This is a genomic window from Rhodopseudomonas sp. B29, from assembly GCF_000333455.1.
GTDB lineage: Bacteria > Pseudomonadota > Alphaproteobacteria > Rhizobiales > Xanthobacteraceae > Rhodopseudomonas.
In genome coordinates this window covers 1-44,928 of the sequence record NZ_BADD01000614.1, presented here as the reverse complement: position 1 = coordinate 44,928, position 44,928 = coordinate 1, and the positions used below count along the sequence as shown (strand labels likewise).

Below are 44,928 nucleotides of genomic sequence, written 5' to 3'. Positions count from 1 at the left end.
CGCCCATCAGCTTGGCGAACGGCAAAGCGAACGAGTTGATCCTCTCGAGCGGCGTCATCATCCCTCCCCTGGCCGGGTTCGCTGCCGCGGCAGATGCGGCGCGATCCTCGCGTGCGTTCGATGCTGGCACAGATCAAACCACATCTCGCCGGATTTTTCAGTCAGCATGCGGAGACGATTCGATGCCATCAGGAGAGTTCATGTCCCACCGCTTTTGCCGTTCGGCCGCGATGGCCGGCGCGCTCGCACTTGCCGCGATGAGCTATCCGGCGACCGCGCAAACGGTCACCAACGAGCGCGACATCCCGCCGTTGCGGCTCGGCCAAAAAGTGCAGGTCGATGACGGGTCGTGCCCGGCCGGTCAGATCAAGGAAGTGGTCGGATCGTCGCTGACCGACGCCGGCATAACGCGGACCAGCAAATGCGTCCCGCGGCTGCAGCGGCGCTGAGCGCTACTCGGCCGGATCGAACATACATTGCAGCGCCGGCTTGGCGATCAATGTGAAGGTCGAGCTGATCTGCGCCTGCTTGGATGGCGGCACCCAGTCGCTCTGGATGTTCGGCACGCCGCTTTCGCTGATCCCCCGCAGTAACGCCTCGCGCAGGTCGGCATCCGGCACGGCAGCAGCGGCGTGATCGTGCAGGCAGCCGCAAACCGCATCGGGATGCGCCCAGCGCCCCGCCATATGCGCCATGCATTGCCGGATGAATTCGATGCGCTGATCCGGGAAGTCGAAGAAGGTCCGCGCCTGAGCCTGCACGGCTAATCCAGCCAGCAGCGAAACGCCGATTGCGAGCGCGGCTAAACGAGACTTCATCGGCGCAACCGGCTCCGACAATTTCGAGAAAGTTATCAACACCACAGCCGCTCTTATCTGGTCGCCACCACCAAAGGCGAAGAGGCGCCTTCGATCGGATCGCCGACATAGGAGAACGTCCCGATCCCGGGCAAGCCACTCTCCGACGTCCCTGCTTGCGACGAAGCGGCGATCGACGCGCCGGCGAATGCAATGACCAAGGAGAGAACGAAACTAACGGTCCGCATCGATGTCTCCGAGTTGGGAGGCCGATCAGCGGCCCGTTCGTTGACGGGTTGATAACCACACCATGTTTCGTGGCGTCTGCGTGCAGCCGTGAAATGGTTTCGTCGCCGGCGGAAATGTTTCGTGGCGAGACGATCCACGAAACATTCAGCGGAATTCATCAGCGGCTTCAACGCTGGGCCTAGCCTCCAGGCCGTTGAAGCAACTTCATTAACCTCGGGCACATACCGGACAGACCGGGACATCATCCCGTCATCGAAGCGAAGCTAATCAAGCGCATCCGTTGTGACGTTGCCGCGCCTAGAGTTGCGAACGATTTGTATGTTGCTGCTGTCCGTCTCTCACCGCCTTAAAGATCTCCAAAGTGAGCATGTCGTGCTGGCTCTCGGGCGAGAACCGCGCTACAAGAAATCCCGTCGGGGTCCGGGCGCGCAAACGCGCCATCTCATGCACCCGCCGATCTGCGGCAGCGCTGCGGAAATGGGCTTTGCGACACCGACTTCGACACATGAACTGCTCAGCGCTGTAAGGCGGCTGCGCCGGTCAAGGCGCGGGAAAGCAGTAAGCATACTTATTCGACACTTCGGACCGCTGTCGGCGGACCGCAACAATTCTGGGCGCCACGCGTTGGTTCCTGAAAATGGAGGAATTTTGCGATGAGCAATGCGCTTCGCAGCCTAAGCGATCAGTCATCAGACCATGCGGCGGTCATCGCCCGGAACAAATTGGGCACGGCAAAGGTCGTGATCGGAAATTTGCGTCGGAGTGCCGATCTGCCGGGCGAGATGGCGCTGCAGAACATGTTCGGCCATCACGCCACCCAGTCTGTGCCGCAGAAGCTGGTTCGGCTGGTGGGTTACCGCGATCCCGCGCAGGACCGCCCGATCTGATCGCGACAAACTACTCTCATTGCGGAGGCCGGCATCCGCCGCCCTCCGCCAGATGATGTCTCTCAGCAACGGCTGATTACTTCACGAAGTCACCGCACTTTTCGATGGTCCCGTCGGCGCCCCATGGCATGATCGGGACACTCGAGGTCGAATTCTTCGGCGAGCCTTCGATCAGCTTGTCCGAATAGACCATGTAGACCAGCACATTCCGCTTGGCGTCGCAGCCGCGGACGATCTGCATCTTCTTGAAAAACAGCGAGCGGCGCTTGCTGAACATATCGTCGCCCTGGTCCAGTTTGTCCTTGAAGTGGATCGGACCGACCTGACGGCAAGCCAGCGAAACGTCCGAGACCTCTTCGGCCAGACCGAGCCACCCCTTGAAGCCACCCTTCTCGGGCACCGTGAAGTGGCAGGCGACGCCCTGCACTTCCGGATCGTCGAGCCCGTAGACGGCCAGCTTGTCGTTCGGGCTGAGCCATTTGAAAACGGTCGAGCGACGGAAGATCAGGTCCGGCTCATCTGCCGCCATCACCGATCCGCAGGCCAGCACTAGCGCTAAACCAGCCAGCGCGGCTCGCGCGGCATGTCGCCGCGGCAATCGCAAATTCAGTCTCATCGAGGTCTCCCTGAGCAAGTCAGCGCAGATGTGGGGAGATGGAAGCCGCTCGGGAAGACCGGCCCATCATTCCTGCCTTTAACCGACGGTGAAGCTTTTCGGGTACGGTTTGAATCAAATACGCCGCAGCTTGGCGGTGTAGCTGGTGAACTCCGCAAGCGACTGCGACACTAACCTAGGTTATTCGGAACCGATTCGAGGAAGCCTGCGTGCCCGTTAGCCGATTGCGCGATTGCGCTGCCGATATCCGGCCTGACGCCGGGAAAAGTCCTTTCTCACCCAGGCATTTGCTTGCGAGTTCGGCAATCCGCGCCGGAGTTCTGGCGAGCGCCGGATGGATCGCCGCCGCGTCACCCGCTGCCGCCTCGTATTGGTCCTCCTGGTCGGACGACTATCCCGTCTATTCAGAACAACCGTACCGCCGCGCGCCCCTACCGGCTCCGGCGGCGAAGCATCACCCACGCCTGCGCCCGCATACCGACGAGAAGGCTGAGAAAGCGATCCAGCAGCAGGCCGCCAAGCCGGTTGGGCCGCTTGTTATCTCGGTCTCGATCGATCAGCAGAAGGTGCGCGTATTCGACGCCAACGGCCTGTTCGCCGAGAGCCCGGTGTCGACCGGCATGCGCGGCCATTCGACGCCGATGGGCGTCTTCAGCGTGATCCAGAAGCACAAGTGGCATCGCTCGAATATCTACAGCGGCGCCCCGATGCCCTACATGCAGCGCATCACCTGGTCGGGCATCGCCATGCACGCTGGCGTGCTGCCCGGCTATCCGGCGTCGCACGGCTGCATCCGCATGCCGAATGCGTTTGCCATCAAGATGTGGGGTTGGACCCGCATGGGCGCGCGCGTCATCGTCGCGCCGGGCGAGACCGCACCTGAGTACTTCTCACACCCGCTGCTGATCACCAGGAGGCTGGCGCCGAGCGAACCGCTCGCCTCCGATCAACCCAAGCCGGTGACGTCTTCCAAATCGGACAAGGCCGCGGCGCTCGACCGCAACACGACGCTTGCGGCCGGTGAGTTGCGCGCCAGCCTGGCGCTTGACGACCGCGACGCCACCCCGGCCGAGCTGCGCGCCAAGGTCCGGACAGCAGAAGCCGGTGCGGCGACGTCTGGACCAGCGACGGCGCTGGCGGACTCCCTCAAGACAGACAAGCCCGCCGCCGCTTCGACCAACGCCGACACCACGACGCAGGACAAGCCTCAGGACGCCCCCGCCGGAGAGGCGAAGGCGAGCGCTGAGTCGACTGCGCCGACTGCTGACACCAAGTCGACGGAGAACGACCGCGACAGCACTGGAGCGGTAACAGCAGAAGCAACCAAGCCGGAAAGCACCGCGACGCCTCCGGCCGCGGAGGCCGCCAAGACCAACGAGTCGAAGACGGCCGATGCCAAACCGGCTGAAGCCAAGAGCGAAGCCGCATCGGCCGCGCCGGCCACAGACGCCAGCGATGCTGCGGTTCAGGACAAGGACCAATCGCGGGCGGGCGCGGACGCGACCAAGCCGCCCCTGCCCGCCGTCGACCCGAAAGTCCAAATCGCCGCCTTCGTCAGCGGCAAGGATCGCAAGCTCTATGTTCGGCAGAACATGAAGGCGCTGTTCGACGTGCCGGTGACGGTCGCCCCCGGCGACCGTCCGCTCGGTACCCACGTCTTCACCGCCGAGGTCGACAAGGACGGCCAGGTTCGCTGGACCGTGGCGACGCTGCCGAGCAGCCGCCGCGCCGAAGCTGCCGAAGCTCCGAAATCGCACCGCCACAAAGCCTTGGCCGTGGAGGCGAAACCCAATCCTGCAGTCGATACGCCGACCCAGGCGCTCGACCGCCTGACAATCCCCCAAGAGGCGATGACGCGTCTGGCGCAGGCGATCTCGACGGGTGGATCTCTGATCGTATCCGATCAGGCGATTGCAGCCGGCGAGACCGGCGAGGGCACCGATTTCATCGTGCGCCTGCGGTAATACCGTAGCGACCAGGCGGAACTCGGGTCCACCCGGGCTGGCTAACCTCATCAGTCGCCTGAACGCCGTCAGCTAAGTTGCGGGCAACTGACAGGTGCGGCTGAAATAGGATTGCGGCGGCCTCTGCTCTGCTTCTAGTTTGACCACCAAGACAAACGGAAGGGATTTGGGCATGCGACGGGCAACGGCGTGGATGTTTGCAGGTGCGGTCTCGTTCGGCGCGATCGCCGGCATGGGCGCGGCTTGGTCGCAGGCGTCGCCAAAGGCCGCGGCGACCGCCACCCCGCCCGCCGCTGCGCAACCTGCGGCGGCGCAGCCCGCCGCCGCACCTGCTCCGGCGGCCGCAAAGGCCGTCTGCGCCAATCCGGATGGGCTCGGCGTCGCCCGCGTCGTCGAGATCGACACCACCGGCGGCCCCGGCTTCGGCTTCGAGCATTTCAAGCAGCTCGACTTCCTGCGCGACAAGGAAGTGGTCCTGACCTTCGACGACGGTCCCTGGCCGGTGAACACGCCCGCGGTGCTGAAGGCGCTGGCCGACAACTGCACCAAGGCAATCTTCTTCCCGATCGGCAAGCACGCCACCTATCACCCGGAAATCCTGAAGCAAGTCGCCGCAGCCGGTCACACCATCGGCGCGCACACGTGGTCGCACGCCAACCTCGGCAACAAGAAGCTCAGCGAAGATCAGCGCAAGGACGAGATCGAGAAGGGCTTCGCCGCGGTGAAATGGGCCCTCGGCGCCAATCCGTCGCCGTTCTTCCGCTTCCCGGCGCTACAGCATCCGCCCGAGATGGTCACCTATCTGGGCACGCGCAACATCGCGATCTTCTCTTGCGACATCGACTCGTTCGACTTCAAATCCAAGAAGTCGCAGCAGGTCGTTGATACGGTGATGAATAAGCTCGACAAGCTCGGCAAGGGCATCATCCTGATGCACGACTTCCAGAAGCACACCGCCGAAGCGCTACCCGAGCTGCTGCGGCGTCTGAAGGCCGGCGGCTACAAGGTCGTGCAGATGAAGGCCAAGGCGCCGGTGCAGGTGTTGCCACAATACGAGCAGGAGCTGGCCAAGACCACGACGCTGCCGACGGTGAGTTCGCGGCCGGTCAGCTCGGTGGTGCAGACCATCTCCGAGTGACGCCGCGTCTGCTGTCACATATCGCTCCTCGCCGACCATGATCACCGCGCCAAAGCTGCGGATCGAAGGCTATGTCATCGTCTCGGCCGAGGGGTGCCTCGCCGACTCCAATGGCGTGATGCCGGACGTCTTGAAGTTCAAAGGTGATCAGCAGTTCTTCGAGGGCGCGCTGGACCGCGCCGCACTGATCGTACACGGCCGCAATTCGTTCGAGGATCAGCCCAACTCGCCGAAGCGCAAGCGGCTATGGGTGACCCGGCACGTCGCCGGCCTCGCTCCCGACCCCACTAATGACAACGCGCTGTTGTGGAACCCGGCCGGTGCCAGCTTCGAGCACGCCTGCCAGGCCATCGGCATCGGCGATGGCGCCGCTGCGATCATCGGCGGCCCGAGCGTGTTCGAGATGTTTCTGGACCGGTTCGATATTTTCTGGCTGTCGCAGGCGCCACACGTGAACCTGCCGGGCGGCCAGCCGTGCTTTCCGGGTGTCCCGGAGCGTTCGCCACAGCAGATCCTGAGCGACCACGGCCTGATCGCGCGCGAAACGATTGAACTCGACGCCGCCAATGAGGTCAGCGTCACCGCCTGGCAACGGGGCTGACTACACGTCGGTATACGCGGCTTCGACGACGCGCGGACCGCGACCGATGCCTGCAATCACCAACAGGCCGCCGATCAGCGCGAGATCGGTCAACGCCAACAGCAGCTGGTGAGAAGCCTCCGCGCCGCTACGGTTCCAGAAGTCGTGGTAGAAGAAGATCACGGCGCCCAGATACACGATCAGGATCAGCGAGAAAAACCGCGCCCCGAAGTTCAGCGCGATCAAGATCCCGCACAACACCTGAATGATGCCGGCCGCGAGCGCGAGGATTTGCGGGAACGGCATCCCCGCGTAGCCTTCGAGCCGCGCCGTGTAGCTCGACACCATCGCCGGCACCGCCACCTGCTGGGCGATCTGGGTCGTCGCCGCCAGATCCAGCAGCTTGGTCGCGCCGGAAAACACGAACAGCACGCAGAACAGAAATCGCCCGATCGAAATGAAGGCAGGCATTTTCAACCTCATTGGCAGCGATGAAGGCGACACGCGAAGCTGCGCCAAGTATGCGCACAGCGTGCCGCCTTTTCAAAGCTCTCGATCGCCGCCGATCAGCCGAACAACGACGATTGATGCCGTCCTGCGAGCTCCTGCGCTTCGACCACCGCCACCGCAGTCATATTGAGGATGCCGCGCGACGTCACCGACGGAGTCAGAATGTGCGCTGGCCGCGCCGGCCCCACCAGAATCGGCCCGACCGGCAACGCTTCGCCGACCACCTTGATCATCTGGTAGGCGACGTTGGCGGTGTCGAGATTCGGCATGATCAGGATATTGGCGACGCCCTCCAGCCGCGAATGCGGCAGGATCAATTGCCGCGCCGCTTCCGACAGCGCGGTATCACCCTGCATCTCGCCGTCGGCTTCGATCTCCGGATGCTTTTCGGCGAGGATCGCGGTCGCCCGCCGCATCTTCAGCGACGAGTCGGTCGGATAGCTGCCGAAATCGGAGTGCGACAGGAAGGCGATCTTAGGCTTGAGGTTGAAGCGCTGCACGTGCGCGGCGGCGAGCGCGGCGATCTCGGCAAGTTCTTCGGCAGTGGGATTCGGCCGCACCTGCGTGTCGGCGATGAAGATCGCACCCTTGCTGGTGATCAGCAGCGCCAGCGCGGCGAAGTCCGATACGCCGGGGCGGAAGCCGATCACGTCACGAACGTGACGCAAATGATTCATGTAGCGGCCGTCGAGGCCGCAGATCATCGCATCCGCCTCGCCGCGCGCCACAGCGAGCGCAGCGATGACCGTGTTGTTGGTCCGCACGATGGTGCGCGCCGCCGCCGGCGTTACACCGGAGCGGCCGGCGATATCGACATAGGACTGTACGTAGGAGCGATAGCGCGGATCGTCCTGCGGATTGATCAGGTCGAAATCCTCGCCCGGCTTGATCATCAGACCGGAACGCTTGATCCGCGCCTCGACCACCGACGGCCGTCCGACCAGGATCGGTCGCGCCAGCTTCTCTTCGAGGATCGTCTGCACCGCGTGCAGCACCCGCTCGTCTTCGCCTTCGGCGTAGATGACGCGGACCGGCTGACTCTTCGCCTTGGCGAACACCGGCTTCATCACCAGACCGGAGCGGAAGGCGAACCGCTCGAGCTGCGCGTAGTAATCGTCGAACGAGGTGATCGGCCGCGTCGCCACGCCCGAATCCATCGCCGCCATCGCCACCGCAGGCGCGATGCGCAGGATCAGGCGCGGATCGAACGGGCTCGGGATCAGCGAACCCGAGCCGAAGCCGAGCACTTCGTCACTGTCGAGGCCCGCCACCGGATCGGCCGGCGGATCGCGCGCGAGCTGCGCGATGGCGTCCACGGCAGCGTGCTTCATCTCCTCGTTGATGGCGGTGGCGCCGACATCGAGCGCGCCGCGGAAGATGTAGGGGAAGCACAGAACGTTATTCACCTGGTTCGGAAAATCCGAACGCCCGGTGCAGATCAGCGCATCGGGGCGGACCTTGCGGACTTCGTCCGGCATGATCTCCGGCGTCGGATTCGCGAGCGCCATCACCAGCGGCTTCTCGGCCATCTGCTGCACCATCTCGGGCGTCAGCACCTTCGGGCCGGACAGGCCGAGGAAGACGTCGGCGCCGGGGATCACTTCGGCCAGCGTCCGCTTGTCGGTCTTCTGCGCGTAGACCTCCTTCCAGCGGTCCATCAGCACGTTGCGGCCTTCGTAGACGAGGCCTTCGAGATCGCAGACCCAGATGTTCTCGCGCTTGGCGCCGAGCGACACCAAGAGGTTGAGACAGGCGAGCGCCGCCGCGCCGGCGCCGGCGGTGACGATCTTGACCTCGCTGATATCCTTGCCCTTCAGCAGCAGCGCATTCTTCACGGCGGCGCCGACGATGATCGCAGTGCCGTGCTGATCGTCGTGGAACACCGGAATGTTCATGCGCTCTTTGAGCTGCGCTTCGATCTCGAAGCACTCCGGGCCCTTGATGTCTTCGAGATTGATGCCGCCGAAGGTCGGCTCCAGCGCCGCCACGGTCTCGACCACGCGATCGATCGTGTCGGCCTTGATCTCGATGTCGAACACGTCGATATCGGCGAACTTCTTGAACAGAACCGCCTTGCCTTCCATCACCGGCTTGGACGCCAGCGGGCCGATATTGCCGAGGCCGAGTACCGCGGTGCCGTTGGACACCACCGCAACCAGATTGCCACGCACCGTGAGATCGGCAGCCTGCGCCGGATCGGCCGCAATCGCGTTGCAGGCCGCGGCCACGCCCGGCGTGTAGGCCAGCGCCAGATCGCGCTGGTTGGCGAGCGGCTTGGACGCGTGGACCTCGAGTTTGCCGGGGCGCGGCGAGCGGTGATAGGCGAGCGCCTGGGATTGCAGATCTTCAGAATTGGACGCCATGCGGTCTCCGGGCGGCTTCCTCGGCCATGAATGCCGATGCTGCCGTTAGTGTATCAGCACCGGTTGATAGCAATTTGTTTCGCGCCTGTCCGGTTATTCCGGACATGGCGGTCATCACGCGAACGCAACGTCGCGCGCCGTGAGCCACAACCCTCGATACGCCGATGCCCGCGGCACGCGCGGGCATCGTGACACCGAGACGACGGTCAAGCTCACTCCTCTTGTAGATTGAGCCGGATGTGCAACTCGCGCAACTGCTTGGCCGACACCTGCGATGGTGCGCCCATCAGCAAGTCTTCGGCCCGCTGGTTCATCGGGAACAGCGAGATTTCGCGCAGATTAGTGGTGCCGCAAAGCAGCATGACAATGCGGTCGACGCCCGCCGCCATGCCACCATGCGGCGGCGCGCCGTACTGGAAGGCGCGATACATGCCGCCGAAGCGATCGACCACTTCCTGCTCGCCATAGCCGGCGATCTCGAACGCCTTCACCATCGCCTCGGGGCGATGATTGCGGATGCCACCGGAAGCGATCTCGTAGCCGTTACAGGTGATGTCGTACTGGAACGCCTTGATGGTCAGCGGATCCAGCGACGTCAACGCGCCCATGCCGCCCTGCGGCATCGAAAACGGGTTGTGCGAGAAGTCGACCTTCTTGTCGTCCTCGTTGTACTCGTACATCGGGAAGTCGACGACCCAGGCCAGCGCGAACTGATCCTTGTCGACAAGGTTGAGCTCTTCACCAACGCGGGTGCGCGCCAGCCCGGCAAACTTGACGAACTTCGCCGGATCACCGGCGACAAAGAACGCGGCGTCGCCTGCCTTGAGGCCGAGCGCGGCGCGGATCGCTTCGGTGCGCTCCGGACCGATGTTGTTAGCAAGCGGACCGGCGCCCTCGCCGCCTTCGCGCCACATGATGTAGCCGAGGCCCGGCTGTCCTTCGCCCTGCGCCCACGAGTTCATGCGGTCGCAGAACGCGCGAGAGCCGCCGCCCGGACCGGGAATCGCCCAGACCTGATTGCGCGGCTCTTCGAGCATGCGGGCGAACACCTTGAAGCCCGAGCCGCGGAAGTGATCGGAGACGTCCTGCATCTCGATCGGGTTGCGCAGGTCCGGCTTGTCGGTGCCGTACTTCCGCATCGAGTCCGCAAAGGCGATGCGCGGCCAGCCTTTTGTGACGCGCTTGCCCTTGGCGAATTCCTCGAACACGCCGGTGATCACCGGCTCCATCGCGGCGAAGATGTCGTCCTGGGTGACGAAGCTCATCTCGACGTCGAGCTGATAGAACTCGCCGGGCAGACGGTCGGCGCGCGGGTCTTCGTCGCGGAAGCACGGCGCGATCTGGAAGTAACGATCGAAGCCCGACATCATCAGCAGCTGCTTGTACTGCTGCGGCGCCTGCGGCAGCGCGTAGAACTTGCCGGGATGGATGCGGCTCGGCACCAGGAAGTCGCGCGCGCCTTCGGGCGACGACGCCGTCAGGATCGGCGTCTGGAATTCGAAGAAGCCCTGCTCCTTCATGCGCCGGCGCATCGAGTCCACGATGGCGCCGCGGGTCATGATGTTCTGGTGCAGCTTCTCGCGGCGCAGGTCGAGGAAGCGATAGCGCAGCCGCACGTCTTCCGGATACTCCTGCTCGCCGAACACCGGCAGCGGCAATTCGCCGGCCGGGCCGAGCACTTCGATCTCGGTGACGAACACTTCGACCGCGCCGGTCGGCAGATCGGGATTGTCGGTGCCTTCGGGGCGGCGGCGAACCTTGCCGTCGATCCGCACCACCCATTCCGAGCGCAGCTTCTCGGGCATCCTTGAAGGCCGGCGAATCCGGATCTGCCACGCACTGGGTGAGGCCGTAATGGTCGCGTAAATCGATGAACAGCACGCCGCCATGGTCGCGGATGCGGTGGCACCAGCCTGACAGCCGAATGGTCTGGCCGATGTCGCTGTCGCGGAGCGCGCCGCAGGTATGGGTTCGGTAACGGTGCATGGAAATCCCGAAAAGATAGCCCGTGGCAGGCAGAATCGTGTGTCTGCGCCTAGCGGAGAGCGTCAGGGTTTACCCGAGCGGACCCCGTGCGGCAACCGACCGGGTTGCAGACACCGCCCGCCGATTTGGCGGCGGCCGCCCGCCGCGACCAGCGCCAAGCGCCCGCTTGGTGCCGGATCGCAGGAATCGGCGTGAACATATTGAATCGCCCCGCTTTCCGATCGATTGTGGGAGCAGCGAAGCGTTCTTATCTGTGCTCCATGACAATGCATTTCCCGTTCGACAACAGCTATGCGGCGCTGCCGGAGACGTTCTTCGCCCGCGTGGCCCCAACGCCGGTCTCGGCGCCGCGGCTGGTGAAGCTCAACCAGGCGTTGGCGGTTCAGCTCGGGCTCGATCCGGACTGGCTGGCCAGCCCGGAGGGCCTGGAAGTTCTGGCTGGCGTCCGGGTGCCCGAGGGGGCCGCCTCGATCGCCATGGCTTATGCGGGCCACCAGTTCGGGAATTTCGTGCCGCAGCTCGGTGATGGCCGCGCCATTCTGCTCGGCGAGGTCGTCGATCGTGGCGGCATTCGCCGCGACATCCAGCTCAAGGGCTCGGGCCGCACGCCGTTCTCCCGGATGGGCGACGGCCGTGCCGCGCTTGGACCGGTGCTGCGCGAATACATCATCAGCGAGGCGATGGCGGCCCTCGGCATTCCGACCACCCGCTCGCTCGCTGCGGTTCTGACCGGCGACCGCGTGGTGCGCGAGGAGCCCCTGCCCGGCGCCGTGCTGACGCGCATCGCCTCGAGCCATATCCGGGTCGGCACGTTCCAGTTTTTCGCCGCCCGCGGTGACAGCGCGTCCGTCCGCGCGCTCGCAGATCACGTCATCGCCCGGCATTATCCCGCGGCAGCGCAAGCCGAATTTCCCTATCTGGCGCTGCTGGAAGGCGTCATCGCGCGTCAGGCCGAGCTGATCGCCAGCTGGATGATGATCGGCTTCATCCACGGCGTGATGAACACCGACAACTGCTCGATCGCCGGCGAGACCATCGATTACGGCCCGTGCGCCTTCATGGACGTGTTCGATCCCAAGACGGTGTATTCGTCGATCGATCAGTTCGGCCGCTACGCCTATGGCAACCAGCCGCCAATCGGGCTGTGGAACCTGACCCGTCTGGCCGAATGCCTGGTGCCGCTGCTCGCGGAGGATGCCGACAAGGGCGTCGAGATCGCCCAGAACGCGCTGGGCGGCTACGCCGAGCGCTTCAACGCTGCCTATCTGGCCAAGCTCGCCGCCAAGCTGGGCCTGTTCACCTCTCAGCCGGACGATCCCCAGCTGTCGCAGGATTTCCTCGCCGCGATGGCCAAGGGCCGGGCCGACTTCACCCTCACCTTTCGCCGCCTCAGCGACGCCGCCGCCGACCCGGACGATCTCTCCGAAGTCAGACGCTTATTCGAAGATCCTGCGGCGTTCGATGAATGGGCGCCGCGTTGGCGGGCGCGGATTGCGGCCGAGCCGCAGGATGGCGTGACGCGCCAGGCGGCGATGCGCGCAATCAATCCGGTCTACATTCCGCGCAACCATCAGGTCGAAGCCGTGATCCGCGCTGGCGTCGATCAGGGCGACTTCGGTCCTTTCGAACAGCTCTTGACGGTGCTCGCCAACCCCTTCCGGGAACTGGAGGAATTCGCCCGGTATGCGGAGCCGCCGCAGCCCCATGAAGAGGTGCGTCAAACCTTCTGCGGAACTTGATCGCTGCCACTGCAGCGTGTCTAGTGCTCTGGATTCGACGGCAACCGGCCGACATCGTGTCGCGCCGCGGCTGTTCAAGCCCCGTCGTCCGGAGTGCGACTGAGTTTTGATGGACCTGATCTCGACCACTGAACAGCTCGCCGCTGCCTGCGAGCGCCTCGCCAGCCATCCTGTCATCACGGTCGATACCGAATTCCTGCGGGAGACGACGTATTACCCGCTGCTCTGCGTGGTGCAGATGGCCAGCGCCGATGAGGCCGTGGTCGTCGATGCGCTGGCGAACGGCATCGATCTGAAGCCGTTCTTCGACCTGATGGCGAACGAGAAGGTCCTCAAGGTCTTCCACGCGGCCCGTCAGGACATCGAGATCGTCTGGCACCGCGCCGGCATCGTGCCGCATCCGATCTTCGACACCCAGGTCGCCGCAATGGTGCTGGGATATGGCGACTCCATCGCCTACGACCAGCTTGTCGAGCGCATCACCGGCCATCGGCCCGACAAGACGCATCGCTTCACCGATTGGTCGCGCCGTCCGCTGACCCAGGAGCAGATGCATTACGCCGTCTCCGACGTCACCCATCTGCGCGACGTGTTCGCGGCGCTCGACGCCGACCTCAAGAAGCGCGGCCGCAGCGACTGGGTCAGCGAGGAAATGGAAGTCCTCACCTCGCCCAAGACCTACGACTTTCACCCCGAGAGCGCCTGGGAGCGGCTGAAGACCCGCGTGCGCAAGCCGAAAGAGCTGGCCGTGCTGATGGAAGTCGCCGCCTGGCGTGAGCAGGAAGCGCAGAGCCGCGACGTGCCGCGCTCGCGCGTGCTCAAGGACGATGCGCTCGGCGACATCGCGACCCACGCCCCGACCTCGCTCGACAAGCTCGCCAACCTTCGCTCACTGCCGAAAGGCTTCGACCGCTCCAAATGGGGCGCCGAGATCGTTGCTGCCGTGCAGCGCGGCTTGGCCCGCGATCCGGCGTCGCTGCCGAAGATCGAAAAGCCGCGCAACAACGGCAACGGCGCCGCGACCGTCGAGCTTCTGAAAGTGCTGCTACGCATGACCTCGGAGCGCCACGCGGTGGCCGCCAAGGTGATCGCCACGGTGGATGATCTCGAGCAGATCGCCGGCGACGACAACGCCGACGTCGGCGCGCTGCGCGGCTGGCGACGCGAACTGTTCGGCGACGCCGCACTGGCGCTCAAGCATGGGCGGCTGGCGCTGGCGATCGAAAAGGGCCGCGTCGTGCGGGTCGATCGCGACTAGACCAGGTTGCTGATGCCGACCTAGTCGTCGACTTCCCAGGCTGAATTCCGAGCGAAGCTCCGGACCAGTTCGATGCATCGGTTTGCCAGCGGGTTGTTGCGGCTGGTGCGCAGTGCATAGACGTCGGCGCGGAGCGGCTTGCCGACCAACCGCCGATACACGACATCCCGTTGCGAAAACCGGCTGACGAAGTCGGGAATGAGGGCGACGCCGAATCCCGCCGCGACGAGGCTGGTCAATGACGCCGCCTCGACCACCTGATGCGTCACTTTCGGCGCGAAGCCGGCCTCCAGGCAGCATCGCCTGAGATACTTGGCGAACAGCGAGTCTTCGAATCTCAGGAAGACGAAATCCTCGGCGTGAAGATCGGCCAATCTGATCCGCTTGGCCGCCAGGCGATGGCCCCTCGGCAGCGCCACCCTGACCGTCTCCTTCCACGCCAGATCGGCACGGAGGTCTGCGTCCTGGGGTGGACAGCGCAGAAAGCTGACATCGATCTGTCCCGACCTCAGCGCCGCGACCTGGCGGTCCGGCGCCATTTCCTCGATCCGCAAATCGACGCCCGGATAGTCGACCGACAGTTGGCGGATCGCCGGCCCGAGCGGACCGGTCAGCATCGAGCCGGTGAGCCCAACATTGATGATGCCGGTGGTGCCGGCGCCGATCGACCGGGCCCGGTCGATCGCATCATTAGCGCGGTCCAGGATGGCCCGGGCTTGACGCAGGAAATCCTCGCCCGCGCGGGTCAAGGCGACGCGGCGGGTCGTGCGCTCGAACAACTCCGTGCCGATCTCGGCTTCCAGATCGCGGATCTGTTGGCTCAGCGGCGGCTGCGCGATGCCGAGGCTCTCGGCGGCGGCCGTGAAGCTCAGATGACTCGCGACGGCGACGAAGTAGCGGAGATGACGAATTTCCACTTGAGATACTCATACTCAGGACATTTCAATCTAAACAGAAGAAATATTTGACGTCTATAATAAGAGGACTGATGGTTGGCCCTGCCCGGGCAACATCAGGAGAGACCGATGAGGCGCTTTTTCGCGTCGCTGTTCGGGCAGGTCGTAGCTGCCCTTGTCGTGGGTATCGCGCTCGGCGTGCTGGCGCCGCAATTCGCGGTCGCGCTGAAGCCGCTCGGCGACGTATTCATCAAACTGATCAAATGCGTCGTCGCACCTCTGGTGTTCGCCGTCGTCGTCAACGGCATCGTCGGCGCTGGTGACTTGAAAAAAGTCGGCCGTGTCGGGCTGAAGTCGCTGATCTACTTCGAGGCGGTGACGACGATCGCGCTCGCCCTCGGCATCGTGCTGGCTTACGTGTTCGAGCCTGGCGCCGGAATGAACGTCGACCCTGCTAAGCTCGATGGCTCTGCGCTCTCCGGCTACACCAGCCACGTCAAGGAAGTGACCGGCGTCGTCGATTTCCTGATGCGCCTGGTGCCGACCACGGTGTTCGACGCCTTCACCAAGGGCGACATCCTGCAGGTGCTGATCCTTGCCATCCTGTTCGGCGCCGGCCTGTCGCTGCTCGGCCCCCGAGGCAAGCCGGTGGCCGACGGCCTCGCACTGATCACCGACGTCCTGTTCAAGGTCATCGGCCTCATCGTCAGACTGGCTCCGCTCGGTGTGCTCGGCGCGGTCGCCTTCACTGTCGCCAAATACGGCGTAGGCTCGCTCAAGCAACTCGGGCTTCTGGTCGGGCTGTTCTACGCGGGGGTGGCGCTGTTCGTCTTCGTGGTGCTCGGCGCCATCCTGCGGGCCGCGGGCTTCAGCATCTTCAAGCTGCTGGCTTATCTGCGCGAAGAACTACTCGTCGTTGCCGGCACCGCGTCGTCGGACAGCGTGCTGCCGCAGGTCATGCGCAAGCTGGAGCGGCTCGGCATCAAGGACTCCACCGTCGGCCTGGTGATTCCGACCGGCTACTCGTTCAACCTCGATGCCTTCTCGCTGTATCTGACGCTCGCCACCGTGTTCATCGCCCAGGCGACCAACACGCCCCTCGCCTTCAGCCATTTGCTGGTGATCCTCGGCATCGCGCTCTTGACGTCGAAGGGCGCCCACGGCGTACCAGGTTCGGCGATCGTGGTGCTGGCCGCGACTTTGTCCGCGGTGCCGGACATCCCGATGATCGGCCTCGTCCTGGTGCTGTCGATCGACTGGTTCGTCGGCATCGCCCGGGCGCTCGGCAATCTGATCGGCAACTGCGTGGCGACGGTGGTGATCGCCGCATGGGAGGGAGATATCGATCGCGACCAGGCCAAGCGCGTGCTGAATGGCGAAGTCGCCACCGACACGGCGCAGATCCTGGATCAGCCGATCGCCGCGCCTCAATCGATCTGACGGCTGCGCGTTGGCGGGACACGTTGTAGGAGGGACCATGAACGCACCGAACTACAACCCCGCCTGCGGCGGCCTCCCGGCCCAGACGACTTTGCTGACGGGGCGCGCGGTGTTCACCGAAGCCTACGCGGTAATCCCGCACGGCGTGATGCGCGATATCGTCACCAGCCTGCTGCCGGGCTGGGACGGCACGGCCGCCTGGATCCTGGCGCGGCCGCTGTCCGGCTTCGCCGAGACCTTCGCGCAGTATCTGATGGAAGTCGCCCCCGCTGGCGGCAGCGAGCAGCCCGAACCTGATCCCACGGCCGAAGGCGTGTTGTTCGTGGTCGGCGGTGGCCCAACGCTCCGGATCGGCAGCGCGACCCACCTGCTCCGTCCAGGCAGCTACGCCTATCTGCCGCCCGGCGCCGACTGGAGCCTGCGCAACCAAGGCAGCGAGCCGGCGCGCTTCCATTGGATCCGCAAGGCCTACCAAGCCGCACCCGGACTGGATGCACCGGAAGCCTTCGTCACGCACGACACCGAAATCGAGCCGACCGGCATGGCCGGCAGCAACGGCGCCTGGGCCACGACGCGCTTCGTCGCGCCTGACGATCTGCGCCACGACATGCACGTCAACATCGTCACCTTCCAACCTGGGGCGACGATCCCGTTCGAAGAAACCCACGTGATGGAGCACGGCCTGTTCGTGCTGGAAGGCAAGGCCGTCTACCGGCTCAATCGCGACTGGGTCGAGGTCGAGGCCGGCGACTTCATGTGGCTGCGCGCATTCTGCCCGCAGGCTTGCTACGCGGCCGGCCCCGGCCGCTTCCGCTATTTGTTGTACAAGGACGTCAACCGGCATCCGGCATTGACGTTGCGCGGGCCGGCACGATGAGCAGCGCCTGCGCTGAGAGCACCATCGTCGCACAGAAACTGACGGCCGAGGCGTTCGCACCGTTCGGCACGGTGATCGACCGCAGCATCGTCGCACCGCGCCCGATGAACGCCGGCATGGCGCAGCGTTTCCACGACCTCGCGGACATCGAGGTTGTCGGCGACGGCGCGCGCGTGGTCGTCGGCCTGGTGGAAGCGCAGCCCTACAAGCTGCCGCTGCGTCTCAGTCTGGTCGAGCGGCATCCGCTCGGCGCACAGGCGTTCGTGCCGCTCAACGCCGCGCCGTTCCTGGTGGTGGTGTGCCCCGACGACGGCGGCAAGCCCGGTCGGCCACGCGCCTTCGTCACGTCGCCATGGCAAGGCGTCTGCTACGCCCGCGGCACCTGGCACGGCGTGCTGACGCCGTTCGGCGCCGAGCAGAATTTCGTAGTGATCGATCGCGCGGGTCCGGGCATCAATCTGGCAGAGCACGTCTTCGAACAGCCATGGTTCGTCGAACTACCAAGCGCATCGTGAAGCCGTCGGCATCGGCTCACCGCCGCACGATCGTCCCTGCCCGGCCCACCATGCGGGCCATCTGCTTGAAGCGGCTGCCGACGCGGTCAGCGACGAGATCAACCAGGCGATGCTCGAACACCAGCATCAGCTTGCGGCCCGACATGCGGAAGTGCGTGGCCGGCAACACGCCCGGCCGGGCGGCGCTGATCAGATGCGCGACACGGAACGCGGCGCCGAGCAGGCGCGCGCGCTCATCCATCGCCGGAGTGACTAGCTCACGCACCTGCGGCGGCGGTTCGTTCTGTTCGCTGAACCCCGCATAGCGATAGAACACCGACAGCGCCATGAAGGCGCGGTCCTGATGCGTCACGTCGCCGAAATTGCCGTTGGTGATCATCGCCAGCGTTTGCTCGCCGCGATGATCGGGATGCACCCGCCAGCCGACGTCGGACATCAGGCAGGCCGCATGGCGGAGCCGGCGCTCTTCGGGCGTCTCCTTCAGCCGCGCGATGCGCCAGAACCGGTCGGTCCAGCCGATCAGTTCCTCGGCGTGGCGCGCCGAGCGCGACAGCAGATTGTTCAAGTTCTGCGCGGCGCAGATCAGCCCGTCCTTGGCGCGCTCAGCGGCAGGGAGCTGCTCGTACAGCAACCCCTCACGCACACCATAGGTCGAGAACACGATGGTCTTCGGCCGCGCCACCAGGATGATCTGTTCGAGCACCAGCGCCGCATAGGCCAGCAGCGGTCGGCGGGCATCGGCCACCACTTCGATATCGGCGAGCTGATCGGTCGACGCCAGCAGCCGCAGCCGGCGGGCGAAACGCAACGCGTCGGCGGCCGGGATCGAATAGCCGTGCATCACCTTGAGCGAGTAACCGCTTTGGATGATGTGAATGCGTGCCAGAGCGCGCCAGGTGCCGCCCACCGCATAGAACGTGCGGCCTTTCGCGGCCTTGAGCGGCAATGCGGCGCTGAGCGCATCGTGCGCGATCTTCTCGGCGCGCTTGAGCGAACGTTGCGACACATCCTGCAGCGCCAGACTGCCGAGCGGCAGCGTCACGCCCTTGCGCACCGCATTGCCGCGAACGTCGATCAGCTCGAGCGAACCGCCGCCGAGGTCGCCGACGATGCCGTTCGGCTTGTGCACGCCGGAGATGACGCCCAGCGCCGACAGCTTGGCCTCGCGCGGCCCCGACAGGATCTCGATCTGCACATTGCAGATGCGCTCGGCTTCGGCGATGAAGTCCGGGCCGTTCTTGGCATCACGGCACGCCGCGGTGGCGATTGCATAGACGCGGCCGACCCGCATCACGCGGATCAGCGCGCGAAACCGCTTCAGTGCGGTCAACGCCTTGGCCACGGCGTCGGGAGCGAGCAGACCCGTGGTCTGCACTTCGCGGCCGAGCCCGCACAGCGCCTTTTCGTTGAAAACCGTGACCAGACTGCGCGCCAGCGCCTCGTAGACGACGAGACGCACGGAGTTCGAGCCGATATCGATCACCGCGACGCTGGGTTCGCGGCTTTGCGCCCGCTTGGTCAAATTGGCCGTTCCTCAGGACGAGCTGTTACGCTCAGCACGTCGCGTGAGCCGCTTCGGCGAGGATTCCTTGAGAGACTTACCACGGCCGGACAGACTCGGATTGGTCATGAAGTAGTTGTGGACGTTGAAAGGCTCCTCGCCTTTCGCGGTCTTCATACGCGTCGACGACCCGTCCGGCAACAATTGCCAGCTTTGCTCGGTATCTTTCAGGTTCGCCACCATGATCTGCTCGAGCACCTGCTGGTGCACGGTCGGATTGAGCAGCGGGCACAGCACTTCGACGCGGCGGTCGAGATTGCGCGGCATCATGTCGGCCGACGAGATGTACACCGCCGCCTTGGCGCTCGGCAGGCCATGGCCGTTGCCGAAGCAGTAGACGCGGCCGTGTTCGAGGAAGCGGCCGATGATCGACTTGACGCGGATGTTCTCGGACGGCCCGGCACGCCCGGGCGCAGGCAGCAGATGCCGCGGACCACAAGGTCGATCTGCACGCCGGCCTGCGACGCCTCGTACAGCGCGTCGATGATGTCCGGATCGACCAGCGCATTCATCTTCAGCCAGATCGCGGCCGGCCGGCCGTGGCGGGCGTGACCGATCTCGCCGTGGATATGTTCGAGCATGCGCTTGCGCAGCGTCAACGGCGACACCGCCATCTTCTCGATGTCGCTCGGCTCGGCATAGCCGGTGATGTAGTTGAACACCCTCGCTGCGTCGCGGCCGAGGATCGGGTCGGAGGTGAAGTACGACAGATCGGTGTAGATGCGCGCCGTGACCGGGTGATAGTTGCCGGTGCCAGTATGGACGTACGTCGTCAGGCTGCCGCCCTCGCGCCGCACGACCAGCGACAGCTTGGCGTGGGTCTTGAGCTGCAGGAAGCCGTACACGACCTGCACGCCGGCGCGCTCGAGATCGCGAGCCCAGCGGATATTGGCTTCCTCGTCGAACCGCGCTTTCAGTTCGACGAGCGCAGTGACGGACTTGCCGGCCTCGGCTGCCTCGGCCAGTGCACGCACGATCGGCGAGTTGTTCGAGGTGCGGTACAGCGTCTGCTTGATCGCCACCACATCCGGATCGCGTGCCGCCTGCTGCAGGAACTGCACGACGACGTCGAACGACTCGTAAGGATGGTGGACGATCAGGTCCTTCTGCCGGATCGCCGCGAAGATATCGCCGCCATGGTCGCGCACCCGCTCCGGATGCCGCGGGACGTAAGGCACGAATTCGAGGTCAGGCCGATCGACACGCGTGAGCTGGGACAGTTCGTTCATCGCCAGCACGCCGTCGACCAGGAACACTTCGTCGTCGGCCGCCGTCAGCGCGCGCTGCACGAAGACGCGCAGCTCTTCCGGCATGGTGGAGTCGACCTCCATGCGGATCACCGATCCGCGGCGGCGACGCTTCAGCGCGGTCTCGAACAGGCGGACGAGATCCTCGGCCTCTTCTTCGATTTCGAGTTCGCTATCGCGGATGATCCGGAACGAGCCCTGACCCTTGACCACATAGCCGGGGAAAAGCCGTCCGATGAACAGCGAGGTCGCCTGCTCCAGCGTGATCAGCCGGACGGTCTGGTCTTTGCCGTTGCTCGGCAGCCGGATGAAGCGGTCGATCTTGCCCGGCATACGGATCAGCGCGTTCATAGGCTTGCCGTCCGACATCCGCGCCAGCTGCAGGCCGATGGTGAAGCCGAGGCTCGGGATGAACGGGAACGGATGCGCCGGGTCGATCGCCAGCGGCGTCAGCAGCGGGAAGATGTTGTGGAGGAAATGATCCTCGATCCAGGCCCGCTCGCTCTTGGTGACGTCGCGGCCGTCGAGCAGCACGATACCGTTGTCGGCCAGGATGCCGCGCAGGTCTCGCCAGATCGCCTGCTGATCAATCGACAGCCGCGACACGGCGTCGTTGAGCAGAACAAGCTGCTCGGCCGGCGTCAGCCCGTCCGGACTGCGTTCGGTAATACCTTCGCGGATCTGAGCCTTGATGCCGGCAACGCGGACCATGAAGAACTCGTCCAGATTGTTGGCCGAGATCGACAGGAAGCGGACCCGCTCCAGCACCGGGTGCCCCGGATTGACCGACTCCTCCAACACGCGACGATTGAAATGCAACCACGACAGCTCGCGATTGATGAAGCGCTCGGGCCCCGCCGCAATCACCGAAGCGGGCTCCACCTCACCCTTCTTCTCTTCGATTTCAATAACTTGTTCGGAGTCCATGAGAAATCATTCCAATCTGGGGCGGGGGCCGCGCCGCGGAGCAGCGCGGCGGACCATGCGATAATCGCACGACAATTCCGTGACATTGAGAGGGTTGCAGCCGGAGGCGTCAAGCCGACGCGGGGCCGCGGCAACGCCGCTGCGCTCAGAGGTCGCGCAGCAAACCAGCCGCTAAGGCCCGAGTGACCGGACGGCCGAGCCGAAGCGCCTCGCGTCGAGTTCCTCGACGGTATTCCGGGCTGCCGCATATGAGCGGTCAATCCTGCTGACGAGGTATCCGACTAGGTTTTCGTCGACCTGCATCTGACGGTCGGCACAGAACTTGACGATCAGCGCCCGAAACAGCGCGTCGTCCGGCGGCGACACCGTCACCACCGGGACCGCCCGTAGCCGCGAGCGCAGATCCCGCAGTTCGGACGGAAAAGCCGTCGGTGCCGTCCGCCCGGTGATCAGCACGAAGGCTTCGTCCTCGCGCGTCAGATTGATCAGATGGAACAGCGCCCGCTCGTCGAAACTGCCGGGCACGAGATCTTCGAGCACCAGGGCGCCGGTGGCGAGCGCCCCCGGCACTGTGGCTGCCGTGAGGCTCTGGGCCGAAACCGCCCGCGCCCCCGCCTGCTCGGCCCAGATGGCCGCCAGATGGCTTTTGCCGCAGCCTTCGGGACCGACCAGCATCATGGTCCGATTGGGCCAGTCCGGCCAGCTTTCGACCAGCGCGAGCGCCGACGCGTTGGCCTCGCCCTCGAGGAAATCCTCGCGCGACAGGCTTTCGGCGTGCGGAAGATCGAGGGTCAGTTGACGGGGTTGTACGCGGACCACAGGCGCGCTCCATGCCGATCCGCCACGCGTTCGGCCAGACGCATGTCAGCGGCCGAGCTCGACCGAGCTCATGTGCCGCATCCATTCGACGAGATAGAGGGAGACCGAAACCAAGGTCAAGATCGTGACCATCGCCATCAGCACAACGTCGTAAGGCCAAGGCGGGAAGCCGAGGGCCAGGGCGCCCAGCACCAGCGCGGCAAAAGCCACCTGGGCCACGGTGTTCAGCTTGGACACCATCAGCGGCTTCATCGGGATCGGCTTGCCGAACAGCCAGGAAATGATCACGGCACCGACGATCATGATGTCGCGCGACACCACCAGGATCACCAGCCAGCGCGGGATTGCACCCCAGATCCCCAGCGACACGTAGATCGACACCAAAAGCGCCTTGTCGGCCAAGGGATCGAGAAGCGCGCCGAGTTCGCTGGACATGTTGAAGCGCTTGGCGAGGAAGCCATCCACAGCGTCGCTGACGCCGGCGATGATGAATACCGCGCAGGCAATACCCATTTCGCTCGACGCGATGGCCCAAACGATGATCGGGACCAGCACAATCCGGCCGAGCGTAATGATGTTGGGTATGCTCACGCGACTTTCCCGGCGTCCGGCCCGCCTCTGCCCGACAGATGCTGGGCACGGTTGTCTACATAGACGATGCAGCCCTCGGGTGCGAGCCATTGCACAGCGCCGGATTCCGACGTAACCACCGCGGATTCAGGCTTCAACCGCCGCCGCAACGCCAGCCAGGAACCGTCAGGATTAACCAATGACCGATCGCAAGCCCGGCCTGACCTACGCCGACTCCGGCGTCGACATCGATGCCGGCAACCGCCTGGTCGACCTGATCAAGCCGATGGTGCGCGCCACCGCACGCGCCGGCGCCGACTCCGAAATCGGCGGCTTCGGCGGGCTGTTCGATCTGAAGGCGGCGGGCTTTACCGATCCGGTCCTGGTCGCGGCGACGGACGGCGTCGGCACCAAGCTCAAGGTCGCGATCGAGGCCGGCATCAATGGCGGCGTCGGCATCGACCTCGTCGCCATGTCGGTCAACGACCTCGTGGTCCAGGGCGCCGAGCCGCTGTTCTTTCTCGATTACTTCGCCTGCGGCAAGCTCGACCCGCAAGCCGCCGCCGAAGTGGTCGCCGGCATCGCCGAGGGCTGCCGCGAAGCCGGCTGCGCCCTGATCGGCGGCGAGACCGCCGAGATGCCCGGCCTCTATGGCGGCAAGGATTACGACCTCGCCGGTTTCGCGGTCGGCGCCGCCGAGCGCGGCACGCTGCTGCCTTCGGCCGATATCGCCGAAGGCGACGTGGTCATCGGCTTGGCCTCCTCCGGCCTGCACTCCAATGGCTTCTCGCTGGTCCGTAAGATCGTCGAACGCTCCGGCCTCAAATACGACGACAAGGCGCCGTTCTCGCCGGTGATGACGCTTGGCGGCGCGCTGCTCGCCCCGACCCGCATCTACGTGAAATCCTGCCTCGCCGCGATCAAGGCCACCGGCGCCATCAAGGGATTGGCGCATATCACCGGCGGCGGCTTCACCGACAACATCCCGCGCGTGCTGCCCAAGCATCTCGGCGTCGGCATCGATCTGCCGCGCATTCCGGTGCTGCCGGTGTTCAAATGGCTGGCCGAACAGGGTGAGGTCGCCGAACTCGAACTGCTGCGGACCTTCAACTGCGGCATCGGCATGATCGCCATCGTGCGAGCCGACGCGGTCGACGCCGTCACCGAGAGCTTATCCGCTTCCGGCGAGAGCGTGCACCTGCTCGGCCAGGTAATTGCCGCCAAGGGCGAGCACCGCGTCGTCTATGACGGCCATCTCGATCTGTCGTGGTGAGTGCCGTGAAGCCGCGCGTCGCGATCCTGATCTCCGGGCGCGGCTCGAACATGGCCGCGCTGATCGAGGCGGCGGCCGAAGACGGCTACCCCGCCGACATCGCCTTGGTGATTTCCAACGTGGCCTCGGCCGGCGGCTTGGCTATCGCGCAACGCAGCGGCGTCGAGACGCTGGTGATCGAAAGCAAGCCGTTCGGCAAGGATCGCGCCGGCTTCGAAGCCGTGCTGCAGGCGGCGCTCGATCAGCACCGCATCGATCTGATCTGCCTCGGTGGCTTCATGCGGCTGTTCACTGCCGAATTCGTTCAGCACTGGCACGGACGGATGCTCAACATCCACCCTTCTCTGCTGCCATCATTCCCGGGGCTCGATCCGCACGGTCAGGCGCTGCGCGCTGGCGTGAAGATCTCCGGCGCCACCGTACACTTCGTCATTCCCGAAACGGACGCAGGGCCTATCGTGATGCAGGGTGCCGTCGCCGTGCACGACGACGATACGCCCGATACGCTGGCCGCCCGCGTGCTGGCGGTCGAGCATCGCATCTATCCGCAGGCGCTTAAGCTGCTGGCTGCCGGCGAGACGAAGCTCGCGGAGGGTCTGTGCAAGTCCCCCGCGATCCCGTCGTCGGATCAGATATTGATCGTACCTCCCGCGGGCGCGTAAGCGCCGGCGTTGATCAGCTCAGCCTGATTATCGAGATCAGGAGACCTTCAAATTTTCCGCCGACGACCGGCCACGATTTTCAACGAGTTCGTACTCGATCGGCTGATTTTCATTCAACGTGCTGAGGCCCGCGCGCTCTACGGCCGAGATGTGGACAAAGACGTCCTTGTCGCCGGTCGTCGGCCGGATAAACCCATAACCCTTGGTCGGGTTGAACCATTTGACGGTGCCCTTCTGCATCGTCTTGCTCCCTGCGCTAGACACAAAAAAGACGCGGCTCGCCTCCCCGCGTGCCACGCCACAAACGTCGTTGCCTGATCGATCTTGAAGTCGCGTACATAAAGCCGAACGGCCCAAATCCGATTGCGCATCAATTGCAACACGAAAAATCCGGCTTCGCAAGTGTTCGTATGCATGAGCGCAATGGCCTTCTCATCGTCGCCCAATCCGAGTGCGTAGTGGAGACATCCGCGCGCTCGCGCTGTTACTTCGTGGTTAGTTTATAGGCGATTGCCGCGGCTGGAGGCGTCGCTAGGCATTCTGCGTCGCAATTCAAATGCGGGAACCTTGCTGCACCGCCACAACCGAGGCAATCTGCGACAAAAGCGATCACGCGGAGGTGTGTTTTGCAGGATCGGTCCAGCTTGGGTACTGTCTGCCGTCGCTGGCGCTTCGGTTCCACCGCCGGCCCAAAGGGGAGACTATCCTGACCGTGATCAACGAACTGACGCCGAGCCGGCAGGCTATCCGAAACCGCATTCTGGCCGATCTGTCCGCCGATGATTTCGCGACACTCGAACCGCTGTTGCGCCGTATCGATTTCCGCGGGCGAACTGTACTGCAGGAGGCAAATCGTCCGGTAGAGTACGTGCACTTCATCGAAGACGGGCTGGTCTCGCACGTGGCGGGAAGCCGAACAGAATCCGTCGAGACTGCGATGGTCGGGTGCTTCGGTTATGTCGGGGTGCCGCTGATACTGGGATCATCGATTGCTCCACAGCGAGCGATCGCCTGTATGCCCGGCAGTGCGCTGCGCATCGAAGCCGACGAATTGTCGCGGTTGCTGACCGAGCGCCCGCAGATCCACGCGCGAATGCTGCGCTACGTACAGGCGTTGATGGCGCAAAACAGCCAGAGCGTGCTGTGCGCGACGAAGCACGAGATCAACCAGCGATTGGCGAGGTGGCTGCTGCTGGCGATCGATCGCCTGCAAAGCGACGTACTCGCGATCACTCACGAGATGCTGGCGACGAGCATGGGCGTGCGTCGCGCCAGCATCACCAACGCGCTGCTGCAGTTCGAGGCCGAGGGCGTCGTGCAGAAACAGCGCGGTGCCATTCGGGTGATCGATCGGGCAGGTTTGGAACAGCGCGCCTGCGATTGCTATCATATCGTCCGCGATGCCTACGCGTCGGCGCAGACGGCGAAGGACGGTTGCGCGCACGACGGTCATGCGCACGATGGTCATCACCACGATGGTCATGCCCACGATGAGGCTCGTGGGCCCGATGGCGAGGTTGCCGGAACGGCCTGAACGCCACTGCGGCCGGCTAAGCGGCCGGCCGCTCCTCACGCGTCTGCGCGTTGCGCCAGATCGTGCCGCCGATGAGAACCACCAGGACGCCGACGAGCGCGAACAGATACTCGCCGGCACTGCCCGGTGCCGCGAACAGCGGCGCCAATCCGAACTGTCCGAGCAGCGCATCGATGCGCGCCCCCACCGGGACATCGAACACGTGCATGTAGGGATGCACGGCAGGATCGGTGGCGATCACTTCGCCGGCGATCCATCCGAGCAGCGCGGCACCGGCCCAGACCAGGATCGGCAGCTTTTCGAGAACCAGCATGATCAGCGCGGCGCCAGCCACGATCATCGGCACGCTGACGACGAGCCCGAGGATCAGCAGCGGCACGCTGCCATTGGCGGCAGCCGCAACCGCGATGACGTTGTCGAGGCTCATGATGATGTCGGCCACCACCACGATCTGAACCGCGTGGAGCAGATGCGAGGCGGACTCGACGCTGTCTTCGTCCTCGGTCTCGGGCACCACCAGCTTGGCGGCGATGACGAGGAGCGCCAGGCCGCCGATCAGCTTGAGATAGGGCCACTCCATCAGGGTGGCGACGATGCCGGTGAAGATGATGCGCAGCAGGACTGCGGCGCCGGCGCCGAGGATCATGCCCCACAGCCGATGCCGCGGCTGCAAACCACGGCAGGCGAGAGCAATCACCAGCGCGTTGTCGCCGGAGAGCAGGACGTTGATCCAGATGATCTTGCCGACGGCGAGCCAGAAGGCCGGCTCGTGAAAATCTCGCTGAAACTCAGCGAGCAGATTCCAAATAGTGGCGGAGTCGAGGATCTGCATCAGACCGTTCACCGCCTCTCCCCTGAATCAGTGAGCGCCGCCGACGAGCCGGCGGCGCTCATGGTCGACTCTCAGCCGACGATTTCGTTGCCGGAGAAGAACTGGGCGATTTCAATCGCCGCCGTCTCCGGGGCGTCGGAACCGTGCACCGAGTTCTCGCCGATCGACTTGGCGTGCAGCTTGCGGATGGTGCCGTCGGCCGCCTTCGAGGGATCGGTGGCGCCCATCACGTCGCGATACTTGGCGATCGCGCCCTCACCCTCGAGGACCTGCACCACCACCGGACCCGACGTCATGAACTCGACGAGCTCGCCGAAGAACGGGCGCGCCTTGTGGACTGCGTAGAAGGTCTCGGCCTGGCCGCGGGTCATGTGGATGCGCTTCTGCGCCACGATACGCAGGCCGGCCTTTTCGATCAGCGCGTTGATGGCGCCGGTAATGTTGCGCTCGGTGGCGTCGGGCTTGAGAATCGAGAACGTGCGTTCGGTCGCCATTGGGATGTCCTTGGAGGCTGGGTGGGATGAGTTGCCGGGCTTATATCGGCGCGGCCGCGGCACGGCAAGCCGCGCCGGCCGGGCCGCCGAGCGCGACAATCGCGATCGGGCCAGTTGCGTTTGCGGCCCGACCCGGCGAAAACGCCGCATGCTCACGCTCTCCGATATCTCGGTCCGGATCGCCGGTCGGCTGCTGATCGATCGCAGTACCGTGCAGATCGCGCCCGGTGCACGGGTCGGCTTCATCGGCCGCAACGGCGCCGGCAAGTCGACGCTGTTTCACGCCATTCGCGGCGAGCTGGCGACCGAAACCGGCAGCATCTCGATCCCGCCGCGCTGGACCATCGGCAGCCTTGCCCAGGAAGCGCCGAACGGACCGGAAACGCTGCTCGAGGTGGTGCTGAAGGCCGACATCGAGCGCGACGCGCTGCTGCGCGAAGCCGAGACCGCGCAGGACCCCCACCGTATCGCCGATATCCAGACCCGGCTGGTCGATATCGACGCGCATTCGGCCCCTGCCCGCGCCGCCGCGATCCTCAGCGGCCTCGGTTTCTCGGCGCACGACCAGACCCGCTCCTGCTCCGAATTTTCGGGCGGCTGGCGGATGCGCGTGGCGCTCGCCGCGACGCTGTTCGCCGCGCCCGATCTGCTGCTGCTCGACGAGCCGACCAACTATCTCGATCTCGAAGGCACGCTGTGGCTCGAGGATCACCTCGCCAATTATCCGCGCACCGTGATCGTGATCAGCCACGACCGCGACCTGCTCGACACCTCGGTCAACGAGATCCTGCATCTCGATCGCGGCCGGCTGGTGCATTTCCGCGGCAGCTATTCGGCTTATGCGGAGTTCCGCGCCAACAAGGACGCGCTCGACGCCAAGAACGCCAAGCGCGAAGAAGCGCGTCGCAAACATCTGCAGGACTTCGTCGACCGCTTCAAGGCCAAGGCCTCGAAGGCCCGCCAGGCGCAGTCGCGCGTCAAGATGCTGGAGAAGATGAAGCCGACGGCGCCGCTGGTCGCCGACGACGTTCGCGAGATCGTATTTCCGGCGCCGGAGAAACTGCTGTCGCCGCCGATCATTGCCGCCGACAACGTCACTGTCGGCTACGACCCGGCACATCCGGTGCTGCGCCAGGTGACACTGCGCGTCGACACCGACGATCGCATCGCGCTGCTCGGCGCCAACGGCAACGGCAAGTCGACTCTTGTCAAACTACTGGCGAACCGCCTGGCGCCGTTCTCGGGTTCGGTGACCCGGGCCGACAAGCTCTCGGTCGCGTACTTCGCCCAACATCAGCTCGATGAACTCAACGAGGACGGATCGCCTTACTCGCATGTGCGCCGGTTGATGCCGGATGCGCCGGAGAGCAAGATCCGCGCGCGCGCCGGCCAGATCGGCTTTTCCGGCAAGGCCGCGGACACCGTGGTGAAGAGCCTGTCGGGCGGCGAAAAGGCGCGGCTGCTGCTCGGGCTGGCTACATTCCACGGCCCGAACATGATTATCCTCGACGAGCCGACCAACCATCTCGACATCGACAGCCGCGCAGCGCTGGCCGAAGCCATCAACGACTTCCCTGGCGCCGTGATCATGGTGTCGCACGATCGCTACCTGATCGACGCCTGCGCCGACCGCCTGTGGGTCGTGGCCGATCACAAGGTCAAGCCGTTCGACGGCGATCTCGACGATTATCGCCGTGCCGTTCTGTCGTCGCGCGGCGCCCGCCCGTCGCAGGATGCGAAAGAGGCAAAGCCGGACACCTCCGGCGCGCCCCAGCCGAAGCCGAAGAAAGCCGTCCCGCTCAAGCAGCAGATCGCAACCGCCGAGGCTGAGATCGATCGGATCACCGCGATCATCGCCAAGATCGACGCCGCGCTGGCGCTGCCCGATCTGTTCACCCGCGATCCGAAACAAGCCGCGCAGCTGTCCACCGCGCGCGCCAATGCCGAAGCCGCGCTACTACGCGCCGAGGAGCAGTGGTTACAGGCGAGTTCGGCCGAGCAGGACGTGAAAAGCTAGAGACGGCAGATCACTATTGAGGAGCGTCTGTCGAAGCTTCTTGAGCGACGGCATCAAGAAAGCTCATTGCTGCGCTTCCGTTGGCAGGCGGAAAAGGCAAAGCTCGGACAAGGGGGTAAAGCGACACCTTAGGTGGATAGATCGCATTTCCTGCTTTCTTCCGAATGGCCTCTAAACGCTCCCTGTCCCCCGGAGCCTCTACCCGAGCGATCATCAGACGACTGTAATCGTCGCGTTCTTCGCGATTCCATCCATGGAAATTATCCGGACCAATCCGGCCCGTGGGTTCAACTAAGTATTTGTGGGGAATGATATTAAGGGTTCGCTCTTCATCAAAGATGCAAACAACGAAATAATGAATTCCAGCCGATACACCAGGAAGTGGTGCAAATGGAGTCATGAACTCACGGAAAGCCAAAAAGGCGTTCCATTCGACGCTCACCCAGGTATTGTCTTCGGGAGACCAGCGAAGTGCAATTTGTCCATCATCGGTCATCTCAACTTCCTAATTATACTAGCACAACCTAATAACGACCTCACCAAGCTCCGCAGAATTGGAAGCGAACGTCATTTTCCCTCAAGAGGCGTTTTTCTTGCGCTTCGCCCGCACCGGCTTTTTCTCGACCACCGGATCGGCGCCGCGGTCGATCGACGTCAAACGTCCGCCGGTGAACGTATAGATGCCGGCCCGCGCGCCGCCATTGTAGGTCAGCGTCGCGACGCGCTGACCGCGCTCGTTGGTCGAGAGCGCGACATTCGACGGAACGCCGAGGCCGCGCGCGACGTCGCATTCGGTATGGCCGAGCGCGACCGTACCGCCCTGCGACGGCGCCGCCGCGGGATCATTCGGCGCCGCACCCTCCGGCCCGGGCGGCGGCGCCATTCCAGGACACATGCCGTCGGCACTGATCAGGTCTTGCGGTGTAACCGGCTTGTCCGGCGTCAGCGGCGGCGTTTCGATCGAGACGTTCTTGATGAACACGCGCCCCGGCCGCGAGAACCAATCGGCGTCGCGCGACAACATGTCGGACGCACCGGCACAACCGGCAAGCACCGGCGCCACCAGCGCCAGCATCAGCAACGGCTTCAAAGAATAATTCTGGTACACGGTCGGTCGGGTCCCATTACTCAACTTGCGCTGTCCAATCATCGATTTACGGCACCACCATGACAGTCGCCAAGCGACCTTGGTCGATCGAATCGCACTGGCTGACCGAAGTCGTTATTGCCGCTGCTGCCAGCGCCCGGCCTCGTCCGCCTGCCAATAGGTGACGTCAAAGCCGCGCGCCTTGCATTGTTTCCAGGCGTCGCGCGCCAGCGCGACCGCATCCTCGTCCTCGCCGTTGAACAGCAGAACCATGCGCTCGTAGCTGTCGCAATCCTGCGGCAGCACGGCGTTGTCGACGAGGAACCTCACCTTGGCGCCGTTAGCATTGCCCTCGCCTGCCGTCAGCAGGATCGGCTGATGCGCGGCGTCGGCGACGCGCCAGGTCGCGTGCGGCAGGAACGAGTCCTCGCGATACGTCCAAAGATGCGTGTCGAGCGCATCGGCACGCTCTTCCGACGTCGACTGCACCACCACCCGCCAGCCGCGCGCCAGCGACTTTTCGAGCAACGGCGGCAGCACCTGTTCGATGCTGCGGCCTTGCAGGTGATAGAACAGCACCTCGGTCATGGGGCCCGATTACTTCTTGGCCTCGTAGTGTTCGGCGACCAGCTGGTTCAGCAGCCGCACGCCGTAGCCGGAGCCCCAGCTCTGGTTGATCTCGTTCTTGGGCGCGCCCATCGCGGTGCCGGCGATATCGAGATGCGCCCACGGCGTGCCGTCGACGAAACGCTGCAGGAACTGCGCCGCGGTGATCGAGCCGCCGTTGCGCGAGCCGGTGTTCTTCATGTCGGCGAACTGCGAGTCGATCTGCTTGTCGTACTCGGGGCCGAGCGGCATACGCCACACCCGCTCGCCGGTCTTCAGACCGACGTCGGTCAAACGCTGCGCCAGTTCGTCGTTGTTGGAGAACAGGCCGGCGTGCTCGGTGCCGAGCGCCACCATGATGGCGCCCGTCAGCGTCGCGAGATCGACCATGAATTTCGGCTTGTGCTTCTTGGCGACGTACCAGAGCACGTCGGCGAGCACGAGCCGGCCTTCGGCGTCGGTGTTGATGATCTCGATGGTCTGGCCCGACATCGAGGTGACGATGTCGCCCGGCCGCTGCGCGTTGCCGTCCGGCATGTTCTCGACGAGGCCGATGGCACCGACGACATTGACCTTGGCCTTGCGCGCAGCGAGCGCATGCATCAGGCCGACGACACAGGCGGCGCCGCCCATGTCGCCCTTCATGTCTTCCATACTGGCTGCCGGCTTGATCGAGATGCCACCGGTATCGAAGCAAACGCCCTTGCCGACGAAGGCGATCGGCTGTTCGCCCTTCTTGCCGCCGTTCCAGCGCATGATCACGGTGCGGCCGTCGTGCTCCGAGCCCTGCGAGACGCCGAGCAGCGCGCCCATCTTCAGCGCGGTCATCGCCTTGACGTCGAGAATATCGACTTCGACGCCGAGTTTTTTCAACTGAGCCGCGCGGCGGGCGAACTCCGCTGGGAACAGCACGTTCGGCGGCTCGTTCACCAGTTCGCGGGCCAGGATGACGCCATCGGCCACATGCTCTTCAGGCGTAAACGCCTTCTTGGCGGCCGCCGCGTCCGCCACCGCGATGGAGACGTTGGCATTCACCGTGCCGGCGTCGTCGTCCTTCTTCTTGGTCTTGTAGCGATCGAACTTGTAGGCGCGCAGCCGGATGCCGGCCGCGATTCCCGCCGCCTGCTCGGGCTTCAGCGCGCCCGACGGCAGTTCCGCCACCACCGTCACCGCAGTGTCGCCGGCGCCGATCTTGCCGGCGATCGCACCGCCGAGCTTGAGGACGTCGTAGTCCTTCATGGCGTCGGCCTTGCCGGAACCGACGACCAGCAGCCGGTTCAGCTTCAGCCCTTCCGGAGCCAACAGGTCGAGCACCGCTCCAGATTTGCCCTTGAACTGGCTCGTAGCCGCCGCACGCTTCACCGCATCGGCCGCGCCGCCGAGCGCCTTGGTGGCAGTCGGACCGAACTTCAGAGCGTCGTCGCAGAACACGACGAGCGTGCCGCGGGCCGGAGTGGAAAAGGGAACGAAGCCGACCTTGACGGCATCGGGCATTGCAAATCCTCCAGAAGGTACGGTCCGGGACCGATCGGTCTCGGCTGGCTGCTGTTGTTGTGAAGCGTTGAGGCCTCAAGTCAAGGCAGCATCTGAAGCTCCGAGGGACTCAGGCGAAATTGCCTTACGAGCCGGCGACCAGGGAAACCGGCATGCGACCCGCCGACGTCGCGGGCCGTACACACAAGCGTGTCCAGCGGGAGACAGTCGCTCAACATTAACCATAACAATCTGCCGCCGCCACTCAGCCATTTTGTTGACAGATCAGATAGATGGTAATGGCACCTTGGGACAGCGCCGAAGGGGGCAGCCGGGGATTCGCTTGAATCTGCGCTGCAATGGGGGCGCAGGGGAATTTCGCGGCCGATGGGCTCCATCGACAAGTACATCTTCCGCACGACTTTGACGTCGTTCGCGGTGGTCATGGCCAGCCTCACCGGCGTGATTTGGATCACGCAGGCGCTGCGCGGCATCGACCTGATGACGAGTCAGGGCCAAACCATCCTCACCTTCCTCGGACTGACCGGCCTCGCGGTTCCGGTCCTGGTGCTGGTGATCGCGCCGATCGCGCTGATGATCGCGGTGGCGCACACGCTCAACCGCCTCGCCACCGATTCAGAGATCATCGTCATGAACGCCGCCGGCTTGTCGCCGCTGCGGCTGTTCCGACCTTTCGTTTATGCCAGCCTCGTGGTGGCAGCGATCGTGCTGCTGATCGGCGCCTATATCGCGCCCGACGGTCTGCGCCGCATCGCCCGCTGGGACAGCGAGATCACCGCCGACGTGCTCGCCAACGTGCTGCAGCCCGGGCGCTTCACTCAGCTCGAAAACAACCTGACGATTCGGGTGCGTGAACGGCAGCCGGGCGGCGTTCTGGTCGGTGTCTTTATCGACGACCGGCGCGATCCCAACGAGCGCGTCACCATCATCGCCGACCATGGCTCGGTCCTAAAGAATAAAGACGGCTCGTTCCTGGTGCTCGACGACGGTCATCTCGAGCGATTCCAGGCCGGCAAGCAGGAGCCGGCGCTGGTCGCCTTCAGCCGCTACGCCTTCGACATGTCGAAGTTCTCCCGCGCCCGCGACGTCACCTATGGAATTCGCGAACGCTATTTGTGGGAGCTGATGTGGCCGCAGCCGAACGACGCACTGCAGGCTCGGCTGCCGACCGAATTCCGCTCTGAAATGCACGACCGTCTGCTCGCGCCGATCTATCCTTTCTTCTTTGCGTCGGTGGCATTCGCCTTCCTGGGATTGCCGCGGACCACCCGTCAGAGCCGGAATTTCTCGATGGTGAGCGCCGTACTGGTCGCCTTCGCGGTGCGGCTGAGCGGGTTTGCGCTGTCAGTCACCGCCAATCACAATTTCTACGTCGCAGGTCTGCAATATCTGCTGCTGGTGGTGGCGATCAGCGCCTGCGTCTGGCTGATCCGCGGCAACATCGTGATCGAACCGCCGGCGAAATTGACCGAGCAACTCGCCACCCTTAATGCCTCGCTGCGCCGGCTGGTCCGGCGGCCGATGCCGGCCTGAGGCGGACACGATGGTCATCAACACGCTCGGCCGCTATTTCGCAGCGCGCTTCATCACCGCCTCGCTCGGGGTATTCCTCGGGCTGTTCGTCCTTCTGGTGTTCGTCGACTATATCGACCTGCTGCGGCGAGCCGGCGGCCTCGACGTGTCGGCCTTTACGATCGCCAAAACCTCGTTCTTTCGCGTGCCCCAATTGCTCGAACGGCTGCAACCGTTCTGCGTGCTGATCGGCGGCATGACCTGCTATCTGGCGCTGTCGCGCAGCCTCGAATTGGTGGTGGCACGGGCGGCCGGACTGTCGGCATGGCAGTTCATTTCGCCTGCCCTGTGGAGCGCCCTCGCCCTCGGCGTGTTTGCCAGCGCGGTGTTCAACCCGATGTCCGCGCACATGCAGGAGCGCGCCAAGCAGATGGAAGCCGAGCTGTTCGGCGACAAATCCGGCGGGCTGCAGGACGCCAACGGCTTCTGGATGAATCAGGTCAGCCCCGAGGGCCAGTCGATCATCAATGCGGCGCGGAGCCAGCAGCAAGGTGCGGTGCTGTCGGGAATCACGGTGTTTCGATTCGCCCCCGACTTCTCGTTCAGGGAACGGATCGAGGCGCGCGAGGCGGTGCTCGAGCCGGGTTATTGGCTGTTGAAAAGTGTCCGGCGCTACACCATGGACAGCGCGCCCGTGGATCAGGACACGCTGAAGCTGTCAACTTCGCTGACACCCGCTCAGGTGCGTAACAGCTTCGCCACGCCGGAGAGTGTGTCGTTTTGGCAACTGCCGTCGTACATCCGTTCTTCGGAGAGCTCGGGCTTTGCCACGTCGGGGTACCGTCTGCAGTATCACAAGCTACTGGCAAAGCCGTTTTTGCTGGCTGCTATGGTGATGTTGGCGGCTTCCGTGAGCCTCCGCTTCTTCCGATTCGGCGGCGTTCAGAAGATGGTTTTGAGTGGCGTGGGGGCAGGCTTTCTGCTCTATATCCTTTCGAAAGTGACTGAGGATTTGAGCAAGGCCGAGTTGATGCATCCGCTTGCTGCGGCGTGGCTTCCCGTTTGCGTGGGCGGTCTCGCTGGCTTCTTGGCTCTGCTGTATCAGGAGGACGGGTAGTGGCCGTGAGCGCCGCCCTCCGTTACATGCTGCCGTTCGCGCGGTGGCGCACATTGGTGCGCCGCCAGTGGACGTATGCGTCTATCGGCATCCTGCCGTTCGCCGCTCTGGCGACAGCGGGCGTGATGACATGCGCGTTCGCGCCGCCGGCGATGGCGCAGAGCTACACCTACAATCCGCGCCCACCGAGGCCGAAGCCGCCGCCCAGCGCCCATGACGGCCAGATGCTGGTGCAGGCCACGACGGTCAATTACGATTACAACAATCAGCGCGTCGCCGCGGTCGGCAACGTGCAGATGTATTACAACGGCACCTCGGTCGAAGCCGATCAGCTGGTCTACGATCAGAAGACCAAGCGGCTGCGGGCCGAGGGCAACGTCCGCATGACCGATGCGGACGGCAAGATCACCTACGCGAACTCGCTCGATCTCAGCGACGATTACCGCGACGGCTTCGTCGACTCGCTGCGGGTCGACACCGCGCAGGACACCCGCATCGCGGCCTCGCGCGCCGATCGCACCGGCGGCGCCTATAACGTGTTCCAGAATGGCGTGTACACGGCCTGCGCGCCGTGCCGCGACAACCCCAAGAAACCGCCGCTATGGCAGGTCAAGGGTGCGCGGATCATCCACGACCAGACCGACAAGATGCTCTATTTCGAGAACGCCCAGCTCGAATTCTTCGGCGTTCCGCTGGCATATCTACCGTATTTCTCGACGCCCGATCCGACGGTGAAGCGCAAGACCGGCTTCCTGATGCCGTTCTACACCACCAACACGACGTTCGGCTCGGGCTTCGAAACCCCGTTCTATTGGGCGATAGCGCCGGACTACGATCTCACGGTCACCCCGCGCTTCACTACCAAGCAGGGCGTTCTGCTGCAGGGTGAATTCCGCCAGCGGCTGCTCGACGGCGCCTATCAGATCCGCGCCTACGGAATCGATCAGGCCAGCCAGTCGACCTTCGCAGGCCAGCCGGGCGACCGTCAGTTCCGTGGCGGCGTCGATACCCAGGGCCAGTTCGCGCTCAACGACAAATGGGTGTGGGGCTGGGAAGGCGTGCTGCTGTCCGACCGCGCCTTCTTCGTCGATTATCGTCTGGCGCAGTACAAAGACAGCTTCGGCACGTTCCTGAACCAGACCCAGGAAGCGACCTCGCAGATCTATCTGACCGGCGTCGGCAACCGCTCCTATTTCGACCTCCGGTCGATCTATTATCTCGGCTGGGCCGCCGCCGACGTGCAGTCGCAGATCCCGGTGATCCACCCGGTGCTCGACTACAACAAGACGCTGAATTACGACATTCTCGGCGGCGAATTCAGCTACAAGACCAACCTGACCAGCCTGAGCCGGCAGAACGCCCAGTTCGATCCGATCAACACGATCGCGAATACCACGGGCCTCTGCCTGAGCGCCTCGGCTGATCCGCTGGCACGCATGCCGTCGAACTGTCTGCTGCGCGGCATCCCGGGCACCTACACCCGCGTCACCGCCGAGGCGCAGTGGCGGCGGTCGTTCACCGACTCCTACGGCCAGATCTGGACGCCGTTCGCCTCGATCCGCGCCGATGCGATCGACGCGTCGATCTCCAATCAGCCGGGCGTATCGAACTATCTGCCGACCGGCGACACCCAGACGGTTCGGCTGATGCCGACCGTCGGCCTGGAATATCGCTACCCGTTCATCAACGTGCAGCCGTGGGGCACGACGACGATCGAGCCGATCGCTCAGGTCATCATCCGTCCCAACGAGTCTTACGCCGGCAAGCTGCCGAACGAAGACGCGCAGAGCATGGTGTTCGACACCAGCAATCTGTTCAGCGTCGACAAGTTCTCCGGCTACGACCGCGTCGAAGGCGGCGGCCGCGCCAATGTCGGCGTCCAGGCCACCACGCAGTTCGACCAGGGCGGCGCCGTCAACGTGCTGTTCGGGCAGTCCTACCAGCTGTTCGGCCTGAACTCCTTCGCGGTCCGCGACCTGACCAACACCGGCGTCGACTCGGGCCTCGCCACCACCGCCTCCGACTACGTGGCACGGGTGTCCTACTCGCCGAATTCGACCTACAAGTTCACGACACGGGCGCGGTTCGACGAAGCAACTCTGAACGTGCAGCGCTTCGAGGCCGAAGCCAGCGCCAATTTCAATCGCTGGTCGATCAGCATGATCTACGGCAGCTACGCAGCACAGCCGGATCTGGGCTTCCTCACCCGTCGCCAGGGCATCCTCACGACGGGTTCCGTGAAGGTCGCGTCGAACTGGGTGGTGACGGGCGGCGCGCGGTGGGATCTTGAGGCGAACCGCATCAACCAGTATATCGTTGGTGCCGGCTATGTGGACGATTGCTTCGTTCTGGCGCTGAACTACGTCACCGGCTACTCCTACACCAATTACGGCGCGACGCCGACGCTGAGCCACTCCGTCATGCTGCAGCTGGGGCTGCGGACCATCGGCATGGGGGCGATGCAGCAGAGCGTGTCGGGGGCGTCGAACGGCCTGATCGGCCAGTAGTGCGATCTTTCGTTGGTCGCAAACTCCGCACATCCGACAACCAATCTCGTGGGGGCGAGAGGCGAAGGCGAGCGATGACGACAAGGATTCCCCTGATCTTCCCGAGCTTGATGCTGTGCTGGCTGATGGCTGCGGCCGTCCCCACCGCCGCGCACGCGCAAAGCGTCGCCGTGATGGTCAACGGCGAGCCGATCACGACGTTCGACATCGAGCAGCGTGCCAAGCTGAACCGGCTCTCGCACAAGGAGCAGAGCCGGCAGCAGGTCATCGACGAGCTGATCGACGAGAAGGTGAAGATCCGAGAGGCGAAGAAATTCGGCGTGTCGCCGAGCGACTCAGACATCGATCAGTCCTTCGCCACCATGAGTTCGCGGATGCGGATGACTCCCGACCAGATGACCAAGATGCTCGGGGCGCAGGGCATCCGCCCGGAGACGCTGAAACAGCGCATCCGCGCCGAGATGGTGTGGACCAGCCTGGTGCGCGGCCGTTTCAAGGACAGCCTTCTGGTCGGCGAGAAAGACATCCAGGCGCAGCTGCGCGCCGGTGGTGCAAACAACCCGGAAGAGACCGAGAGCTTCGAGTATCGACTCCGCCCGGTGGTGCTCATCGTGTCGCGTAACTCCGGCGACGGAGCGATGGAGTCGCGGCGCAAGGAAGCCGAGATGCTGCGCGGTCGCGTGCAGACTTGTGAGGAGGCCGATCGCCTGTTCAAGTCGATGCCGAACGCCGCCATTCGTGCCACCGTCGTCAAGACCTCTGCCGACCTGCCCCCCGCCCTGCGCGAGGTGCTCGACAAGACCCCCGTCGGTCATCTGACGGCACCCGAAGTCACGAAGCAGGGTTTGGAAATGGTGGCACTGTGCTCGCGCACGCCGACCACAGCCGACACCCCGAAGAAGCGTGAGATCCGCGAGAAGATGTTCGCCGACAAATTCCAGGCGAAGTCGAACGCGTATCTGCAGGAAATCCGCAAAGCCGCGATGATCGAATATCGCTCGGGCGCGAAGTAGCCTCGCCGCCCGCCGAGCGCCGACCGCTGCCAGGTGCTTCATCACGTCAGGACCTCCCGAGATGGAAAAACCACTGGCCCTGACGCTTGGTGAGCCGGCGGGGATCGGTCCGGATATCGCGCTCGCAGCCTGGCTGCGGCGTCACGAACTGGGACTGCCGCCTTTCTATCTGCTCGGCGACCTCACCTGCCTGCGCCGGCGCGCGAGTGCGCTGCTGATCGACATCGATCTGGCGGAGGTCACAGCCGCGGACGCCGAGCGCACCTTTGCCGATGCGCTGCCGGTCGTCTCCACTGGCGTCAGCACGACCGCCGAACCCGGCCAGCCCGACGCGACCAGCGCACCCGCTGCGATCGCTGCGATCACGCAAGCCGTCGCGGATGTCGAGGCCGGACGCGCCAGCGCGGTCGTCACCAATCCCATCGCCAAGAGCGTGCTCTACAAGGCCGGCTTCAAGCATCCCGGCCACACCGAATTCCTCGCCGAACTGGCGCGCCAGGGCGGCGTGACGCCGCAGCCAGTCATGATGCTGTGGTGCGAAGAACTCGCTGTCGTGCCGGTGACGATCCATGTCGCGCTACGCGACGCGATCGCTCAGCTCACGACCGAAATGATCGTCTCGACCGCGCGGATCGTCGTCGCCGACTTGCAGCGCCGCTTCGGCATCGCCCGGCCGCGGCTGGCGATCGCCGGCCTCAATCCGCACGCCGGCGAGGACGGGACGCTCGGCAGCGAGGACCGTGCCATCGTCGCGCCCGCAGTCGCGCAGCTCGTCAGCGAAGGCATCGCCGCCCGCGGCCCCCTGCCGGCCGACACGATGTTTCATGCCGCCGCACGGAAGACCTACGACTGCGCGATTTGCATGTATCACGATCAGGCGCTGATCCCGATCAAGACCATCGCGTTCGACCAGGGCGTCAATGTCACGCTCGGTCTGCCGTTCGTACGCACGTCGCCCGATCACGGCACGGCCTTCGATATCGCCGGCACCGGCCGGGCCGATCCGTCCAGCCTGATCGCGGCGCTCAAGCTCGCGGCGCGCATGGCATCAGCGCAAACTGCATGAGCGCGATCGACGATCTACCGCCGCTGCGCGACGTGATCAGGCGCCACGATCTCGCCGCCAAGAAATCGCTCGGCCAGAACTTCCTGCTCGATCTCAATCTCACCGCGCGCATCGCCCGTGCCGCCGGGCCTCTCGACCAATGCACCGTGGTGGAGATCGGCCCCGGCCCCGGCGGCCTCACGCGCGCTTTGCTGGCTCTCGGAGCTCGGCGCGTGATTGCCATCGAGCGCGACGAGCGTGCGCTCGGCGCGCTGGCGGAAATCGCTGCGCACTATCCGGGGCGGCTCGAGGTGATTTCGGCCGATGCGATGGAATTCGATCCGAGGCCGCTGCTCGCCGGCGAGCGCGCCAAGATCGTCGCCAACTTGCCCTACAATATCGCCACGCCGCTGCTCATCGGCTGGCTGTGCACTGAACCATGGCCGCCCTGGTACGACGCCATGGTGCTGATGTTTCAACGCGAGGTGGCGCAGCGGATCGTCGCGCGCGAGGACGACGATGCCTACGGCCGGCTGGCGGTGCTGTCGAACTGGCGCGCCGAGACGCAGATGCTGTTCGACATCGCACCGTCGGCCTTCGTGCCGCCGCCGAAGGTGACCTCGTCAGTGGTACGGCTCGTGCCGCGCGCAAATCCGTTGGCGTGTGATCGCAGCGCGCTCGAACAGGTCGCCGCGGCGGCGTTCGGGCAGCGCAGGAAGATGCTGCGGCAGAGCCTGAAATCGCTCGGCGTCGATCCGGCGCGGCTCGCAGCCGCGGCCGGCATCGATCCGGCGCGGCGCGCCGAGACGGTGCCGGTGGCGGGCTTTGTTGCCATGGCCAATGAATTGATCGATATACGGAACACAACAACAATCGCCTGAAAGGGAGAGCCCGCCATGACGCAGATGCGTCGCCAGTCTCTGGTCAAGTTCGACGCGCCTTTGTGCGAAACCATCATCGACGCGCCCAAGCCGCAGGGCCGCGAAGTACTGGTCAGGATCGAACGCTGCGGGCTGTGCCATTCCGACCTGCACATCCAGGACGGCTACGCCGATCTCGGCGGCGGCAAGAAGCTCGACACCACGCGTGGCATGACGCTGCCCTTTACGCTCGGCCATGAGATCGCCGGCGTCGTCGCTGAAGTCGGCCCCGACGCGCCGAAGGAATTGATCGGCACCAAGAAGGCGGTGTTTCCCTGGATCGGCTGCGGCAAGTGCCGCGACTGCCTGGCCGGCGACGAGAATCTGTGTGCCAAAAACCGCTTCCTCGGCGTCTCGATCGACGGCGGCTTCGCGACCCATGTGCTGGTGCCGGATGCCAAGTACCTGCTCGACTACGATCCGCTGCCGACCAACGTCGCCGCGACGCTGATGTGCTCGGGCATCACCGCCTATGGCGCACTGAAGCGTCTGATCGATCGGCCGCGCCAGCGCAACCTGCTGCTGATCGGCCTCGGCGGCGTCGGCATGATGGGCCTGTCGCTGGCGCAGGCGATGTTCAAGCAGCCGATCGCCGTCGCCGACCTAAGTGCCGCGGCGCGCGAGACCGCACTCAAGAACGGTGCGGCCGTCGCCTATGACCCGTCCGAGCCCGACGTCGCCAAGCGCATCTTCAAGGAGACCGACGGCGGCTTCGACGGCGTCGTCGATTTCGCCGGCAACGACAAGTCGATGAACTTCGCGGTCTCGACTGTCGCGCGGGGCGGCAAGATCGTGGTGTCGGGCCTGATGGGCGGACAGTTCTCGCTGCCGATGGTGCAGTGGATCTACAAGCGCATGACCGTCGAGGGTTTCATGGTCGGCACGCTCGAGGAAACCAAGGAATTGCTCGCCTTGGCGCGCGCCGGCAAGGTCAAGCCGACGCCGATGAAGGAAGAGCCGATGCAGGACGCGCAGAAATGGATCGACCAACTGCGCGCCGGCAAGGTCGTCGGCCGCATCATGCTGACCAACTGATCGACCATCGAGCGCCTGCCGCACGAGTTCCATCGAGCCGCGCGGCAGGCCCGATTCTTGTCTCAACCAGACCGGATTTGCGGCTTATTGCGACCCCATTCTGCGCCGACAACGCGCTGATCAGCGCTGTGTCGTTGCTTGATTGGGGACAGCTATGCAGATCAAAGCCGTGTACTTCCTGTCGGCCGCATCCGTTGCGCTTGCCGCGACGCTGATGGTTCCAGGCAGCTCCGCCCAGGCTGGAGAATGCCTCACCGCACCGAAGGGCGCGGCGCCAGCCGGCAGTCATTGGCGCTACCGCACGGATCATGTCGCCAAGAAGAACTGCTGGTACTTGAAGGCTGCGGCCAAATCCGCCGCGCCAACTGAGACGGCTGACGCCTCGGGGGGCGCCGCAGGAGCCGAGGCAGCAACCGCTCCGGCCGAGCCTGCCGCCGCATCTGCAGCGCTGAGGCGGCCAGCAACGCGAGTTACGCGATCGGCAGAAACATCGCTGCAGCCCGCAGTCGCCAATGCACGGGCCGAAGTCGAAACGCCGGCCGCTCAGACATCATCTCAGCCCTCAGAAGCCACTGCGGCTCCGGATCCTGCCTTCCCGCCTCCGGCACCGATGCAGAACGACAGCCCGGTCGCCGTGCAGACCAACCCGAGCAGCCAGATCGACCAGCGCTGGTCCGATGCTGCTGCCGGCACTCAACAGACGGGCGAAGCTGCGGTCGCGGCCAAGTTGCGCAGCAGCGCACAGGAAGCTGCGGCACGCACCTCCGCCGACAGCGCCTCGGCCGTTGCAGGACAATCGACCACGACACTGATCCTCGCGCTGCTCGCCGCACTGGCGCTGGCCGGCGTGATCCATCTGCAGCATCGTGCGGTTCAGTGGCTCGGAGCCGACCGTCCAGCGCCGCGGCGGCCGCCGCGACATATGGGGCGATGCCGGCGTCGATCCGGCACCGGAGCCGCCGATGGACCTTGGTCAGCCGCCGCGCTGGATCCAGGCCGCGCGGCAGCACCAGACTGCCGTGGACAATGCGGACGAGATCGAGCACCTGCTTGCGCGCGCCAAGACCGACGACCGCTTAGCAGCCCATCATCCGAACTGATCCGAACGACCGATCAGCGCTCGAGTTCGCGGCGCATGTCGCGGACGAAAGCGTCGATGCCGATCTGACGCTCGCGCTTGAGCTGTTCGGCACGCAGGATCGCTTTGACGGACTCGTAGGCGACGCCCACATTGTCGTTGACGACGATGTAGTCGTAAGCGTCGTAGTGACTCATCTCGTCGCCGGCCTTCTTCATCCGGCCGTGGATCACTTCGTCGGAATCCTGGGCGCGGGTGTGAAGTCTGTGCTCCAGCGCCTGCACCGAGGGCGGCAGCACGAACACGCTGACGACGTCGTTCGGGGCATGGCTACGCAGCTGCTGCGTGCCCTGCCAATCGATATCGAACAGCACGTCACGACCGGCAGACAGTGCCGCTTCGACAGGCGCGCGCGGCGTGCCGTAGCAATTGTCGAACACGTTGGCCCATTCGAGGAATTCGCCGGCAGCCACCATGGCGTCGAATTTCGGCCGGTCGACGAAGTAGTAATCGCTGCCTTCGATCTCGCCCGGACGCATTGGCCGCGTCGTCGCCGACACCGACATCTGTAGCCCGGCGGTCTCCTTGACCAGCATGCGCGACAGCGTCGTCTTGCCGGCGCCGGACGGCGACGACAGCACGAACATCAGGCCGCGACGCTCGACGCCGTTGAAGCCCCCTGCATTGCCACTGCTGCTCATTCGAGATTCTGAACCTGCTCGCGAAACTGTTCGACGACGTTCTTCATCGCGAGCCCCGCATTGGTCAATTCGAGATCGATCGACTTCGAGCAGCAGGTGTTGACCTCGCGGTTGAACTCCTGCGCCAGAAAATCGAGACGGCGGCCGACCGCGCCGCCCTTGCCGAGCATCTCGCGGGCCTGCGCGATATGCGAGGCGATGCGGTCGAGCTCTTCGCGGATATCGGCCTTGGTGGCGATCATGATCGCCTCCTGATGCAGCCGATCCTGATCGAAGCGGTCCGACGTATCGAGCAGCGCTGCGATCTGTTCGGCGAGTCGCGCCTTGATGGCTTCGGGCTTGCGGCCAGGCGCTGCCTCGGCCCTGGCGCTCAGCGTCTCCAGTTCGTCGAGCCGCTGCAGCAGCAAACCACGCAACGTTTCGCCTTCACGCTTGCGCATCTCGATCAGGCTCTGCAGCGCCTGCGAGAAGCCCGCCTCGACAGCGGCGCGTGCGGCTTTCTCCTCGTCCTCGTCGGCGTCCGGCTCGACGACTTCGATAACGCCCTTGATGCTCATCAGGCCGTCGATGCTAGGTGCTACCGCGTCGATCCGGCTGGCGAGCTGGCCGGCGACCTTGACGACTGCGGAGAGCACGTCATCGTTGATCCTGATGACCTGCTGCGCGTTGACGCGCTTGACCGTGAGGTTGGCGTAGACGGTGCCGCGCGACAGCGCATCGGTCGCACGCTTGCGTACCACCGCCTCGACGTCGTCCCAGCCTTGGGGCAGTCGGGTGCGGAAGTCGAAGCCCTTGGCGTTCACCGACTTGAGCTCCCAATCGAACGTGTAGGGGCCGCTGTCACCGTGGCTGCGCGCAAATCCGGTCATGCTCGACAACGACATCGCGGGGACGATCTCCAGTGTTGGTGAAATGCGGAATGGCGCCGCAGACTAGTCGATCCGCGGCCGATCTGTGAACTGCGCCGAGGTTGCGCCAGCCGCTTTATCCGCCACGACCGTCTTCCACGCCAGTGCGGACGACAGTCAGGTGGCCGAGGCCGAGCATNGAGCCGACGGAGGC

General features: G+C 64.7%; 39 protein-coding genes and 3 pseudogenes. 22 read left to right on the top strand and 20 right to left on the bottom strand.

The features are described from left to right. A partial coding sequence (locus I5M_RS34275; protein ID WP_307706985.1) for a DUF6719 family protein occupies positions 1 to 449 on the top strand: 449 nt, incomplete at its 5' end. A 3-nt stretch (positions 450 to 452) separates the two neighbouring features. Here I5M_RS34275 and I5M_RS22340 read toward each other — a convergent pair. Both I5M_RS22340 and I5M_RS33210 read right to left on the bottom strand, forming a co-directional pair. Next, complete coding sequence (locus I5M_RS22340; protein ID WP_022723433.1) at positions 453 to 818, bottom strand: hypothetical protein; 366 nt, start codon at positions 816 to 818, stop codon at positions 453 to 455. Positions 819 to 871: 53 nt separating this feature from the next. Further along, a complete protein-coding gene (locus I5M_RS33210) occupies positions 872 to 1,045 on the bottom strand; it encodes a hypothetical protein (RefSeq protein ID WP_022723432.1) in 174 nt (57 codons plus the stop codon). Positions 1,046 to 1,699: 654 nt separating this feature from the next. Between I5M_RS33210 and I5M_RS30390 the strand changes: the two genes are divergently transcribed. Beyond that, a complete protein-coding gene (locus tag I5M_RS30390) occupies positions 1,700 to 1,933 on the top strand; it encodes a hypothetical protein (RefSeq protein ID WP_040771851.1) in 234 nt (77 codons plus the stop codon). Positions 1,934 to 2,009: 76 nt separating this feature from the next. Here I5M_RS30390 and I5M_RS22325 read toward each other — a convergent pair whose 3' ends face one another. Next, the gene (locus tag I5M_RS22325; protein WP_051048814.1) at positions 2,010 to 2,549 is read right to left on the bottom strand and encodes a CreA family protein; all 540 of its coding nucleotides are present in this window, start codon (positions 2,547 to 2,549) and stop codon (positions 2,010 to 2,012) included. Positions 2,550 to 2,836: 287 nt separating this feature from the next. On the opposite strand from I5M_RS22325, the gene I5M_RS22320 reads away from it, so the two are divergent. The 3 genes from I5M_RS22320 (at position 2,837) to I5M_RS22310 (ending at position 6,252) form a co-directional block, all read left to right on the top strand. Beyond that, positions 2,837 to 4,513, top strand: coding sequence for a L,D-transpeptidase family protein (locus tag I5M_RS22320; protein WP_022723430.1), 1,677 nt, complete (start codon positions 2,837 to 2,839; stop codon positions 4,511 to 4,513). 172 nt (positions 4,514 to 4,685) lie between these two features. After that, positions 4,686 to 5,651, top strand: coding sequence for a polysaccharide deacetylase family protein (locus I5M_RS22315; RefSeq protein ID WP_022723429.1), 966 nt, complete (start codon positions 4,686 to 4,688; stop codon positions 5,649 to 5,651). 37 nt (positions 5,652 to 5,688) lie between these two features. Next, positions 5,689 to 6,252: a dihydrofolate reductase gene (locus tag I5M_RS22310; RefSeq protein WP_022723428.1), complete on the top strand. Its 564-nt coding sequence runs from the start codon at positions 5,689 to 5,691 to the stop codon at positions 6,250 to 6,252. Here the strand turns inward: I5M_RS22310 and I5M_RS22305 are convergent, their stop codons facing one another. The 3 genes and pseudogenes from I5M_RS22305 to aspS form a co-directional block, all read right to left on the bottom strand. Further along, complete coding sequence (locus I5M_RS22305) at positions 6,253 to 6,702, bottom strand: DoxX family protein (RefSeq protein ID WP_022723427.1); 450 nt, start codon at positions 6,700 to 6,702, stop codon at positions 6,253 to 6,255. 95 nt (positions 6,703 to 6,797) lie between these two features. After that, on the bottom strand, positions 6,798 to 9,104 hold the full coding sequence (locus I5M_RS22300) for an NADP-dependent malic enzyme (RefSeq protein WP_022723426.1): 2,307 nt from the start codon (positions 9,102 to 9,104) through the stop codon (positions 6,798 to 6,800). A gap of 212 nt (positions 9,105 to 9,316) precedes the next feature. Further along, positions 9,317 to 11,090, bottom strand: a pseudogene (gene aspS, locus I5M_RS30385) (aspartate--tRNA ligase). Between the two features lie 260 nt (positions 11,091 to 11,350). Here aspS and I5M_RS22290 point away from each other — a divergent pair. Beyond that, positions 11,351 to 12,829, top strand: coding sequence for a YdiU family protein (locus I5M_RS22290; RefSeq protein WP_022723425.1), 1,479 nt, complete (start codon positions 11,351 to 11,353; stop codon positions 12,827 to 12,829). A 109-nt stretch (positions 12,830 to 12,938) separates the two neighbouring features. Beyond that, complete coding sequence (rnd, locus tag I5M_RS22285) at positions 12,939 to 14,087, top strand: ribonuclease D (protein WP_022723424.1); 1,149 nt, start codon at positions 12,939 to 12,941, stop codon at positions 14,085 to 14,087. A gap of 20 nt (positions 14,088 to 14,107) precedes the next feature. On the opposite strand, the gene I5M_RS22280 is transcribed toward rnd, so the two are convergent. Further along, the gene (locus I5M_RS22280) at positions 14,108 to 15,004 is read right to left on the bottom strand and encodes a LysR family transcriptional regulator (RefSeq protein ID WP_022723423.1); all 897 of its coding nucleotides are present in this window, start codon (positions 15,002 to 15,004) and stop codon (positions 14,108 to 14,110) included. Positions 15,005 to 15,112: 108 nt separating this feature from the next. Here I5M_RS22280 and I5M_RS22275 point away from each other — a divergent pair, with 108 nt between their 5' ends. The 3 genes from I5M_RS22275 to I5M_RS22265 are packed head-to-tail and all read left to right on the top strand — an operon-like array spanning position 15,113 to position 17,815. Further along, entirely contained in the window at positions 15,113 to 16,423 is a 1,311-nt protein-coding gene (locus tag I5M_RS22275) for a dicarboxylate/amino acid:cation symporter (protein ID WP_022723422.1), read from the top strand. Between the two features lie 37 nt (positions 16,424 to 16,460). Further along, positions 16,461 to 17,300 carry a bifunctional allantoicase/(S)-ureidoglycine aminohydrolase gene (locus tag I5M_RS22270; RefSeq protein WP_022723421.1) on the top strand — a complete coding sequence of 280 codons (840 nt, stop codon included), beginning with the start codon at positions 16,461 to 16,463 and terminating at the stop codon, positions 17,298 to 17,300. Next, positions 17,297 to 17,815: an ureidoglycolate lyase gene (locus tag I5M_RS22265; RefSeq protein WP_022723420.1), complete on the top strand. Its 519-nt coding sequence runs from the start codon at positions 17,297 to 17,299 to the stop codon at positions 17,813 to 17,815. The genes I5M_RS22270 and I5M_RS22265 overlap by 4 nt, the downstream gene beginning before the upstream one ends. Positions 17,816 to 17,831: 16 nt before the next feature. Here the strand turns inward: I5M_RS22265 and ppx are convergent, their stop codons facing one another. The 4 genes and pseudogenes from ppx to I5M_RS22245 form a co-directional block, all read right to left on the bottom strand. After that, positions 17,832 to 19,337 (bottom strand): exopolyphosphatase, encoded by a 1,506-nt coding sequence (gene ppx / locus I5M_RS22260; protein WP_022723419.1) that lies wholly within the window; start codon positions 19,335 to 19,337, stop codon positions 17,832 to 17,834. A 12-nt stretch (positions 19,338 to 19,349) separates the two neighbouring features. Then, a pseudogene (locus I5M_RS30380) lies at positions 19,350 to 21,550 on the bottom strand (RNA degradosome polyphosphate kinase). A gap of 145 nt (positions 21,551 to 21,695) precedes the next feature. Beyond that, a pseudogene (locus I5M_RS30375) lies at positions 21,696 to 22,369 on the bottom strand (chromosomal replication initiator DnaA). Between the two features lie 45 nt (positions 22,370 to 22,414). After that, complete coding sequence (locus tag I5M_RS22245) at positions 22,415 to 22,960, bottom strand: CDP-alcohol phosphatidyltransferase family protein (RefSeq protein WP_022723418.1); 546 nt, start codon at positions 22,958 to 22,960, stop codon at positions 22,415 to 22,417. Positions 22,961 to 23,138: 178 nt separating this feature from the next. On the opposite strand from I5M_RS22245, the gene purM reads away from it, so the two are divergent. Both purM and purN read left to right on the top strand, forming a co-directional pair. Then, positions 23,139 to 24,212, top strand: coding sequence for a phosphoribosylformylglycinamidine cyclo-ligase (gene purM, locus I5M_RS22240; protein WP_022723417.1), 1,074 nt, complete (start codon positions 23,139 to 23,141; stop codon positions 24,210 to 24,212). 5 nt (positions 24,213 to 24,217) lie between these two features. Further along, positions 24,218 to 24,874 (top strand): phosphoribosylglycinamide formyltransferase, encoded by a 657-nt coding sequence (purN, locus tag I5M_RS22235; protein WP_031337319.1) that lies wholly within the window; start codon positions 24,218 to 24,220, stop codon positions 24,872 to 24,874. A gap of 36 nt (positions 24,875 to 24,910) precedes the next feature. Here purN and I5M_RS22230 read toward each other — a convergent pair whose 3' ends face one another. Next, positions 24,911 to 25,114 carry a cold-shock protein gene (locus tag I5M_RS22230; RefSeq protein WP_022723415.1) on the bottom strand — a complete coding sequence of 68 codons (204 nt, stop codon included), beginning with the start codon at positions 25,112 to 25,114 and terminating at the stop codon, positions 24,911 to 24,913. 472 nt (positions 25,115 to 25,586) lie between these two features. Between I5M_RS22230 and I5M_RS22225 the strand changes: the two genes are divergently transcribed. Next, positions 25,587 to 26,408, top strand: a complete 822-nt coding sequence (locus I5M_RS22225; protein WP_022723414.1) for a Crp/Fnr family transcriptional regulator — start codon at positions 25,587 to 25,589, stop codon at positions 26,406 to 26,408. A 16-nt stretch (positions 26,409 to 26,424) separates the two neighbouring features. On the opposite strand, the gene I5M_RS22220 is transcribed toward I5M_RS22225, so the two are convergent. Both I5M_RS22220 and ndk read right to left on the bottom strand, forming a co-directional pair. Further along, a complete protein-coding gene (locus I5M_RS22220; protein ID WP_022723413.1) occupies positions 26,425 to 27,252 on the bottom strand; it encodes a TerC family protein in 828 nt (275 codons plus the stop codon). Positions 27,253 to 27,311: 59 nt separating this feature from the next. Beyond that, a complete protein-coding gene (ndk, locus tag I5M_RS22215; protein ID WP_022723412.1) occupies positions 27,312 to 27,734 on the bottom strand; it encodes a nucleoside-diphosphate kinase in 423 nt (140 codons plus the stop codon). Positions 27,735 to 27,882: 148 nt separating this feature from the next. Between ndk and I5M_RS22210 the strand changes: the two genes are divergently transcribed. Continuing rightward, positions 27,883 to 29,751 (top strand): ABC-F family ATP-binding cassette domain-containing protein, encoded by a 1,869-nt coding sequence (locus I5M_RS22210; RefSeq protein ID WP_022723411.1) that lies wholly within the window; start codon positions 27,883 to 27,885, stop codon positions 29,749 to 29,751. Between the two features lie 13 nt (positions 29,752 to 29,764). On the opposite strand, the gene I5M_RS32430 is transcribed toward I5M_RS22210, so the two are convergent. The 4 genes from I5M_RS32430 to I5M_RS22195 form a co-directional block, all read right to left on the bottom strand. Next, entirely contained in the window at positions 29,765 to 30,247 is a 483-nt protein-coding gene (locus I5M_RS32430) for a hypothetical protein (RefSeq protein WP_148287939.1), read from the bottom strand. An 81-nt stretch (positions 30,248 to 30,328) separates the two neighbouring features. Further along, the gene (locus I5M_RS22205) at positions 30,329 to 30,826 is read right to left on the bottom strand and encodes a hypothetical protein (protein WP_199900057.1); all 498 of its coding nucleotides are present in this window, start codon (positions 30,824 to 30,826) and stop codon (positions 30,329 to 30,331) included. A 147-nt stretch (positions 30,827 to 30,973) separates the two neighbouring features. Beyond that, positions 30,974 to 31,426 (bottom strand): DNA polymerase III subunit chi, encoded by a 453-nt coding sequence (locus I5M_RS22200; protein WP_022723409.1) that lies wholly within the window; start codon positions 31,424 to 31,426, stop codon positions 30,974 to 30,976. Positions 31,427 to 31,435: 9 nt separating this feature from the next. Continuing rightward, a complete protein-coding gene (locus tag I5M_RS22195; RefSeq protein WP_022723408.1) occupies positions 31,436 to 32,938 on the bottom strand; it encodes a leucyl aminopeptidase in 1,503 nt (500 codons plus the stop codon). 366 nt (positions 32,939 to 33,304) lie between these two features. On the opposite strand from I5M_RS22195, the gene lptF reads away from it, so the two are divergent. The 8 genes from lptF (at position 33,305) to I5M_RS22155 (ending at position 43,187) form a co-directional block, all read left to right on the top strand. Further along, a complete protein-coding gene (gene lptF / locus I5M_RS22190; protein ID WP_022723407.1) occupies positions 33,305 to 34,471 on the top strand; it encodes an LPS export ABC transporter permease LptF in 1,167 nt (388 codons plus the stop codon). A gap of 10 nt (positions 34,472 to 34,481) precedes the next feature. Next, positions 34,482 to 35,567, top strand: a complete 1,086-nt coding sequence (gene lptG / locus I5M_RS22185) for an LPS export ABC transporter permease LptG (protein WP_031337317.1) — start codon at positions 34,482 to 34,484, stop codon at positions 35,565 to 35,567. After that, entirely contained in the window at positions 35,567 to 38,074 is a 2,508-nt protein-coding gene (locus tag I5M_RS22180; RefSeq protein WP_022723405.1) for an LPS assembly protein LptD, read from the top strand. The genes lptG and I5M_RS22180 overlap by 1 nt, the downstream gene beginning before the upstream one ends. A gap of 110 nt (positions 38,075 to 38,184) precedes the next feature. Next, on the top strand, positions 38,185 to 39,087 hold the full coding sequence (locus I5M_RS22175) for a SurA N-terminal domain-containing protein (protein ID WP_022723404.1): 903 nt from the start codon (positions 38,185 to 38,187) through the stop codon (positions 39,085 to 39,087). Positions 39,088 to 39,148: 61 nt separating this feature from the next. Next, on the top strand, positions 39,149 to 40,153 hold the full coding sequence (pdxA, locus tag I5M_RS22170; RefSeq protein WP_022723403.1) for a 4-hydroxythreonine-4-phosphate dehydrogenase PdxA: 1,005 nt from the start codon (positions 39,149 to 39,151) through the stop codon (positions 40,151 to 40,153). Beyond that, positions 40,150 to 41,013, top strand: a complete 864-nt coding sequence (gene rsmA, locus I5M_RS22165; protein WP_022723402.1) for a 16S rRNA (adenine(1518)-N(6)/adenine(1519)-N(6))-dimethyltransferase RsmA — start codon at positions 40,150 to 40,152, stop codon at positions 41,011 to 41,013. The genes pdxA and rsmA overlap by 4 nt, the downstream gene beginning before the upstream one ends. Before the next feature lie 15 nt (positions 41,014 to 41,028). Further along, positions 41,029 to 42,087 (top strand): alcohol dehydrogenase, encoded by a 1,059-nt coding sequence (locus I5M_RS22160; protein ID WP_022723401.1) that lies wholly within the window; start codon positions 41,029 to 41,031, stop codon positions 42,085 to 42,087. A gap of 866 nt (positions 42,088 to 42,953) precedes the next feature. Next, positions 42,954 to 43,187, top strand: a complete 234-nt coding sequence (locus I5M_RS22155) for a hypothetical protein (RefSeq protein ID WP_022723400.1) — start codon at positions 42,954 to 42,956, stop codon at positions 43,185 to 43,187. A gap of 13 nt (positions 43,188 to 43,200) precedes the next feature. Here the strand turns inward: I5M_RS22155 and gmk are convergent, their stop codons facing one another. Further along, a complete protein-coding gene (gene gmk, locus I5M_RS22150) occupies positions 43,201 to 43,866 on the bottom strand; it encodes a guanylate kinase (RefSeq protein ID WP_022723399.1) in 666 nt (221 codons plus the stop codon). After that, complete coding sequence (locus I5M_RS22145; protein WP_022723398.1) at positions 43,863 to 44,750, bottom strand: YicC/YloC family endoribonuclease; 888 nt, start codon at positions 44,748 to 44,750, stop codon at positions 43,863 to 43,865. Before I5M_RS22145 ends, gmk begins: the two co-directional genes overlap by 4 nt. Positions 44,751 to 44,928 lie beyond the last annotated feature (178 nt).

What these genes read in the sequence shown, in the direction of transcription:
- I5M_RS22340 (WP_022723433.1), bottom strand. Translation starts at nt 818, where the DNA reads ATGAAGTCTCGTTTAGCCGCGCTCGCAATCGGCGTTTCGCTGCTGGCT.
- I5M_RS33210 (WP_022723432.1), bottom strand. Translation starts at nt 1,045, where the DNA reads ATGCGGACCGTTAGTTTCGTTCTCTCCTTGGTCATTGCATTCGCCGGC.
- I5M_RS30390 (WP_040771851.1), top strand. Translation starts at nt 1,700, where the DNA reads ATGAGCAATGCGCTTCGCAGCCTAAGCGATCAGTCATCAGACCATGCG.
- I5M_RS22325 (WP_051048814.1), bottom strand. Translation starts at nt 2,549, where the DNA reads ATGAGACTGAATTTGCGATTGCCGCGGCGACATGCCGCGCGAGCCGCG.
- I5M_RS22315 (WP_022723429.1), top strand. Translation starts at nt 4,686, where the DNA reads ATGCGACGGGCAACGGCGTGGATGTTTGCAGGTGCGGTCTCGTTCGGC.
- I5M_RS22310 (WP_022723428.1), top strand. Translation starts at nt 5,689, where the DNA reads ATGATCACCGCGCCAAAGCTGCGGATCGAAGGCTATGTCATCGTCTCG.
- I5M_RS22305 (WP_022723427.1), bottom strand. Translation starts at nt 6,702, where the DNA reads ATGCCTGCCTTCATTTCGATCGGGCGATTTCTGTTCTGCGTGCTGTTC.
- I5M_RS22300 (WP_022723426.1), bottom strand. Translation starts at nt 9,104, where the DNA reads ATGGCGTCCAATTCTGAAGATCTGCAATCCCAGGCGCTCGCCTATCAC.
- I5M_RS22290 (WP_022723425.1), top strand. Translation starts at nt 11,351, where the DNA reads ATGACAATGCATTTCCCGTTCGACAACAGCTATGCGGCGCTGCCGGAG.
- rnd (WP_022723424.1), top strand. Translation starts at nt 12,939, where the DNA reads ATGGACCTGATCTCGACCACTGAACAGCTCGCCGCTGCCTGCGAGCGC.
- I5M_RS22275 (WP_022723422.1), top strand. Translation starts at nt 15,113, where the DNA reads ATGAGGCGCTTTTTCGCGTCGCTGTTCGGGCAGGTCGTAGCTGCCCTT.
- I5M_RS22270 (WP_022723421.1), top strand. Translation starts at nt 16,461, where the DNA reads ATGAACGCACCGAACTACAACCCCGCCTGCGGCGGCCTCCCGGCCCAG.
- I5M_RS22265 (WP_022723420.1), top strand. Translation starts at nt 17,297, where the DNA reads ATGAGCAGCGCCTGCGCTGAGAGCACCATCGTCGCACAGAAACTGACG.
- purM (WP_022723417.1), top strand. Translation starts at nt 23,139, where the DNA reads ATGACCGATCGCAAGCCCGGCCTGACCTACGCCGACTCCGGCGTCGAC.
- I5M_RS22230 (WP_022723415.1), bottom strand. Translation starts at nt 25,114, where the DNA reads ATGCAGAAGGGCACCGTCAAATGGTTCAACCCGACCAAGGGTTATGGG.
- ndk (WP_022723412.1), bottom strand. Translation starts at nt 27,734, where the DNA reads ATGGCGACCGAACGCACGTTCTCGATTCTCAAGCCCGACGCCACCGAG.
- I5M_RS22210 (WP_022723411.1), top strand. Translation starts at nt 27,883, where the DNA reads ATGCTCACGCTCTCCGATATCTCGGTCCGGATCGCCGGTCGGCTGCTG.
- I5M_RS32430 (WP_148287939.1), bottom strand. Translation starts at nt 30,247, where the DNA reads ATGACCGATGATGGACAAATTGCACTTCGCTGGTCTCCCGAAGACAAT.
- I5M_RS22205 (WP_199900057.1), bottom strand. Translation starts at nt 30,826, where the DNA reads ATGCTGGCGCTGGTGGCGCCGGTGCTTGCCGGTTGTGCCGGTGCGTCC.
- I5M_RS22200 (WP_022723409.1), bottom strand. Translation starts at nt 31,426, where the DNA reads ATGACCGAGGTGCTGTTCTATCACCTGCAAGGCCGCAGCATCGAACAG.
- I5M_RS22195 (WP_022723408.1), bottom strand. Translation starts at nt 32,938, where the DNA reads ATGCCCGATGCCGTCAAGGTCGGCTTCGTTCCCTTTTCCACTCCGGCC.
- lptF (WP_022723407.1), top strand. Translation starts at nt 33,305, where the DNA reads ATGGGCTCCATCGACAAGTACATCTTCCGCACGACTTTGACGTCGTTC.
- lptG (WP_031337317.1), top strand. Translation starts at nt 34,482, where the DNA reads ATGGTCATCAACACGCTCGGCCGCTATTTCGCAGCGCGCTTCATCACC.
- I5M_RS22175 (WP_022723404.1), top strand. Translation starts at nt 38,185, where the DNA reads ATGCTGTGCTGGCTGATGGCTGCGGCCGTCCCCACCGCCGCGCACGCG.
- pdxA (WP_022723403.1), top strand. Translation starts at nt 39,149, where the DNA reads ATGGAAAAACCACTGGCCCTGACGCTTGGTGAGCCGGCGGGGATCGGT.
- rsmA (WP_022723402.1), top strand. Translation starts at nt 40,150, where the DNA reads ATGAGCGCGATCGACGATCTACCGCCGCTGCGCGACGTGATCAGGCGC.
- I5M_RS22160 (WP_022723401.1), top strand. Translation starts at nt 41,029, where the DNA reads ATGACGCAGATGCGTCGCCAGTCTCTGGTCAAGTTCGACGCGCCTTTG.
- gmk (WP_022723399.1), bottom strand. Translation starts at nt 43,866, where the DNA reads ATGAGCAGCAGTGGCAATGCAGGGGGCTTCAACGGCGTCGAGCGTCGC.
- I5M_RS22145 (WP_022723398.1), bottom strand. Translation starts at nt 44,750, where the DNA reads ATGTCGTTGTCGAGCATGACCGGATTTGCGCGCAGCCACGGTGACAGC.